At 36.9% G+C, this 57,671-nt stretch carries 55 protein-coding genes and 1 tRNA gene (2 of these 56 cut by a window edge); 36 read left to right on the forward strand and 20 right to left on the reverse strand.

The features are described 5' to 3' along the window. The 7 genes in view from CH354_RS13175 to CH354_RS13205 are tightly spaced (at most 9 nt apart) and all read left to right on the forward strand, a layout consistent with a single transcriptional unit that may run on beyond the window. Positions 1 to 374 carry the final stretch of a proton-conducting transporter transmembrane domain-containing protein gene (locus tag CH354_RS13175; RefSeq protein ID WP_100727414.1) on the forward strand. It extends 1,369 nt beyond the left edge of the window, so 374 of the gene's 1,743 nt are visible here — the last part of the coding sequence; the start codon falls outside the window, past its left edge; the stop codon is at positions 372 to 374. A 4-nt stretch (positions 375 to 378) separates the two neighbouring features. Then, complete coding sequence (locus CH354_RS13180; protein ID WP_100727415.1) at positions 379 to 1,257, forward strand: NADH-quinone oxidoreductase subunit H; 879 nt, start codon at positions 379 to 381, stop codon at positions 1,255 to 1,257. A gap of 9 nt (positions 1,258 to 1,266) precedes the next feature. Further along, positions 1,267 to 1,878, forward strand: coding sequence for a formate hydrogenase (locus CH354_RS13185; protein WP_100727416.1), 612 nt, complete (start codon positions 1,267 to 1,269; stop codon positions 1,876 to 1,878). Continuing rightward, positions 1,875 to 3,083: a proton-conducting transporter transmembrane domain-containing protein gene (locus CH354_RS13190; RefSeq protein WP_100727417.1), complete on the forward strand. Its 1,209-nt coding sequence runs from the start codon at positions 1,875 to 1,877 to the stop codon at positions 3,081 to 3,083. Before CH354_RS13185 ends, CH354_RS13190 begins: the two co-directional genes overlap by 4 nt. Continuing rightward, the gene (locus CH354_RS13195) at positions 3,080 to 4,507 is read left to right on the forward strand and encodes a hydrogenase large subunit (protein ID WP_100766511.1); all 1,428 of its coding nucleotides are present in this window, start codon (positions 3,080 to 3,082) and stop codon (positions 4,505 to 4,507) included. Before CH354_RS13190 ends, CH354_RS13195 begins: the two co-directional genes overlap by 4 nt. Beyond that, positions 4,504 to 5,325, forward strand: coding sequence for an NADH-quinone oxidoreductase subunit B family protein (locus CH354_RS13200; RefSeq protein ID WP_100766512.1), 822 nt, complete (start codon positions 4,504 to 4,506; stop codon positions 5,323 to 5,325). Before CH354_RS13195 ends, CH354_RS13200 begins: the two co-directional genes overlap by 4 nt. Before the next feature lie 5 nt (positions 5,326 to 5,330). Continuing rightward, the gene (locus tag CH354_RS13205) at positions 5,331 to 6,563 is read left to right on the forward strand and encodes an adenylate/guanylate cyclase domain-containing response regulator (protein WP_100727420.1); all 1,233 of its coding nucleotides are present in this window, start codon (positions 5,331 to 5,333) and stop codon (positions 6,561 to 6,563) included. Between the two features lie 5 nt (positions 6,564 to 6,568). Here CH354_RS13205 and CH354_RS13210 read toward each other — a convergent pair whose 3' ends face one another. The 3 genes from CH354_RS13210 to CH354_RS13220 form a co-directional block, all read right to left on the reverse strand. Next, positions 6,569 to 7,411, reverse strand: coding sequence for an HDOD domain-containing protein (locus CH354_RS13210; protein WP_100727421.1), 843 nt, complete (start codon positions 7,409 to 7,411; stop codon positions 6,569 to 6,571). A gap of 62 nt (positions 7,412 to 7,473) precedes the next feature. Next, a complete protein-coding gene (locus CH354_RS13215; protein WP_100727422.1) occupies positions 7,474 to 8,601 on the reverse strand; it encodes a SpoIID/LytB domain-containing protein in 1,128 nt (375 codons plus the stop codon). Between the two features lie 50 nt (positions 8,602 to 8,651). Then, positions 8,652 to 9,971 (reverse strand): class I SAM-dependent RNA methyltransferase, encoded by a 1,320-nt coding sequence (locus tag CH354_RS13220; RefSeq protein ID WP_100727423.1) that lies wholly within the window; start codon positions 9,969 to 9,971, stop codon positions 8,652 to 8,654. A gap of 46 nt (positions 9,972 to 10,017) precedes the next feature. On the opposite strand from CH354_RS13220, the gene CH354_RS13225 reads away from it, so the two are divergent. Beyond that, complete coding sequence (locus tag CH354_RS13225) at positions 10,018 to 12,072, forward strand: adenylate/guanylate cyclase domain-containing protein (protein ID WP_100727545.1); 2,055 nt, start codon at positions 10,018 to 10,020, stop codon at positions 12,070 to 12,072. Here CH354_RS13225 and CH354_RS13230 read toward each other — a convergent pair. The 3 genes from CH354_RS13230 to CH354_RS13240 are packed head-to-tail and all read right to left on the reverse strand — an operon-like array spanning position 12,069 to position 14,562. Continuing rightward, the gene (locus CH354_RS13230; RefSeq protein ID WP_100727424.1) at positions 12,069 to 12,794 is read right to left on the reverse strand and encodes a DNA alkylation repair protein; all 726 of its coding nucleotides are present in this window, start codon (positions 12,792 to 12,794) and stop codon (positions 12,069 to 12,071) included. The two genes, CH354_RS13225 and CH354_RS13230, sit on opposite strands and share 4 nt — an antisense overlap. After that, positions 12,791 to 13,075, reverse strand: a complete 285-nt coding sequence (locus CH354_RS13235) for an ATP-dependent Clp protease adaptor ClpS (RefSeq protein ID WP_100727425.1) — start codon at positions 13,073 to 13,075, stop codon at positions 12,791 to 12,793. The genes CH354_RS13230 and CH354_RS13235 overlap by 4 nt, the downstream gene beginning before the upstream one ends. Next, entirely contained in the window at positions 13,072 to 14,562 is a 1,491-nt protein-coding gene (locus tag CH354_RS13240; RefSeq protein ID WP_207762705.1) for a cryptochrome/DNA photolyase family protein, read from the reverse strand. Before CH354_RS13240 ends, CH354_RS13235 begins: the two co-directional genes overlap by 4 nt. 291 nt (positions 14,563 to 14,853) lie before the next feature. On the opposite strand from CH354_RS13240, the gene CH354_RS13245 reads away from it, so the two are divergent. Both CH354_RS13245 and CH354_RS13250 read left to right on the forward strand, forming a co-directional pair. Further along, positions 14,854 to 16,242, forward strand: a complete 1,389-nt coding sequence (locus tag CH354_RS13245; RefSeq protein WP_100727427.1) for an ammonium transporter — start codon at positions 14,854 to 14,856, stop codon at positions 16,240 to 16,242. A 20-nt stretch (positions 16,243 to 16,262) separates the two neighbouring features. Beyond that, positions 16,263 to 16,607, forward strand: coding sequence for a P-II family nitrogen regulator (locus tag CH354_RS13250; RefSeq protein WP_100727428.1), 345 nt, complete (start codon positions 16,263 to 16,265; stop codon positions 16,605 to 16,607). 63 nt (positions 16,608 to 16,670) lie between these two features. Here CH354_RS13250 and CH354_RS13255 read toward each other — a convergent pair whose 3' ends face one another. The 3 genes from CH354_RS13255 to CH354_RS13265 are packed head-to-tail and all read right to left on the reverse strand — an operon-like array spanning position 16,671 to position 23,037. After that, positions 16,671 to 20,012: a GH36-type glycosyl hydrolase domain-containing protein gene (locus CH354_RS13255; protein ID WP_243396085.1), complete on the reverse strand. Its 3,342-nt coding sequence runs from the start codon at positions 20,010 to 20,012 to the stop codon at positions 16,671 to 16,673. Then, the gene (locus CH354_RS13260) at positions 19,970 to 21,670 is read right to left on the reverse strand and encodes an ABC transporter ATP-binding protein/permease (RefSeq protein ID WP_100727429.1); all 1,701 of its coding nucleotides are present in this window, start codon (positions 21,668 to 21,670) and stop codon (positions 19,970 to 19,972) included. The genes CH354_RS13255 and CH354_RS13260 overlap by 43 nt, the downstream gene beginning before the upstream one ends. 53 nt (positions 21,671 to 21,723) lie before the next feature. Then, entirely contained in the window at positions 21,724 to 23,037 is a 1,314-nt protein-coding gene (locus tag CH354_RS13265) for an adenylate/guanylate cyclase domain-containing protein (protein WP_243396086.1), read from the reverse strand. A gap of 206 nt (positions 23,038 to 23,243) precedes the next feature. On the opposite strand from CH354_RS13265, the gene CH354_RS13270 reads away from it, so the two are divergent. The 20 genes from CH354_RS13270 to CH354_RS13365 all read left to right on the forward strand — a co-directional run bounded on the left by CH354_RS13270 (position 23,244) and on the right by CH354_RS13365 (position 40,796). Next, complete coding sequence (locus CH354_RS13270) at positions 23,244 to 24,134, forward strand: alpha/beta fold hydrolase (RefSeq protein ID WP_100727430.1); 891 nt, start codon at positions 23,244 to 23,246, stop codon at positions 24,132 to 24,134. After that, positions 24,119 to 24,712: a TetR/AcrR family transcriptional regulator gene (locus CH354_RS13275; protein WP_100727431.1), complete on the forward strand. Its 594-nt coding sequence runs from the start codon at positions 24,119 to 24,121 to the stop codon at positions 24,710 to 24,712. Before CH354_RS13270 ends, CH354_RS13275 begins: the two co-directional genes overlap by 16 nt. Before the next feature lie 49 nt (positions 24,713 to 24,761). After that, entirely contained in the window at positions 24,762 to 26,678 is a 1,917-nt protein-coding gene (gene thrS / locus CH354_RS13280) for a threonine--tRNA ligase (protein ID WP_100727548.1), read from the forward strand. Positions 26,679 to 26,687: 9 nt separating this feature from the next. After that, positions 26,688 to 27,611, forward strand: a complete 924-nt coding sequence (locus CH354_RS13285) for a hypothetical protein (protein WP_100727432.1) — start codon at positions 26,688 to 26,690, stop codon at positions 27,609 to 27,611. An 89-nt stretch (positions 27,612 to 27,700) separates the two neighbouring features. After that, positions 27,701 to 28,264 (forward strand): translation initiation factor IF-3, encoded by a 564-nt coding sequence (gene infC / locus CH354_RS13290; RefSeq protein WP_004786692.1) that lies wholly within the window; start codon positions 27,701 to 27,703, stop codon positions 28,262 to 28,264. Positions 28,265 to 28,271: 7 nt separating this feature from the next. Further along, positions 28,272 to 28,472, forward strand: a complete 201-nt coding sequence (gene rpmI, locus CH354_RS13295) for a 50S ribosomal protein L35 (RefSeq protein ID WP_002988170.1) — start codon at positions 28,272 to 28,274, stop codon at positions 28,470 to 28,472. 3 nt (positions 28,473 to 28,475) lie between these two features. After that, entirely contained in the window at positions 28,476 to 28,829 is a 354-nt protein-coding gene (gene rplT, locus CH354_RS13300; RefSeq protein ID WP_100727433.1) for a 50S ribosomal protein L20, read from the forward strand. A 57-nt stretch (positions 28,830 to 28,886) separates the two neighbouring features. After that, positions 28,887 to 29,522: a hypothetical protein gene (locus CH354_RS13305; RefSeq protein WP_100727434.1), complete on the forward strand. Its 636-nt coding sequence runs from the start codon at positions 28,887 to 28,889 to the stop codon at positions 29,520 to 29,522. A gap of 5 nt (positions 29,523 to 29,527) precedes the next feature. After that, entirely contained in the window at positions 29,528 to 29,845 is a 318-nt protein-coding gene (locus CH354_RS13310) for a cell division protein ZapA (RefSeq protein WP_100727435.1), read from the forward strand. Beyond that, positions 29,842 to 30,426, forward strand: coding sequence for a 5-formyltetrahydrofolate cyclo-ligase (locus CH354_RS13315; protein WP_100727436.1), 585 nt, complete (start codon positions 29,842 to 29,844; stop codon positions 30,424 to 30,426). Before CH354_RS13310 ends, CH354_RS13315 begins: the two co-directional genes overlap by 4 nt. Before the next feature lie 36 nt (positions 30,427 to 30,462). Then, positions 30,463 to 30,966 carry a chemotaxis protein CheW gene (locus tag CH354_RS13320; protein WP_100727437.1) on the forward strand — a complete coding sequence of 168 codons (504 nt, stop codon included), beginning with the start codon at positions 30,463 to 30,465 and terminating at the stop codon, positions 30,964 to 30,966. An 18-nt stretch (positions 30,967 to 30,984) separates the two neighbouring features. Then, positions 30,985 to 34,203, forward strand: a complete 3,219-nt coding sequence (locus CH354_RS13325; RefSeq protein ID WP_100727438.1) for a chemotaxis protein CheW — start codon at positions 30,985 to 30,987, stop codon at positions 34,201 to 34,203. Next, positions 34,200 to 35,267, forward strand: a complete 1,068-nt coding sequence (locus tag CH354_RS13330; protein WP_100727439.1) for a protein-glutamate methylesterase/protein-glutamine glutaminase — start codon at positions 34,200 to 34,202, stop codon at positions 35,265 to 35,267. Before CH354_RS13325 ends, CH354_RS13330 begins: the two co-directional genes overlap by 4 nt. A 1-nt stretch (position 35,268) precedes the next feature. Further along, positions 35,269 to 35,631 carry a response regulator gene (locus CH354_RS13335; RefSeq protein WP_002975323.1) on the forward strand — a complete coding sequence of 121 codons (363 nt, stop codon included), beginning with the start codon at positions 35,269 to 35,271 and terminating at the stop codon, positions 35,629 to 35,631. A 3-nt stretch (positions 35,632 to 35,634) separates the two neighbouring features. After that, positions 35,635 to 36,378, forward strand: a complete 744-nt coding sequence (locus CH354_RS13340) for a segregation and condensation protein A (RefSeq protein ID WP_100727440.1) — start codon at positions 35,635 to 35,637, stop codon at positions 36,376 to 36,378. Between the two features lie 6 nt (positions 36,379 to 36,384). Continuing rightward, on the forward strand, positions 36,385 to 37,023 hold the full coding sequence (gene scpB, locus CH354_RS13345; protein WP_100727441.1) for an SMC-Scp complex subunit ScpB: 639 nt from the start codon (positions 36,385 to 36,387) through the stop codon (positions 37,021 to 37,023). Beyond that, positions 37,016 to 38,107, forward strand: coding sequence for a prephenate dehydratase (gene pheA, locus CH354_RS13350; protein WP_100727442.1), 1,092 nt, complete (start codon positions 37,016 to 37,018; stop codon positions 38,105 to 38,107). The genes scpB and pheA overlap by 8 nt, the downstream gene beginning before the upstream one ends. Further along, a complete protein-coding gene (locus CH354_RS13355) occupies positions 38,104 to 38,997 on the forward strand; it encodes a prephenate dehydrogenase (RefSeq protein ID WP_100727443.1) in 894 nt (297 codons plus the stop codon). The genes pheA and CH354_RS13355 overlap by 4 nt, the downstream gene beginning before the upstream one ends. Further along, positions 38,994 to 40,151, forward strand: a complete 1,158-nt coding sequence (locus tag CH354_RS13360) for a DUF1343 domain-containing protein (protein ID WP_100727444.1) — start codon at positions 38,994 to 38,996, stop codon at positions 40,149 to 40,151. Before CH354_RS13355 ends, CH354_RS13360 begins: the two co-directional genes overlap by 4 nt. A gap of 54 nt (positions 40,152 to 40,205) precedes the next feature. Next, entirely contained in the window at positions 40,206 to 40,796 is a 591-nt protein-coding gene (locus CH354_RS13365) for a LemA family protein (protein ID WP_100727549.1), read from the forward strand. 67 nt (positions 40,797 to 40,863) lie between these two features. On the opposite strand, the gene CH354_RS13370 is transcribed toward CH354_RS13365, so the two are convergent. From CH354_RS13370 to CH354_RS13400, 7 genes are all read right to left on the reverse strand, one after another. After that, entirely contained in the window at positions 40,864 to 42,294 is a 1,431-nt protein-coding gene (locus CH354_RS13370; protein ID WP_100727445.1) for an MBOAT family O-acyltransferase, read from the reverse strand. Position 42,295: 1 nt separating this feature from the next. Then, a complete protein-coding gene (locus CH354_RS13375) occupies positions 42,296 to 43,534 on the reverse strand; it encodes an LA_2490 family SGNH/GDSL-type esterase (RefSeq protein WP_100727446.1) in 1,239 nt (412 codons plus the stop codon). A gap of 42 nt (positions 43,535 to 43,576) precedes the next feature. Continuing rightward, complete coding sequence (locus tag CH354_RS13380; RefSeq protein WP_207762706.1) at positions 43,577 to 44,527, reverse strand: LA_2486 family SGNH/GDSL-type esterase; 951 nt, start codon at positions 44,525 to 44,527, stop codon at positions 43,577 to 43,579. Beyond that, positions 44,511 to 45,191 (reverse strand): DUF6989 domain-containing protein, encoded by a 681-nt coding sequence (locus CH354_RS13385; RefSeq protein WP_100727447.1) that lies wholly within the window; start codon positions 45,189 to 45,191, stop codon positions 44,511 to 44,513. The genes CH354_RS13380 and CH354_RS13385 overlap by 17 nt, the downstream gene beginning before the upstream one ends. A gap of 112 nt (positions 45,192 to 45,303) precedes the next feature. Then, positions 45,304 to 45,377: transfer RNA gene (locus tag CH354_RS13390), tRNA-Val, on the reverse strand. A 14-nt stretch (positions 45,378 to 45,391) separates the two neighbouring features. Continuing rightward, the gene (locus CH354_RS13395) at positions 45,392 to 46,675 is read right to left on the reverse strand and encodes a UvrD-helicase domain-containing protein (protein ID WP_100727448.1); all 1,284 of its coding nucleotides are present in this window, start codon (positions 46,673 to 46,675) and stop codon (positions 45,392 to 45,394) included. Between the two features lie 73 nt (positions 46,676 to 46,748). After that, positions 46,749 to 47,408: a class I SAM-dependent methyltransferase gene (locus CH354_RS13400; protein ID WP_100727449.1), complete on the reverse strand. Its 660-nt coding sequence runs from the start codon at positions 47,406 to 47,408 to the stop codon at positions 46,749 to 46,751. 80 nt (positions 47,409 to 47,488) lie between these two features. On the opposite strand from CH354_RS13400, the gene CH354_RS13405 reads away from it, so the two are divergent. Together CH354_RS13405 and CH354_RS13410 are read left to right on the forward strand one after the other, a co-directional pair. Then, on the forward strand, positions 47,489 to 49,174 hold the full coding sequence (locus CH354_RS13405) for a tetratricopeptide repeat protein (protein ID WP_100727450.1): 1,686 nt from the start codon (positions 47,489 to 47,491) through the stop codon (positions 49,172 to 49,174). Then, the gene (locus CH354_RS13410) at positions 49,171 to 50,340 is read left to right on the forward strand and encodes a tetratricopeptide repeat protein (RefSeq protein WP_100727451.1); all 1,170 of its coding nucleotides are present in this window, start codon (positions 49,171 to 49,173) and stop codon (positions 50,338 to 50,340) included. The genes CH354_RS13405 and CH354_RS13410 overlap by 4 nt, the downstream gene beginning before the upstream one ends. Here the strand turns inward: CH354_RS13410 and CH354_RS13415 are convergent. Beyond that, entirely contained in the window at positions 50,337 to 51,311 is a 975-nt protein-coding gene (locus CH354_RS13415; RefSeq protein WP_100727452.1) for an alkaline phosphatase family protein, read from the reverse strand. The genes CH354_RS13410 and CH354_RS13415 overlap by 4 nt on opposite strands. Before the next feature lie 51 nt (positions 51,312 to 51,362). On the opposite strand from CH354_RS13415, the gene CH354_RS13420 reads away from it, so the two are divergent. Genes CH354_RS13420 through CH354_RS13435 form a run of 4 tightly spaced genes read left to right on the forward strand, consistent with a single transcriptional unit; the run spans position 51,363 to position 55,291 of the window. Continuing rightward, positions 51,363 to 54,134, forward strand: a complete 2,772-nt coding sequence (locus tag CH354_RS13420) for a hypothetical protein (RefSeq protein WP_100766513.1) — start codon at positions 51,363 to 51,365, stop codon at positions 54,132 to 54,134. Next, positions 54,106 to 54,714 (forward strand): tetratricopeptide repeat protein, encoded by a 609-nt coding sequence (locus CH354_RS13425; RefSeq protein ID WP_100727454.1) that lies wholly within the window; start codon positions 54,106 to 54,108, stop codon positions 54,712 to 54,714. Before CH354_RS13420 ends, CH354_RS13425 begins: the two co-directional genes overlap by 29 nt. Beyond that, positions 54,714 to 54,905: a ribbon-helix-helix domain-containing protein gene (locus tag CH354_RS13430; RefSeq protein WP_100727455.1), complete on the forward strand. Its 192-nt coding sequence runs from the start codon at positions 54,714 to 54,716 to the stop codon at positions 54,903 to 54,905. The genes CH354_RS13425 and CH354_RS13430 overlap by 1 nt, the downstream gene beginning before the upstream one ends. Next, on the forward strand, positions 54,902 to 55,291 hold the full coding sequence (locus CH354_RS13435; RefSeq protein ID WP_100727456.1) for a hypothetical protein: 390 nt from the start codon (positions 54,902 to 54,904) through the stop codon (positions 55,289 to 55,291). The genes CH354_RS13430 and CH354_RS13435 overlap by 4 nt, the downstream gene beginning before the upstream one ends. Here CH354_RS13435 and CH354_RS13440 read toward each other — a convergent pair. The 3 genes in view from CH354_RS13440 to CH354_RS13450 are tightly spaced (each overlapping or abutting the next) and all read right to left on the reverse strand, a layout consistent with a single transcriptional unit that may run on beyond the window. Next, positions 55,253 to 56,986, reverse strand: a complete 1,734-nt coding sequence (locus tag CH354_RS13440; RefSeq protein ID WP_243396087.1) for a concanavalin A-like lectin/glucanase — start codon at positions 56,984 to 56,986, stop codon at positions 55,253 to 55,255. The genes CH354_RS13435 and CH354_RS13440 overlap by 39 nt on opposite strands. After that, complete coding sequence (gene rpiB / locus CH354_RS13445) at positions 56,917 to 57,354, reverse strand: ribose 5-phosphate isomerase B (RefSeq protein ID WP_100727457.1); 438 nt, start codon at positions 57,352 to 57,354, stop codon at positions 56,917 to 56,919. Before rpiB ends, CH354_RS13440 begins: the two co-directional genes overlap by 70 nt. Continuing rightward, positions 57,351 to 57,671, reverse strand: partial view of a hypothetical protein gene (locus CH354_RS13450; RefSeq protein ID WP_100727458.1) — the 3' portion only. 318 nt of this gene lie beyond the right edge of the window; the window shows 321 of its 639 coding nt (coding positions 319-639); the start codon falls outside the window, past its right edge; the stop codon is at positions 57,351 to 57,353. The genes rpiB and CH354_RS13450 overlap by 4 nt, the downstream gene beginning before the upstream one ends.

The raw sequence follows: 57,671 nt of genomic DNA on the forward strand, positions 1-57,671 counted from the left end.
CGATGGTTACAATTTTAATTATAATGTTTTTTTATTTTTATGATCGTTGGAATCGGGTGAAAATATCAGACTTAAAACGAAAAACTTGGGATTGTGGTGGGGGTTATTCGGGACACGAACTTTCAGTTCCTTCGACTGTTTTTTCCAAACCACTGAAAAATTCTTTGGGAAGGTATTTTGTGAATAAGATGGGAGATTCAATAGTTGATAATTTGATTATCAATTCTCTGACATTTATATTTAATTTTGGTACCAAATTTGTTTCTTCAACAAATGAACCTAAGGAAGAAGATATTAGTAAATATTTGGCGATTTCATCTATGTTTTTGATCTTCATTTTTTCACTACTAATTTTCGGCGATTTTAAAGGATAACATCATGGAGACCTACATTCATTTTGTTTACTTAGTTATTTTATTTGTATGCCTTCCATTTTTGTTAACAGGTATTTTTCGCAAAGTAAGAGCATATGCACAAGGTAGGCGTGGGCCAAAAGTAATCCAATTTTATTTGGAAATTTGTAAATCGTTTTTGAAAGTTCCAGTTGTAAACAACAACTTTTCTTCTATTTCAAAGTTAGCTCCGAGGATTGTAATTTATTCATCATTGATGATATGGAGTATCGTTCTCTTTGAATGGGCACCATTTATTTTAATTCCATTTTTTTTAGCATTATATCGATTTGCTTATATTGGTTTTGCGATGGAAGGTGCAACTTCCTTTGGTGGCATGGCATCGGGTAGAGAAATTTTATTGTCAGTGATGGTAGAGCCAACTTTTATACTCATGATACTTGCTGCGCAATCCCATATCGAAATTTCAGAAACTCCTCAAGGAATATTGATAGGATTACTATTTTTATCATTATCCTTTATCGCAATTCTTGCGGAATTAGCAAAACCTCCATTTGATGATCCGAGAACTCATCTAGAGTTAACAATGGTTCATGAAGCAATGATTTTGGAAGCGTCTGGTCGACAATTGGCATTTTTTGAATTAGCTAGTTCTGTTAAACTTTCTGCATTACTAGTATTTTTAGTAAAGTTAGCATTGGAACATTCAAAACTTTTTAAATCCAAGTATTTGAATGGTATCAATCAAGAATTTTTGATTTTACCTGCAGTGGTGTTTTTGTCGATTTTGATAGGTTTTTGGGAAGCAAATAGTGTTCGAAGGAAATGGACTTGGATACCTGAATTTATGGGACTAGCCTTTATTGCTATTTTGATATTGGGAACACTAGTTAAACTTTCATAGGATAATTCAATGATATACGATTTTGTTTATTTATTATTACTATTGTCTGGGATTGTTGTCTTAGTTGAAAACCGATTAAGTAGAATTATTTTATTTTTAAGTCTTCAAGGTTTTTTATTGATCTTTCCTGTAATACAGACACATGAAGGTGATTGGCAACATGCCATCTCTCTGATTATGTTGGTTGTACTTTTTAAAGGATTGTTGACTCCATGGATTTTAAATTGGACTGCGAATAAATCAAAAATGAATGAGAGTACGACCCCACGTTTTGGTTACTTAGCAACACTATTATTTATGGTTTTAGGATTGGTTCTTGCGGTAAAAATTACAGATGGTGTTCCCCTCTTGTCAATACCTGTTCATAAAATTGCATTAATATATGTTATTTTATTGGTATATGTAGGTATTTTGTGCTTTGTTGTTAGGCGGAATTGGTTGGCTTTAATTGCTGGTTTTTGTGTTTTTGAAAATGGAATATTTGTTCTAACTATGGTATTGGATAAAGGGTTACCATTTGGCTTGGAATTTGGATCATTTTTGGATGCTATATTGGTAATTGTTTCGGGAGGAATATTGCAACTTTCGCCTCATATGCATGTAAAGGAAAGAAAGTTATGATGGAAATCGTATTCTATTTGTCCGGTATTATTACTTTTGTAGTTATATTTTTGATTTCTATTTTTGCTCCAACCAAAGGACAAACAAGAATTTGGTTGTGGAGTTTACTTAAAATATGTTTTTTTACTGTATTGTTTTATTCTTGGTTTACAGAAAACATTGTATTAAAATGGATTTTGATTGAAGCTTCCACTTTATTTGGAGCGTTATTAATTTCTTCAAGTGGAACAGAACGATCCTTCCATGTTGGATGGAAATTTTTATTGATTAATTCCTATGCTCTTGGTTTGGCTTTTTTAGGAATTGTGATACTACTTTTTGCATCCACTCCCTTACAAAACTTAGATTTTTCTTCCCTTAAACTTGGGTTAGAAGGCCAATCTGGTCTTCTGATTGAAACAGGTATCCTTTTAACGATATATGGGTATAGCGGAAAGTTGGGTTTGGTGCCAAATCATTTTTGGGTCGGTGATACATATGCAGAAAGTCCTAGTCAAATTTCTTCTTTGATCGCTTCGTTTGTCCCTGTTAGTGTAGTTCTTGCCATTCGACCGTTGATTAAATTGGAAAATGAATTAAATCTACACTTGATCAATGCTTCTAATGGTTTATTATTCATCGGAATACTAACGATTTTATATTCAACTTTAATGTTAGTCTCTCGAGATGACATTCGACGTATTTCTGCTAAGGTTGCACTTTTCCATACAGGAATGTTAACTCTTTTTTTATGGTTGGATATTTCTGATGATGTTTATTACTATTTACTCGCTACAACAGTTCTAGTTAAACTTCTTGTTTTTTTGTCTATGGGAATATTAAGAATGGATGCGGGGAAACGAAATATTTCTCAGATTCTGAATGGAACCATGTTGAGCCATAAAGCATTATATGTTTATTTATTGGCATTGCTGATTGCATTTGTATTCCCTCTTTCTCCTGTTTTTGTTTTGGATTTAAAAATCATTGAGATCGCAATTATGAAGAAACAATTTTACTTATTTATATTCCCAATTTTGGGATCCGTTTTCTTTTTTGTTTCTCTGAATAAAGTGTTACCTATGGTAAAGCTAGAGAATCGTGATTTTGATTCTGAAGTATATGGAACATTACAATTAAGGTTTTATTTTTTTTGGTTTAGTTTACTTTTCACCATCTCGGTTGGTGCATATGGCATGTATTATTTGATGGCGAAATACATATGAAGAAAATTACAGGCATCACTCATTTTAACGGATCGTATTTTCAATTCATTCATGAGAATCAGAGTGTCGTTATGGAAGAGGAACGATCCAAAAAAAGTACAATTGATTTTTTATTGGATGATCAATATCCGATTTGGTTGGTAAGGCATTCTTTTGGTCAAGATATGGGGTATGAAGATTATTCTGCTTTAAAGGAAGAGGATTATTTGTCCGACCAAAGAGGAAAAATTTTATCCTTACACCAAAAATCTGGAGTGATACGTGATTTAGCTTATCATGGATTGTCTGTTCCTTTCTCAATTGATCATTATTCACATGCTGTTGGTCCCATCCACGCAGGCATCATAGAACCAGGTCATTTTCGATTTGTTGTAGAGGGAGAAGTGATTCGGCATCTAACCATTCGTCTTGGTTACCAAAAACGAGGTATACAAGATGTTTTAGTTGGTAAGTCGATGGAACAGGTTATGCCATATTCAGAAATGATATCTGGTGATACAAGTATTGGATATGCTTTAGCTTTTTCAAAGTTATATGAAGATTTTTATAAAATCTCAGTACCAAAAGATATTCGTTTATTTCGATCTTTACTTATTGAGTTGGAAAGAATTGCCGTCCACATAGGTGACTTAGGTGGAATTTCGGAAGATATCGGCTATTATCCGTTATATGGAGTTTGTGTTACCGATAGAGGCGCTGCACTTGGACTTATGGAGACTTGGACAGGGCACCGTTTTGGGAAATCAGTAATTCGTCCTGGCAAACTCTTTTTGAATCAGCGAATTGACGCCAAACAAGCTAAAGATGCTTTTTACCAGTTAAAAAAGGTATATCACTCTAGAATTCGGCCTCAGATTCGAAGAGCTCTCTCCATCTCGACTCTTAAGGAAAGAATGCAAGGTTGTGGCTTTATTTCGGAATCCGATGTTCAAAAACACGGTTTTGTTGGAATGGTTTCTAGAATGGCTGGAGTTATTGAAGATTTACGAATCAATCACCCAGATTACCCGGATTGGAAACCACTTCCAATAAAGGAAGAACACCATCATTACAATGGTGATGTTTGGGCTCGGATGTACCTTCGATATGCAGAGATTGAACAGTCGCTACGTTGGATGGAGGAAAAAGTAGAAGAAGTAGATTGGGATTTGATTTGGAAATCACAAGAGAATAGAACATCAAAGGAACTAATAGAAAAAAATTTACAACCCGGAATTTATTATTCCGCATTGGAAGCATGGAGGGGACCTTTGTTAGTTGCACTAAATATCGATGAAAAAGGTTTCGTAATTAATTCTTATATTCGCGATCCTTCTGTATTAAATTGGCATGCACTTGAGTTAGCAGTCCGAGGAGAACAAGTAAGCGATTTTCCATTGAACAATAAATCATTTAATCTCAGTTATGTTGGATTTGACTTATGAGTTTTTTATTTGAATTAAAGAATTTTTTCTCTAAAAAAAATGTTCTCAATTTCGAGAAAACTTCCTATGTACATCCGAACCAAAGAGGAATACCAGTTCCTTCGAAGGTTATGGAGAACGGATGTGGAAGTTGTAAGGATTGTGAAACCCATTGTCCAACAAAGGTGATCCTTAGGAAAGGTGGAGACCAACTTGAAATGGATTATGGAAAATGCCTTCAATGTGGACTTTGTGTAGAAATTTGCACGGATGGTAAACTTCGTAATTCAGGATTTATTTACACTTTCGTTTTACACCGAGAGGAATTTTACACGACCTACAAAAATGGAAAATTGGACTTACCCAACCAAACTAAGTTTACACTCACGGAAAACCAAAAACGATTTCGCGCCTTAACACAAAACCGTGGGTTTTTATACAGAGAAGTTGCAGCAGGCGGAAACAATACAGTCGAATCGGAACTAAATGCCTCCTACAATTCCGTGTTTGATTCCGAACGAGAAGGGATACGCCTTGTTGCCAGTCCCAAACATGCTGACGCCATTGTGTTTTCTGGACCTGTCTCCGAAAATATGGAGGCTCCCTTACAAACTGCTTGGGATGTCATCAGTGAACCAAAAGCGTTGGTTGCTTGTGGGACTGAAGCTGTCAGTGGTGGACTTTTCCCTCAAGGAAAGTTACCAAAAGAACCAGACTTATATATTTCAGGAGATCCCCCAAGACCAGATGTCATTTTACAAGCCTTTCGTTTGTTATTAGGAAGATTTTCCTTCAATTTCCAAGAGGCGCTTCACAAATTTTTAGAGAGTGAAAAATAAGGCGCGTGGAATTAGAAAAAGAAGAAATAGTCAGAGTGTTGGTTTTAGAACCACAGAAAAAATCATACGATACCATTTCCCAATTACTCGTGGAGTGGTTTGGTGAATACATTGAATTGACTTGGCGTTCTATTTTTGAGAATGGAGCTGAGGAAATTAAAAAAGTCCAGTATGACCTTCTCATCACTGAAATTCAATTCCCAGAATTAGAGGAATCTTCTGAATCAATCCTAGAGAAAATAATGGATATGGCCGGTCCTTCCGAACTTCCAGTGGTTGTGTTTACCAAGGCCGAAGGAAAACAACTCCCGATCCTTGCGTTTCAATTAGGTATCAATGAATACTTCAGCAAACGTCGGTTAAAGAAAAATATTTTAGAACATCGATTCCGTAATTTGTTCCGGGAAATTTACCGTAAAAAAGTAGTCTCCATCCAGATGGATGATAGTTTGAAACGTTTCCAAGATCTGTATGGAATGAACCAATCAGAAATTCAAGATTTGAATACGATGGTTAAAAAGTTTAAAAAGGAACTTGAGAAAGAGTATGAAGAAAAGTTAAGCTTAGAGTTTGAAAAAAAGAAAATGCAAAACGTATTTGGGATGTATGTTGATCCTATCATCGTTGAAAGTTTAATGAATAATACTTTATCATTAGATCAAAAAGGGAAAGAACAAGAAGTTTCTGTATTGTTTTCTGATATACGTGGTTATACATCCTTATCTGAAAAAATGAAACCTGAACATGTAATTTCCTTTTTGAATGAATATTTCACTGCTATGACAGAAGTGATTTTAGGTTATGGTGGTATGATCGATAAATATATTGGCGATTCCATCATGTGTTTGTTTGGAGCACCAGTTTTTCAAGAAGACCATAGACAAAATGCTCTCGATTGTGCATTAGAAATGTTGCAAGTATTTGAATTATGGCAACCCAAATGGAATCAGATTTATGGATTCACTCCGCAAATTGGAATTGGTGTGGCATCTGGGAATGTGATTGTAGGAAACGTCGGTTCGTTCCAAAAACTTTCTTACACAGCAGTAGGGGATACCGTCAACATGGCAAGCCGATTAGAATCAATGGCTAAGCCTATGCATGTTTATGTTTCAGAAGGATTATATAACCATCTACCGGAAGAATATTCTAAAAAATACCGATATGAAGAATTGGAACCAGTCAAAATCAAAGGAAAAGAAGGTTTACACAGAATACTAAGTGTAAAACCAAATTAATGATACTATAAGGTGCTACAAAACTGATACAATTCGTTTGTTTTCAGTTTTTCATCCTTTGTCGTTACATACACTTTCATATCTTCAATTTCTAAACCTAATACATTTCGGTACTCTTCAAATTTTTGAATCGTATCTGGTTCTTGTTTTCCATGGCCAGTCAGTTTGGCAATCACACCAGCAAAACCAATGATTTGTCCAAGTGAAGTTTGTTCTGCGATTGGTTTTGATAAATCCTCAATGGAAGAGATGATGATCGAAGGCATTTTCCAAAGTTTTGCTGCTGCACTTCCCATTTCATAGGAATCTACACCATATGCCTTTTTTTCCAATGTGATGAGGCTAACATCTGTTGTTTGGAATTCTGTTAAAACTTCTACATATTTTTTGCGATCAATGGTATTCAAAACAATACGACCTAAATCTTGCATGAGTCCACAAGTGATGGCAAGTTCGGCTTCTTTTTTGAATTTTTTTTCTTCGCATAGGATTTGGGCAAAAATTCCTTTCGCAACGGAATGATCCCAAACTTCATCACGGAATTTTTTATAATTCCCTTGGCTAAAAAGTGAATCGGTCATTGACATTGCCACCATACTGCGAACGGTTTTAAAACCGAGACGAGTGATGACTTGTTTCATATTGGCAACAGGATTTCCACGGGAGAAAAAAGGAGAATTGGCTAATTTTAAAAGCCTTGCGACTAGGACTTGGTCGGATTGGACTTTTTTCTCTAATTCACCAAAAGATAGTTCGTTATCATCTTCTAGGGAAAGTACGGAAAGTAAGACCGGCGGAACAATCGTCAGATCTTTGATTTGGGATAAATATTCTTCCAGTGTTGCCATAAGTTTTGGGACCTAAAGTCAGAATTTAAAATCTTCTGACGATGGAAACCAAAATCTAAGCTTTATCTGGCAACGATTCTTGCGAATTCAATTCCTTTGAAATAGTGTTGTAAAATTTCTTTGTGGTTGAATTGACTTTTTGCCATTGCAAAACTTCCCCATTGTGACATTCCCACACCATGACCAGAACCTAAACCTTTCACAAAAAAATCTCCAGACTCTTCTTTTCGAATTCCAAACCGAGTGGATTTTAGTTTTGTGGCGCCGATTTTTTTTCGGAATTCTGTAGCTTTGATTCTTTTGGTTCCAGATGTTCCTATAATTTCTAATTCATTCACACGAGAAGTTGGAAATCGATTGGCAACGATTATATCTTGGATATCACCAACACCTAAGTCACGTAAGCTGTTATTTACATAATCGGTTTTCCATTTTTCTTCCCAAGAATATTGATCCCCATCCTTATCGTATTCAGAAGGAACTGGTTTTAAGTATTCAACAGAATTTCCCCAAACATTTGCTGGATCTTCCGTGTAACCGCCAGCATTCGAATGGAAAAAACTTTGGATTGGTTGGCCTTTGTGAATGAGGATTAAACCTTCCGTTTCAAATACTGCTTCGGTTGTATTTTTATGTTCTTTATTTTTGCCTTTATAAACTTGAGTATTTGTTGATGTGTCCACATCATACTCTTGTTTTTTTCGATTTAACATTTCTTTCACAACATAGGTTCTCGCACAGATGGCTTGTGCTTTTAAGGCTTCTTTTGGCCAAGAAGCACTTACTTCGGAAGGTACAACCGATAGTAAGTATAATTCAACTGGAACAATATTGATAATGAGGACTTTTCCATCAATGGGTTTGATTAAAATACTACCACGGTAACTCACACCTTTGTAATCCACCCATTCAGAATTACTTTGTATTGATATGGGAGCTTTGATTGCTGTAGGATTTAAGGATAAAAAATCATATGCTTTTTTAATCGTAAGATCGTTTGCATCTTTAACAATGATTTCACCTGAAGACTTAAAAATTTCTTCGTCACTTGCGTAACCTAGAAGTACTCTTACTGGTCTCGATTTAAAATTGGATTCGTCAGGTGCCCAGTTTGTTACCATTACACTTGAACATCCGATTTGTCCTAAAATGACGATGCAAAAAAATAAAATCGCTGTCCGTTGTTTCATAGTTCCCTCCCTACTATTTTCGGAAGAAATAGAAAATCGATAAAGGGATTTTATTGGTGTTTTCTACGAAAGAAAAGCACGGATTCCGTATGTGGTGTATGCGGATAAGGATCGATCAAAATTCCATCAACATAGTCATAAGCCGACAAAAATAAAGTCACATCTTCTTTTTGTGAATAAGGATTACAAGAGACATAGAATACAAATTCAGGTCCAAAGTCCCGGATCCAATGGTTCACTAGTTTTCCGGCACCGGCTCTTGGAGGGTCAAGAATCAAACATGCATTCTCTTGTTTTTTGAGTCCGTCTGTAGAAAGAAATAAATTGGCCACTTGAAAGGCATGTGATTTGTTAGGGTAGGTTTCTTGGAATAATTGAGAAGCTGTTACGATAGAAGATTCTGTGAGTTCGTAGCCATCAACATGATGGAAATGTTCACCGTATAACAAAGAAAAGAAACCATTCCCACAAAACAAATCAATTAAAGTTGACTGATCCTTTGTCATTCGTTCCTGAATGAAATTTAAAATCGGTAAAAATCCATTTGGGTTTGGTTGGAAAAAAGAATCAAATGGAACTTCAAACCGATGGCCAAGTACCATTTCTGTAAAACTATCTTTTCCACGTAAAATTTCAGGACGACCGACGGCTGAAACTTCTGATTTGGGACGGTTGTAACAAAAAAGCAAAGAAGGTTGTTTCAATTGGGAAAGGCATAAATTTCGAAACGATAGCATTTTGGGATCTGTTTCATACCCTTCAGTGAATGTAAAAATAAGAATTCCATCCTCGGTATTTTGTGCCTTACGAATGGTTAGGTATTTTAGCCCTCCCACTTCTGATTTTCTGTCCCATATGACTTCTGGCATTTGGTCGAGAACGGACTGAACATCCTGTAATGCTTGGTTTGCCCATGCTGATTGGATGGAACAATGTTTGATGGGCACAACTTTCCTAAAATTTCCACGTTGCCTTTGGCCAATGATAGGGCCGGGAAAAACAGAAAAATCCATTCGGGAACGGTAAGCATAGGTTTCTGCTTGAGGGACTGGTTTTAAGGAAATTCCTAAATCTTTTTGGAATAATTGTAAGATTGGTTGGAATTTTAACTCCAATTGGGTTTCGTACGGAATGTGTTGGCCAGTACAACCACCACAATTGCCAAACACATCACATTTTACCAAATCCCAGTTGTGGTTTCGGATGATTTCATGGATTTTTAAGGACCTCTGGCGTGGTCGTCTTTTGACATATTCCACTACAAGTTCGTCACCTGGATGGACAAAAAAAATGTCCACCTTTTTTCCGTTAGGTGCAGTTACGATTCCCGAAAAGTCGGAATTGAGTCCTTCTACTTTGACTTTGTCCAATGTTTTCTACTTGCCAGTTCCTTTTCTTTTGAATACGATTTCTGACATGGTTTTTTCGAAAAGACTCTTTTCCACGTTTGTTGTTCCCTTCATTCTTCTTTTTTCCTTTTCGCAAGTTTCGGCACAAGTATTACTCACGAATCAAATTTTAGATTTAAGATCTGAATCTTCCTTCGGAAAAGAAATTCATAAATGGAGTTTCAAACCAGGTGATTCTCCTCGAGTGACGGAAAACACAGAGGATGATTTGTATTTGGATGAAGACGAAGGTGAAATCAAAGCACATGTTTTTTCGTATGCACAACCAAACTTAGAGGAATCTGTTCGGACAGGTTGGATCTCTGGATTTCAAATCCAAACTGGTTGGGACAAGGTGACCGATGGTGATGGAGAATTGTATTTCCCAAGTTTTTTTGATTATATGGAGAAATACAAGGGATATGGTTGGTATCGGACTGAGATCACAATCACGAGTAGTGACATTCAAAATAAATTCAAATCTAGAAATTTAAGCTTAAGGCTTGGACAGATTAGCCAGGCAGATGCAGTGTATTGGAATGGTAAGTACATCGGTGGAACTGGATTACTTCTTGATACAGACACAAATGTCCAATTAGAAGATAAATCTCTTTATAGTGATAAAATTAGATTTTATCGAATTCCATTCCACTTATTAAAAATTGATGAACCAAACGTGCTTGCTGTCCGAGTGTATGCGAAATACCCATTGAGTCCTGGATTATCCCATGATAAATTTTACATTTCCTCATACAAATATGCAGAACGAGCTGAGTATTGGAATGATTTTAAGAAAATTTTTGTCATCGTATTGACCATATTACTTGGATGTTTTTATTTATATTGGCAATTTTTGTTTCGAAATGAAGAAAATGCCACCATATACTTCTCGTTAGGTTCAATCTTCATGGCCCTCAATACCTTATTCCAGAGCCAAATCATTTATTCAATTTTGAGTGATGGTTTTTGGATTAAAAAAATGGAATATGTAACATGGGTTGGTCTTGTACATTTATTATTTAATTTTATCGTACGTTTTGCACATGTTCGGAATGGTTGGATTAAATTGACAAATAGATACATTGATGGTGCAGGAATTGTATCTGCAATTGTAGTTCTATTAGCTCCTAATTTAATCTTTTTATCTAAATACTTTTTTTATTGGAGTTTTTTTACAATCCTTCTTGGTGGAGCATTGTTTTATATTCTTTTCCTCGGGAGAAAAATTCCTTCGATGGGAACTGTTTCCTTCGGGTTTTTTGCATTCATAATGCTTATGTTAAACGATGTTTTTGTGGAAATGCAATGGGAATGGTACCCAAGCCATACATTTGTAAAGGATTATGCCTTTGCAGCCTTCACAATCTCTGTTGCTTTGTCTATTGTGAAAAATATGATTGATTCACGTAAGATGGTGGAAAAACAAAAAGAAGAAAAAGAAAGATTGTCTCGTTATTTTTCGCCTGCAGTTATGGAAACGATAGTTGCCGATAACATTAAGTTAGGTGGAGAAGAGAAAGACATAGCAACTTTGTTTTCAGATATAGTTGGTTTTACAACATTTGCTGAAAAAAATCCACCAGGTGTCGTTTTAAGCCACTTAAATACAATATTTGAGTCCTTATCCGATTTGATATTTCATTACTCAGCTACTTTAGACAAATTCATTGGGGATGCCATTATGGCATTTTGGGGAGCACCAAAACAAACAGACCTCGATGCATATCATGCCATAGCTTGTGCGGTGGACATGCAAAAGAAAATGGTTGAGATTAATGAACAATTAGGTTTGGAACCAGGAACATTCCGGTTACGAATTGGTGTCAATTTTGGGGAAGCAATTGTTGGAAACATTGGTTCCGTCAAAAGAATGGATTACACTGTCATTGGTGATGCAGTGAATACAGCTGCAAGACTAGAAAGTCATGGAATTCCAGGTAAAGTCGCTGTATCGGAAGCTGCCTTTCTTGCTGCTGGTGGAGAAAAATACATTGAATATGAAGATACAAAAGAGTTAAACTTAAAAGGAAAATCAGAACCTGTAAAAGTTTACTTTGTCACAAGGGTACTTCCCAGAGATTAGTTCTCCTTTTTTAATTCTAACCACTTTTTCCTTTCGGAAGTGGTTAGTTTTTCGATCGCATAACGTAACATAGTGCGAGGCATTTTTGTTGCATGATTTTTGAGAAACGTTCGAAGAGTTTGAATGTCTCGTTTGCCTATTTCACGTAACATCCAACCTGTTGCTTTATGAATCAAATCATGATTGTGATTTAAAAAATGTTCGCATAACATTAATGTTTCTTCAAATCTACCTTTTCGAATCCAATGGAATGTACTTAGTATTGCGATACGATTTTCCCATAAATCTTTGGAGTTTTTTAGTTTTTGAATGATAACATTATTTTTATCAAAATAATAATCACCTATGATTTTATCTGCACTTACATCCACCAAATCCCAGTTATTGATGTACTTTGTGTTTTTTAGATAAAATTTGACAATTTTTTCTTTTTCAATCTCTGTTATCTTTTTGGTTTGGTATTTTTGTATGAGGATAAGTAGAGTTGTGAGGCGGACTTCATGGTAAGGAGAAACTATCAAAGATTGTAAATCATCTAAACTCAGTTTTGGTGCAAACTTTTTGGCGACTAATCTTTGTTTGGGAACAGTGATACCAAGGAATAAATCACCTTCTCCATATTCACCGGGTCCTGTTTTAAAAAACCTAGGGAAAAATTTTGCCTTATTTAAATCTTTATGTTTGTTTAATTCTTCTAAAAAAAATTCTTTTGTTTCTTTCATACTCCATAACTCACAGTAAGATTCGCGTTTGTCATATTTTCAGCAACTGTTTCACATTCTTCCATACTCCCTTGGAAACAAATGGCTTTGCCTTTAGAATGAGCCTCCATTGCAATTTTTTTGGCTTCTCGTTTTGTTTTGAAACAAATTTTCATCAAACAGTCTTCAACATACGAAAACTCATGGATGGAATCATTGAATAGAATGACAAAATAATCGTAAACTGATTCGCTTTTTAAATTCGTTTTCTCTTCAAATATCGGTTGGAACGGTTCTGTCATGGGAAGAGTGAGTTGGATTTTCCACTCAGTTCACCAATATACTCCATATAGGAATTCAATTTAAACTTCTTTTTTGTTGAATCGGAAGACATAAAACGTACATTTCCAAATACATTCCGTTCGGGAAACCATGGTCTATCAAAAAGTCCAAAACACCATAAAATTCCTGTATATGAATTTGGATTCCTACCATCGTAAGCATATTTGTTATTTAGATGTTCTAATGTGTTAAATGCTTCTTCATAGGTCTTTGACCATTCAATGACTTTTTTTCCCCATAACATGCGCATATAGTTATGCATTCTGCCTGTTTGGACTAGTTCGGTTTGTGCAGCATTCCAAATTTCATCATGGGTTTTTGCGGATTCAAATTGTTCTAATGTATAAATATATTCCCTGTGATCTTTTTTGTGTTTTTTAAAATTTTCTTTCACCCAATCTGGCAAATCGCCTAGAGTAATATTGTTTGGTTTGTTTTTCCAGAAGAATAGATAACCAATGTCACGCCAAGTGACCAATTCATCTAAAAAATGATTGGTGGCAATGGATGGGGAATAAAAATTTTCTTTATCACCTGGTTTTGTATGACTCAATCGTTCTGGGTTCCATTTTCCATTGGAACTATGTTTTAATACTGCATAAAAAATTTCTTCAAGGCCAATCCAACCAAAGTGTAAATAAGGGGAAAGTCCACTGGTTGCAGTTTGTTCAGGTCGATTTGGTTCTGATCGTTTTGTAAGATACAAATCCATCTTCTTTTTGATAAACACATCTAACAATCGCAAGGCTTCCTTTCGGCCACCTTTCACATCTTTCACAGGTGAAACTTGGTTTTGGAAGGGGATAGTTTTTAAGATCGAATCAATGGAATTTGAAAGTCCAATTTTTTGATTTGGTTTTGTTTTTCCACTGATACTTGTTAGGTCCTCCTTTTTCCAAATGGGTTTACTGGGAGTAGGAAAATTAGAGTTTAGTTCTTTATGGATCCATAAACGAAGGATTCTTGCTGCACTTGCTGGTTTTGGAAACCGAGAGAAAGGGATGATTGAATTGCCATCAACTGAAAGTAGTTGGCAGTCTATCTTTTTAGCTAACCTTGTGGTTTGTTCTGGAATGATAAAACAGGGAAAATCATCAGTGACAATGACACATGCGTTCTCACAAATCTCCTTGAGTAAACCTTTTCCTAAATTTTTTGGAGTTTCGACAAAAGGCCAATAATTCACACCAAGTTCGTCTGCTCTTGTTTGGTTATCAAACATACCTTCCAAGATGAATTTGTGAATTCGTTCTGAGTTCCACGGGTAATCCATTCGAAGACCTTCATACACAATGAGTTCTTTACCCAACTCGCGAGCGAGTTTTACCGCATGTTCGAATGCATGGTTGGCATCAAATCGCCGGAAAGCTTGCATCCAATATAGGACATAGTTGTGATTGTTACGAATTGGTTTGTCGTTACAGATTCGGATACGTTCAGAATTCACTCCTATTAGAGGGGGAATGGAGTGTGCTTGTATCGGTTTTTTTAGGCAGAACTTATTTCGTAAGGCGGATTGCTTAAATATCAATCATTATGTTTTGGAAATCATCAGATTGAGTAAGAGTTCCAGGGAAATAAGTTTTCTGATCAAAATGGCCAGATGGGATTTTAAGGCATATTGGAGGGTTTTTAGGCATTACTTGATTTTTTTTGGACAATTTGAATCGTTTTTTCCCATCGGGTACCAATCTTGCATCCTTCTTCAGCAAATAACATGGAAAGGATACATGGCAATATGAAACAATATTTCAAATCAATCGCCTTCCTTCTCCTGGTAGTTCCGATGTTCCTTTTTGCAGATGAAGCTGCAACCGTCGCGAACCCAGCAGAAGAAACCGCAAAAGCAATCCAAACATTAACTGTAGGACTAGACACATTATGGGTATTAGTTGCAGGTATGTTGGTGTTCTTTATGAATGCTGGTTTTGCTCTCGTTGAATCAGGATTTGCACAATCAAAAAACACAGTTAACATCTTAGCAAAAAACTTTATCGTTTTTGCAGCGGCAACTTTCTCTTATTGGGCCATTGGATGGGGACTCATGTTTGGTGACGGAACTCCATTTTATGCAACAGATGGATTATTTTTCCTAGGTGGTCTTGATAACTCTCCTGCCATAGGAGATGAATACAAAGGTGTTTACTCTTCCATGAATTGGACAGGTGTTCCCCTTCTTGCAAAATTTTTCTTCCAACTCGTTTTCGCAGCGACTGCAGCTACCATTGTTTCGGGAGCAGTTGCCGAACGAATTAAGTTTCATTCCTTTTTAATATTCTCTTTTATCCTTGTTGCTGTGATGTATCCTTTCACAGGCCATTGGGTATGGGGAGGTGGATGGTTAGCAGGACTTGGTTTTCATGACTTTGCTGGTTCCACCGTTGTACACTCTGTAGGTGGTTGGGCAGCCCTTGCGGGAGCTATTGTTCTTGGTGCAAGAAAAGGAAAATTCTTACCAGACGGACGTATCAAGCCTATCCTCGGTCATAACATGACATCTGCTGCTTTAGGAACTCTTATCCTTTGGCTCGGTTGGTTTGGATTTAACCCTGGTTCAACGATGGGAGTCGGTGATGGTAGCACAATGTCACATGTCATTGTGACAACAAACATCTCTGCAGCTCTTGGCGCACTTGCATCAACTGTCACTGCTTGGATCATCTTAAAAAAACCAGACCTTGGTATGATTCTAAACGGAACACTCGCTGGACTTGTGGGTATCACTGCTCCATGTGCAATTGTTAGTCCAACGTCTGCAGCAATCATCGGTGCGGTTTCTGGAGTGCTTGTCGTATTATCAGTGTTATTTTTTGATAAAATGAAAATTGATGATCCAGTTGGAGCAACTTCTGTTCACTTAGTTTGTGGTATATGGGGAACTTTAGCGGTTGCCATCTTTGGCTACGAAGGTGCTCCTGCAGGAGTAGAAGTTCCTTCCATCGTTACTCAGCTTTATGGAATTTTGGCAATCGGTGGATTCACTTTTGTAGTATCTCTCATCCTATGGTTTGTGTTAAAACTAGCAGGTGGAATCCGAGTGAGTGAAGAAGAAGAATTGAGTGGATTGGATCTTGGGGAACATGGAGCAGAAGCTTACCCAGATTTTAATATCCGAGTTCGTGGGTAAGGAAATAGGAGTTAAACATTATGAAAATGATCATTGCAATCATCCAACCGCATAAGTTGGAAGAAGTTAAAGCAGAGTTAACGAAAAACGAAATTTATCGTTTAACAGTATCTGACGTTCAAGGTTACGGACAACAAAAAGGAAAAACAGAAGTATTCCGTGGTCATGAATATACAGTGAACCTTCTCAGAAAAGTAAGATTGGAAATTGCTGTAAATGATGAATTCGTAAAACCAACTGTAGATGCTATTTTAAAGGCAGCGAAAAGTGGTGATGGAAAAATCGGTGACGGTAAGATTTTTATCACTCCATTAGAAGATGTGATTCGAATCAGAACTGGCGAAAAAGGCAAAAACGCCATTTAACATTCCTTACTAAAAGGAAAAATCGGAAAACGTATGGGTGTGAAAGAATCACTCATACGTTTTTTATTCGATTCTTATTTCGAATGTATTTATCCCTTCTTTTTGATTCTTTAAAATCATTTCTTGATTCACTTTGAATCCACCTAAACGATATGGATTTAACAAACGTTTGATTGGAATGTCCATGCCGTTGAACTGTATCGAATGAATACATCCATTCTCTGACCTAATGTCGTATGTGATTTCGAATTTTGTATCAAATCGTTCGAAGTAAATTTGTAGTCCATTCAATTCAATAGGCATCATAGAATCAAAAATGATTCCATCATGGTACAATTGTATCCCTAACAGAGACTCATAAAATATTTTTAAGAAAATTCCAGGACCACTGGAATAAACTCTCCAACCTCCTTCGAGTGGGATTTTCCCTTCCAATAACATTTCGTAATTTTTTTCTGCTTCCTCTCTATCCAAAAAACATGCATCGGAACTCGAGTAGTAACAATTGGATTGCCTCAAACGACTTTGCGAAATCCTTTTTGAGATACCGATTGGGTTTGTTAGATTCAATTGTGTGAAAAATTCCTTTGATTTACCCATATAGGCAAGTGCTTCACAATAACGCAAATGGGCATGAGTGTACATAAGGCCAATTTCCCTTCCAAAATAACTAGCTGTTTCTGCTCGTTTGAAAAAGGTAGAATTTCCTTTTTGGTATGGGACTGGTTTATTGAATAAGCGGACTCCATCAGGTCCAGTTAAGTGTTGTTTGATGATCTCTAAATGGTATTCTGCTTCTTCCAATGTGAAAACATCTGCTAGGATCCCATAAATCATGGGAAGGATACTGTATTGAATTTTCGTTATGGTGTCTTTGGGATGTAAGAAAAAAATGTTTTTTTCATTGGGAGGAAATTGAACAAGTCCTGCAAGGGTATGATTTTCCATACATTCGGAATGGATTTGTTTTGTTAGAGTATGAAATAATGTTTGGTATTCCGATTTTTTGGTCTCATTTCCGATCCAATCATAAAACCAAATTAGTTTTTGAAAGAGTAGGTTTTGTAGTTCCGCGGTCCAGGTGCTCACCGCTTGGGATTGAAAAGAGAGTTCCTTTGGTTGCATCGAATCATTCCAATCACCATTTCCGTATTTAGGTAAAATTGTATTTTGAATGAATCGATTTTTGATTTCGAGTAAAGTGATTTCAATCCCTTTTAAAATACTCCGTTTTGAAGTTCTTGATCGGTTAGTGGTAATTTCATCTAATATGGACCTGTCATTACTTCTTTCTAAATAGGTTAACATGCTGATGATAGGCCAATAAAGTATGTCCCCATGGGAATCACTTGCTCTAATGTATTTGTCCCTTTCGTATAACATAAACCATTGTGGCCAATCTCCGTCTTCATTTTGTTCGCAAAAAACGTGGAGGAGTAATTCACGTATGGCAGAAAAATTTCCAGATGATAAAAGGAATTCAAAAGCTCCTTGGCATACATCCCTTGTTCCCCAACCACCACCTGAAAATTGTTCTAATCCTCTTGGATTTAAAAAATGAATTTCAGCATTTTGTTTGTACCAAGGTAAGATATCAATCATCTCTAAAAGTTTTACGTCATTAAGAGTAATTGCAGAATTTAGAAGGGATTGGTGTTCGATCCAATTTGTATTTTTGGGAACAGAAGACATTTTATTTTTTTTCTCATCAGTCAATTCTCCGTAAATTTTGAACTTTAGTTCGCATTGAATTTCTGTTTTGATTGTGAGATAAGGCAAACCAAGTGACATTTCCTTTTCAAATAACAAACGATCATCAGAAACTAAAAATCGTGTTAGCTGGTCTGAATGAATTCGAAATCCTTTTCCATCCAATCTTTCATAAAGGGAACTCTTCTGATTTGGTGTTATGAAAATCGATTCTTTTTCTATCTTTATGTTAGGTGGTAATGCTAATTCACCGTTTTCGCCATCAAGTCCCGTAGAGAAGGAAAATAAAACTTCCAGTGGCGAACCAAACGAATGGACAAAGGACAAGGATATTGCATCATCTAGATTGGACTTTACTTGTATTTGAATTGTATTTTCTTCGAGGAGATACACCCATTCCAAAACATCGGGTAAACATGTTTGGTAGGATGGATTTCCCAATCGTTTCCAAACAGAATCTACCTTACAAAAAATACGGAGGCCTTTGGAAACACTCATCCCTAAATCACCTGTTTTGCGAGACAATAAAAGGTTTAAACTTGTGTGACCTTGTGTGAGTTGGGAAAGAAAGATTCCATTAAAATAACAAGTAGTCGTAAGCGAGGATTCATTGGGACCATATCCGTTGCCTGTTCTAAGGATTTGCCCTTGAGGTCTTAAGCAAAGGATTTCTTTTTCTTTGAGTGTCACATGTTTTGATTGTTCGGTAAAAAAAGAAAGTAAGGTTCCTTCCTTACTGAATTCAATGTTCCTCCAAGGATTCGGAAATAGTTCTTTTAATTGATTTTCTCTAACAAGACCACCATCGATACTTTCTCCAAGATGGAACAAACTAAGGTTTGTTTCTCCTTCATTTTCCCTTTCCAAATCACAAGCCTCCCAACCTTTTTGGCAAAGTTTGATTGTATCGGAGATAGAAGGTACACGATCTATACTAACCAAGTTTTCAATGAGGAAAGAATAAAAATGGCATCCAAATGATTGGTTCGGTTCTATTTTGATTGTTTCTGTTCTAAGTCCCACAATCGAATGTTCTCCTTGGAGCCTTCGGTTGGGAAACTTAGACAATTTACCTCTGTGGAAAATATCCCAACCGTCTGTCGCATAAGAGTTGATCGTTTGGTCGGAAAAATTAAGGCAGGCTGGATGTTTTCCAAATACAGATTCATTCTGTCTTGATAGAATGGCAATGCCAAAGTCTTTCGTATCCAATACTTCATGGTGGATGTATTGCGAAACAAATGCTTCGTTGAGTTTTGCTGAAGAAACATCACAAAGTCCAAGATCACATGTATTCACGAAACGAATCGTCACAGAATCATCTTTCAGATTAGTCACTTGTGTGTACATTCTCCAACAATTGATTGTTTCGTGTAATTGTAGTTTTGTGATGATTTCCAAACCATCAATGTTTCGTTGGATGGAAATTGAGTTTTCTGAAGTTTTGATTTTGGGAGATCCAAAAGGAGAAAATAAAGGAATAACGGATGTTTGAGAATTATTTTTATATTCAATCGTTAGATTGGTAAGGCTTGTTTCTAATTCGTTTCCAAAATACAAATTTACGAATATGTTATTAAAAAAAATAGAATGGATGGAAAGATTGGATAAAATTTTAATTTTGAGTCCAGATTTGTTATGGAGTAGATACATCAGTTTTCCTTTAAGAATGGACTCATAGTATTCAATTTCCATTTTCCAAAATGACCAAAGTTTAAGTGGTAATCATATTCAAGTGCGGTTTCTTCCCCTTTTGCTAGTATGATGGTAGTGATTCCTAAAGAATGAAAATTCTTTAAGACCTTCGAAACTTCAAATTTTCCGACACTGGAAGTTGGTCTATCAATGACTACAAACTTAGGTTTTGCAAATTGGATTCTGATTGTTGAAATTTTGAATTTTTCGGCTAATGAAAGTTCGTCGTCCCATTCCTTGAGTGTTGATAATCCACCTAATCGTTTGACAAGGGTGTCTAAATTATGGTTTTTTAATTCTTTCATCACCCTTGAGTCTGGAATTGAATTCCCAAGAATTGCGGGAACGATAACATTACGTAACCTTCCCGGTGGAAGGTAAGGTTGTTCTGGTAAAAATAATACTTCGTCACGATTAGGTTTTAAGATTCGACCTTCGTCTTGTCTGTTTAAACCCGCTAGCGTTCTAAAAAAGATCAGTTTTGTGTTTTCATCAATCGACGTAATGAGCCAACGTTCTTTTCTTTTGATTTTTAGATTCAGGTTTTGGATGATATATTTGGATTTGTCATTTGCATACAAACTAAATTGATCAAAAATGATCTCATCTAAGTGGAAACTTTCTTTTTCTTTTTGTTTTACTGTATGAATTGATTCTTCCATTGCAGTATCTAAATATTGTAATCGTTTTACTACAGCGCTAAAGGATGAAATAGATTGGAATTGAGTGACGATTAAAGAAAATGCATTCAATAATGTAGTAAATGCAAGTCCAGCTTGTGTAATCACTCCAAATTGAATTTCGCCCCTCATATAACTTGGTGCGATGAGTAACATTGGAATGATTTGAATGAAATAATTGTAACTATTGGTAAAAAGACTTAACCGAAAATTGACAGATATTAATTTTTTAAAGTTAGTCACTAGTTTTTTCAATTTTGATTTTAATCTAACGGACATTCGTAATTCACGATGGGTTAGGGCAATGGACTCTGCATGTTGTTTGATATGAAGTAAATCTGACCTATAATTTGCCTCTAAATCGAGTTGGTTGTAGTTGATTCGAATCAAATCTTTACCCAAAAGGATTGTTGAAATGGTTCCAATCATAGCATAGAGTACAGCAACAAAAAATAAAATTGGATTGATACTCCAAAGTACACCTGCAAACGAAACAGCAGAAAAAACTCCTCCTAAAAACAGTAAGATAAAAGACAAAGTAGTTGTGGTGAAGGCTTTCACATCATCTGTGATCCTTTGGTCAGGATTTTCGATACCTTTTTTGTTTAGAATGGAATGGTAAGTTTTTTCACTTAAATACGATTCTGTAAATTTCCAAGTTAACTGCTCTCTCCATAGTACACCCAGTCTTTCCTCAATAAATCGATATATAGCTCCAATACCTGATGAAATGATAAATACGACGCCATACAACAGGGCATAGTGGAGAAATGACTGAGAGTTTTTTTGTTCCAGAGCTGAAATAAAATCTCTACCTACAAAACTATTGAATACATTAAATCCATTGAATGTTATGACAAGTAGGAGTAATAATATACTATATCGGATAGCCGAGGGTCCTTGTTTTGAGTGAAACAATTGTGAAATGAATCGAAGTAAATGTTGAGTAATGGATAGTTTGTTAGGTTCTGATAGCATGAATGAAATTTGATATTATTTGAATCAAATTTCATTGGATTGCAAGGTTTATTTTAAGATTCTAATAATTGAATGGTGATATCGGTCCAAACTTCTTTTAAAACCAATGAAATCGTTTGGTTCCACAACTCGTAAGAAGATTCTTCCAATGTATTTAATAATACAGGAACAAGTTTGGAGAAGTTTTCTATTGGAATTGACAACATGTTGTAATGGTTTGCTAATATTGAAATTTCTTTTTTTAAAGATTTTGGGTTGCCAAGTTTATCAACAATCGATTCTAAGATTTGGAGTAAAGGAATTAAATCTCCTTCGTTTGATGCTGAGGAATTTTCCAAATTTACGTTTTTGTTTCGAAAAGATTCTAAATTGTTTTCGTAATTATGGATCCATTTGGGGTATTTTGTATTCAGTTGATCAAAGTACTGTTGGGTAAGTAGGATGGAATCTTTTTCTTTGAAGCCGATCACAGAGTATGCTTTCATCACATCCGATTTTCCTCTCAGTTTTGTGATTACTTTTTTATCAATGGACAATAATTTACCAATTGTATCATAAATGACATCAGATACCAAAAAACGGGTGTTTGTTTTTTTATTTAATGCTTCGAGCCTACTTGCCACATTGACTACATCACCTAAAACGGTTTGGCTCTTAAACTCGGAATGGCCAATATCTCCATAAATGACATTCCCTGCATGTAGTCCTAATCGAATATCAAATGTAAAATTGAAACGATCTTTCATTTCTATATTGAATTTCTGTAATTGATCAAACATTCGTAAACAAGCACGAATAGCAGATTTCATTGTTTCAGTTTTGAGATTTTGGATCTCTTCTTCTTGGGATTGTTTGGACCCTTTTGCATTAGAAATTTGAAAAAATGCTAAAATTCCATCACCAATGAATTTATCAATTTCACCACCATTGTTGAGAATGGGTTCACTCATTTCATGAAAAAAACGATTTAATACAAATACAACATCATAAGCTAAATTGGATTCTGTAAAAGAAGTAAAACCTTTGATGTCCAAAAATAAAATGACTGCAAAACATTCTTCGCCGGTGTTAGAAGACTTGGACTCACTCGTAACTGTTTTTAAATCTTTATTATCACGAATGATCCTTCTCACTCCAATGTCTCCAAACACTTCGGTTTGGCATGCTAATCGAATTTCACTGGGCCACCCTTTGCGATCTGCAAGTAATTGTTCCCTTTCGTTTCGGTTGCTTAAATTGGAAATTCCATCTGAAACATAAACACGACAAGTGGTACACTTTGTATTCCCACCACATAGATGGTACAATGGATATTCATGTTTAAGTGCAGTTTCTAAGATTGTTGTCCCTTTTTTTTCCGATTTCAATCGGGTGGTTTCTTTGTCGTAAAATATGATCTGCAATTTTTTGAATCCGAGTTTAAGGTGGTTGGGTTTAAAATAGGGGAAATTTGGAACCGTAGCAAGTAAGAATTCTCGTTTTTTTTTACAAAATTGTAGTGATCGAACCACAAAATCAAAAAAATGATAAAAAACTAATTGCATTAGTTAAATAAACTAATTATATTAGTTTTATGAAAGTTCACTACCACTATTTCCCCATTTTACTACCGATTCTTTTCCCATTGTGCCTTTGGGCAGATGATTTCCCAAAAAACGAGAAACCAATCACTTCCTATTTCGCATTAGAAGAAGGAAAAATTGCGTATACCAAGTCGGGATCAGGGAAACAAAATTTTATTTTATTACCTGGAATTGGAGATCGAAAGGAAAGTTATTCTGATTTGGTCCATTTATTAAAAAACGACGGAAATGTATATACCTTTGATTTGCGAGGATTGGGTGAATCAGATGTTAGTTTTACATCTTATGGACCAAAGGAAACTGCTTTGGATATTCTTTCTTTCATCCAGAAAAATAATCTGCAAAATGTTTATATCATAGCCAATTCGATGACAGCTGCATCAGCAGTGTACATTCAGTCCAAAGAAAAAAAACGAGTGTTAGGAATGGTTTTATCAGGACCTTTTGTTCGAGACAAAGAACCTATGTCTTGGGGTTTAAAATCTATGTTACAAATTGCCTTTCGTGGTCCTTGGGGGCCAAGTGCTTGGGCCAAATTTTATGAATCTCTTTTTCCGATCCAACCGCCAAAAGATATCGAGGAACGTAAGGAAAAACTCAAAGAAAATTTAAAAGAAGAGGGAAGGATGGTCGCACTTCGTTCTATGTTATTTGCACCAAAAGAGGAATGTGAAAATGAACTTGCCCATGCAAAAGGGAATCACATCATCATCATGGGATTAAAGGACCCCGATTTCACAAATCCAGAAGAAGAAACAAATTGGATACGGGATACCATTGGTGGAAAGGTATATCTTTATGAAAATGGTGGGCATTATCCCTTTGTAGAAGAACCCAACCGTTTCTATTCAGATATAAAATCATTATGGCAAAAAAAATAAAAAACAAAATCGGAAGACCCAAAAAAGGCCAAACCCAAATCAGTCGTAGTTTGATTCTGGATTTGGCTTGGGAAACCATTCAAAACGTGGGTTTTTCTGAATTTCGTTTGGCAACTTTAGCAGAGACACTTGGCATTCGAACTCCATCATTATATAACCATATAAAGGACACAGAGGATATATTTGGTGAGATACGAAAGAGAGCCTTGCAAGTATTAGGTGATAGGTTGGAACAAAATTTAAAAAAGTCCGATCCCACAAAAGAACGGATTCGAAACTTTTTAAAATCCTATCGAAGTTTCGCCAAAGATTTCCCTCATATGTACCCTCTTGTCATTGTTGCTACCGAATCGGATCCGGAACTCAAATTACTTGGGGATCGTATCTTACAACTCTGTCTGTTTGCATTCCAATTTGAAACATTAGACAAAGAAGTGGTCCATCGGATTCGGATCATCCGTTCTCTGGTACACGGATTTATTGAACTAGAACGAGAAGGAGGTTTTGGCCGTAAGGAGTCTATCGAGGAAAGTTTTATGAAACTAACAGAATCTCTCGAAACAGGAAAACTCTGGTAAAACTTTACTTTTCGGGAGAATGCGCGTGCGAAAACCTGGGAATACACTTATGGCAGCACTTACGATTACATTACCCGATGGAAGTTCTAAGGAACTCGAATCAGGAAAGTCATTTTCTGATTTTGTCCAAAACCAACTGCCTTTCTTAAAAGAGAAAGCTCTTGCCGTTGTCTTGTCCGATGGACGGACTGTTGATTTATCTTTTGTTCCTACCGAAAACACGAGTGTCAAATTCCTCACCTTTGATGACAAAGATGGAAAAGAAGTTTTCCATCACTCATCTGCCCACTTACTGGGGATGGCCGTGCAAAGGTTATGGCCTCATGCAAGACTCACTGTGGGTCCAGTCATCGAGAACGGTCCAGGGTTTTTCTTCTATGACATCGATTTTGGTGAAACCATTATCACTGTTGACGACTTACCTAAAATCGAAATGGAGATGGGAAAAATTGTCAAGGAAGACCTTACTGTTAAACGTTGGGAACTTTCCAAAGAAGAAGCCATTGAAAAATTTAGGAAAGAAAACGAACCATACAAAGTAGAACTCATCCAAGGTTTTGAATCCGCTTCTGTTTCGTTATACGGGCAAGGGGAATGGTATGACTTATGCCGTGGACCTCACGTGGCACGTACAGGCCAATTAAAAGCCTTTAAACTCACTGCTATTTCTGGTGCGTATTGGAAGGGTGATTCCAAAAACAAACAACTCACTCGTATTTATGGTGTGTCATTTCCCACCAAAAAACAATTAGATGAGTACATCTTCCTCATCGAAGAAGCCAAAAAAAGGGACCACAGAAAACTCGGGAAAGAACTTGATCTATTTAGTTTCCAAGACGAGGCTCCAGGGTTTCCGTTTTGGCATCCAAAAGGTACTGTCCTTTGGAACACTCTTGCATCTTATATCCGTGAAGAATGTTTTAGACGTGGTTACCAAGAGATCAAAACACCTGCGATTTTAAATTCTTCTCTATGGAAAAAATCAGGGCATTGGGATAATTTTAAAGAGAACATGTACTTCACTGACATCGATGAAAGTGAGTTTGCTGTTAAACCGATGAACTGTCCTGGGTGTTGTTTGATTTACAAATACCATATGCATTCTTATCGGGAATTACCTCTTCGGTTTATGGAGCTCGGGAATGTTCACAGGCATGAAATGTCGGGAGTTCTGCATGGACTTTTCCGAGTCCGTGCGTTCACACAAGATGATGCGCATATCTATGCACCGTTAGAAAAAGTAGAATCCGAAGTCGAAGACATCATCGATTTTACATTTGATGTGTATAAAAAATTTGGATTCACTGAATTCAAAACGTTTATCGCGACAAGACCAGAAAAGTCCCAAGGTAGTGATGATGATTGGAACCTCGCCACACAAGCATTACATGATGCTCTAAAGAAAAAGGGTATCGAATACGGGATCAAAGAAGGGGATGGTGCATTTTACGGACCAAAGATTGAGTTCAACATCAAAGACTCACTTGGTAGATTATGGCAATGTGGAACTGTTCAAATTGACTTTTCCATGCCAAATCGTTTTGAACTCGACTTTACAGCATCTGATGGAAAAAAACATGCACCAGTCATGATCCATAGAGCGATTTACGGCTCACTCGAACGATTCATTGGAATTCTCATCGAACACTACGAAGGTAAATTTCCACTTTGGTTAAATCCGATTCAAATCCGTGTCTTAACTGTGGCAGAAACTCATAGTGATTATGCTAAAGAAGTATATCAAGATTTAGTAATGCATGGATTTCGAGTCGAACTCGATGTTCGAAATGAAAAAATCGGAAGTAAAATTAGGGATTCCATCATAAAACGTAGTAGTTATACGCTCATCCTTGGGGATAAAGAAAAAGAAGCGGGTAGTATTTCCTACAGACGAATGGGAGAAGAAACAACAGAAACAGTTTCTCGTGATGGATTCCTTTCTCTCCTCAAAGGGGAACTCAACTAAAGAAATTTCTTGACTAACACTGGTGGGCAAGTATGGTTCCTACCAGTGTTCAAGAGTCCAATTGTATCTACATCGAAAGAACCAGTTACTTTGTATCTGGACCTTCCGATCCATCCCCCGTATGACGTCTGTGATGCGTACGATGCCATCCCCATGATGAGTCTTCCCATTACAGATGGTGTAACCCTCGGATGGAAGGTGAGTCCTATGCAATTTGTGGATGGAACGGGGAAAGATGTATCCTTTGATTGTCCAAACATAGTCATCACTGGGGGACAAAATTTAGGGAACAAGGCAGTTTCTTTGTACGTTGTCGCTGCTTTTTACGATGTTTCCGATCGGCTATTGTCTTGCCAAACTTCCGAACACTGTGTCCAACCTTGGGAACGTTATGATGTTCCAGGTTTATGGAGCCGATTTCCGTTTTCCATCTCTGAAATTTCACGAGTCTCCTTACGAATCACCATCTCCGGTTGTGATGCAAAGGATCGGATCGAAAGTCCTTTCCCCTTCAGTTCGGCAAAACCTTTTAAAAAGGAATCCAAACGAGAGTGGAAACGGGCCGATCATGTAGTTGGCACTTACGGTTTCCAAAAATGGAACCCAGGCAAAGGGGAACTTTTGTATGCCACAGAACCCCTCACCAAAGAAAATAAACTGCGATTCCGATTGGAACGGAAAGAAAACCAAGGGTTTCATTACCTGGCAATTGTTCCGTCCACAAACCCAGTTCCCAGTGACCGAAAGTATGACAACCTCATCCAATATGTGTTGTATGATGAGTCCGGTCGGATTTGCCATGGAGGGTCTTGTATGGGAATGGGAAACCATGGGGAATACCGATCCCTTGTCCCCATTTTACCCGAAATCCTCCAAAAAGAATCCCTTTCCATCGAATATGTGGTGTGGGAAGGGCCTTCAGGAACGCTTTAACCCCTGAACAAGGGCATTTGCGAAGAAATGTACTTGCGTGCCTAGTTTTTCATCCGAAATTGGAAATTGAAAGAAATTTCGGAGACTGAATGCAGAAACGGCCCAACCCTAGAGGGAACCCAAACCAAGATAAATTCGCCCACATCAGAATTAACGAACAAATTACCAATGTAGCATCGATTCGACTCGTCAGTGACGAAGGATCTGATATCGTTACTCTGGAAGAAGCTCTGAGAAGAGCTAAGGAAGCTAACCTTGATTTGGTGGAAGTCTCGGGAGACCAGGATGTTCACGTCTGTAAGCTGATCGATTTTGGAAAATACAAATTCGAACTTCTTAAAAAAACGAAAGAAGCGAAAAAAAAACAACACGTAGTCACGGTGAAGGAAATCAAAATCCGTCCGCGGATTGATAACCATGACTTCGAGATTAAGAAGCGTCATGCTTTAGAATTCTTGCAAAAGGGTGATAAGGTAAAAGTGACACTTCGGTTCCGAGGCAGAGAGATGGTTCACTCTGAAATTGGAATGAATATTGTTAACCGGTTTGTCGAGGACCTAAAAGAGCATGCCTCTCCCGAAAAAATGCCGGTACACGACGGAAAGACGATAGTTGTCGTGATGAACCCAATTAGTGAGAAAGCTAAAGGATAAAAAAACTATGTATAAACTAAAAACAAATAGGGCAGCAGCCAAACGTTTTAAGTTTACCAAATCTGGTAAAATCAAACGTGGTTGTGCGTTCCGAAGACATATCTTAGAGAAAAAATCTCCTAAGATGAAACACCAAAGCCGTGGAATGCATCTCATCCATGAAACCGACTATAACCGTGTAGAAAAACTTCTACCTTACGGAGGTTAAACGATGCCACGCGCAGTCAACGGAACCATTCATAAGAATCGTAGAAAGAAACTACTTGCGAAAGCAAAAGGTTTTAGAGGTGGACGTTCTAAACTTTTCAGAACAGCTAAATCAGCTGTGATGAAAGCAGGTCAATGGGCATACCGTGACCGTAGAAAGAAAAAGTCCGAATTTCGTAAACTTTGGATTACGCGCATTAATGCTGCCGTGAGAGAAAATGGAATGTCTTATTCAAAATTCATCCACGCCCTCAAAACACAAGGTATCAACTTAGACCGTAAGACATTGGCTGATCTTGCTTACAACCACAAAGAAGTATTCAACGCCATCGTCGAAAAAACCAAAGTCGCTAAGTAAATTAGTGCTTGATAGGAATGGAATAGCTCGTCTATTCTATTCCATCGGATTGTTATCATGTTAAAAATCGAAACCATTGAAGAGCTAGAAAGTAAAGTTGTTAAGGCCCTTGAACTCATCCAGGACCTAAGAACAGAAAATGCACGCCTAGAGACGGAAAACGAATCCCTCCGCGCGGAAAATGACCAAATGAAGCTCGCAATGGAGGAAAAAGAGCGCGAACTCAAAACACTTCGTTCTCAACTCCAAGACGCGACGGACGAATTAAACCAACTCAAAGAAAGAGAAGGTTTACTCGAATCCAAAGTCCACCAACTCCTTGGAAGATTAGATGGCCTCCCAACCACTGGAAGTTCCACACCAAAAGCACCAGCATCTGTGGATGCACCTGTTCCTGTTGCGGAACCAGTTGCAGCTGCGGTGACTCCAAGTCTCACAACAGAAGACGATGATGAAATTATCTTACTTGATGAAGATGAATCAGAATTCCACGGGGAAGATGTTTTAGAAAAAACACCTGCCTCTGCATCCTTTGAAAAAGAAGAACTCATTGTGGAAACTGATGATGAAGTGCCAACGGTTGAGATTGATGAGGATGACGATATCATCATTGATGATGAAGATGAAGCCATTAGTGTATTTGATGCGGATGATGATGATGATTTTCTCATCATCGAAGACGATCCTAAATAATCCATATGGCAGACTCTGCCCAAAACTCTCATAAAATCACCAAACAAATATTTGGTGAAACCTATACGATCGTAGGAGAAGCATCTTCAGGGTATATTTCTGAAGTTGCTGATTACGTAGAAACTCGCCTTTTGGAATTGGGAAAAGTTTTACCCAATGCATCCAAAACCAAAATTGCCGTACTTTGTGCACTGAATCTAGCCGACGAGTTATTCCAAATGAGGGATGTCACTGCCAAAGTGAATGAAAATCCTGAATTGGAAGAACGTACGAAAAAAATTATCTCTTTATTGGAAGAGGGAATCATCGGGGACCATTTTTGAATTCGATTTCCAAACAAGACGCAAGGAAGATCCTCAAAACAAATATCCAAAAACTGAATGACCGAGAAGAATTAGAATCGGCAATTCTCAAAAGACTATTTCCCTTATTACAGGGGAAATCCAAAATCATCACATATGTTCCTGACCTAAACTGGGAAGTAGACATATTACCCATCATCGAATCATCCCCCTTACCAAGACCTACAAGTTTTATTGAATCCAGGCATTCTGCAAAGTGGTACTTTCCAAAAGTGATTGGAGACAAGGGTTTATGTTTCCTTCGTCCGTTCTCTTTTGAAAAAGGTCCATATGGAATCTTTGAACCAATAGGAGATGAGGAGATTTCCGTAGAGGAAGCGGATTTAATCCTGGTTCCAGGTCTCGGTTACCATGAAAATGGATTTCGCCTTGGGCGAGGTGGTGGGTATTATGACCGGATTTTGCACAAAGAATCTGTGCAAAAGAAAACAATAGGGTTTAGTTTTTCTAAATTTTTTCCCGTCCCATTCCAAGTAGAAGAACACGATGTTAAAGTCGGAAAAATGATTACGGAATTTCAGATTCATTCTTTTTTCGATTGAATCCACGTAGGATTCTGACACGATTCCAAGAAGCATATGGACCAAGAAAAACTCCTCACATCCCTTGCGGAAAAAACCAAAATGGAACAAGAGTCTGATTTAGGAGACCTTGAACAATTTCTTACCTTTACGATCGAAAAGGAATTTTTTGGGATCCGATTGCTTCTGGTTCATGAAATTTTAAAACCCGTTCTCATCACTCGTATTCCAAATGTAGAAGATTACATTTTAGGAGTGATTAACTTAAGAGGGGAAATCATTCCAATCATTGATTTGAAAAAAAGATTCCATAATACTGATTCTGACATCTATCCCATCTCACGTATCGTAGTGGTTATGTTAGAGGAAAAACGGATTGGGGTTTTAGTGGATGAAGTCAAACAAGTTGTGAAAATCCAAAAGGATTTTATCAGTTACACAACAGATGACTTGTCGTTAAACTATAGTAAGATGGTCGAATCGGTATCACGTTACGAAGACCATTTGATTTTGAATTTGGATTTGGAACAAATTGTTAATTTTGTTTCTACCACAAAGTAAGGAATAGGGGATACGACATTGGCTGGAATTTTAGGTGAATACACAGAAGTTTTCCTGGAAGAGTCCGAGGATCAAATTGAAGAACTCAATTCCAATTTGGTAAAACTAGAGAAAGACCACGAAAATCCCGAAATCATCAATGATATCTTTCGTGCTGCTCATTCCTTAAAAAGTTCATCTGCCTTTGTTGGTTTGTACAATTTATCTGACCTCGCTCACACGATGGAAAACCTTCTCCAAAAAATTAGAGAAGGTAGTTTAGAAATCAATGTTAAACTTGTAAATTTGCTTTTTGAATGTTTTGATTTGATCAAACAAGTCATAGAAGGTGTTGCCAACGGTATCAAAGTAGAGACTCCTTTCACCGACATGATCCAAAAACTCCAGGATTATGAAGTATCTGTTTCAGGTGGTGGAAGTTCCACGAAATCGGCAGTCACAAATTCTGGAACCAAACAAGGCCAAGTTGGAAATCAAGTATCCGCTGGAAATTTGACTGAGGACGAAATTTCTGAAATCAGGACTGCACTGAAAGAAGAAGAAGGCCAATCTGCTTATACAGTTGACCTACGATTAAAAAATGAAACTCCAATGCAAAACCTTAGGTTACTACTGATTTTACAATCAGTAAAACAGTCAGGTGTTGTTATACGATGTAATCCATCCGAAGAAGCTTTGGATAATGGGCAAGGTAGTTTCGCACTTTCTTTTATTACTGTTACCAAATATTCAAAAGAAGAACTTTATACACAATGTAATATTGATATGGTGGATACTCTTTCAGTAAATGAAATCCAAATCCCACAAACGGAAATGGAAGCATTGGAAAAACGAGTGGATGTCACCCAAGTTGTAAACAATCCCGTTAGTTCCGTTTCTAGTGATGTGGAAGAAAGGGTGGTTGTAAAAGGTTCTGCCAATTTTGAAAAGGCAGTTACCGACTCAAAGGTTGTGATGCGAACCATCAAAGTATCCTCAGATAAACTCGACCAGCTCATGAATAACGTGGGTGAGCTTGTGATCACAAACTCTGGATTCCAAAAAATCTATGATGATTTGGTAGCACAATTCGGGGAAGATTCGTTATTCAATGAGTTAAAAGGTAAAATCGACCAAATCAATCGTATTTCCAAAGATTTACAAACAGGAATCATGAACATTCGAATGGTTCCGATTGGATCTGTTTTCAATCGTTTCACAAGGCTTATCCGTGATTTGTCTCTCGAAACTGGCAAACAAGTGAATTTGGTTTTACGTGGTGAAAATACAGAACTAGATAAAAAAGTCATCGATGCCATTGGAGAACCTCTCATCCACCTCATCCGAAATTCAGTGGATCATGGAATTGAATCTCCAGAAGAACGAAAACTCGCTGGTAAATCGGAAGAGGGGACTGTCGAACTCAATGCATACCAAGGTGGATCCAATATCCTTGTTGAAATTCGGGATGATGGAAAGGGTCTTAATAAAAATAAAATCCTAAAAAAGGCCATCGAACGTGGGTTAGTCACAGAAGCAGACTCACAAAACTTATCAGAATCTGATATCTTTCAGTTTATTTTTGCTCCGGGATTTTCCACAGCTGATAAAATTTCCGATATATCTGGCCGTGGGGTTGGAATGAATGTGGTGAATAAACTCATAGAAGAGTTTAAAGGAAAAATCATCATCCATTCGGAAGAAGGAAAAGGATCTTCCTTTACCTTATCTTTTCCTCAAGCACTTGCGATCATTCCATCTATCCTTGTGATCATGGAAGAAGAAGTATATGCTTTCCCATTATCAGAAGTATCTGAAACGATCAAAGTGAATCTTGACCAAATCACTACCCTCGAAGGGCATGAGATCATCAACTTACGAGGGGAAGTTCTTCCTATCTACCGACTCAACCGTATTTTGGGTCTTGCCGACAAACAAGAAATGGTGGAAGTTCCTGTCGTGATTGTGAACTACAAAACAAGGAAACTAGGTTTTATGGTCGATGATCTCATTGGAAAACATGAAACGGTGATCAAGTCACTTGGGAAAAATTTCCAAGACGTACAAGGGTTAACTGGTGCCACCATCATGGGAGATGGAACCATTATTTTGGTTTTAGATATCCCTGGACTTGTCGAGATAGCTGCTGATAAAGTAGATTGGACTGATAAACTTGTCTCTGGTGAGATGATGAAACGTTCGTCTACGATTCGTTCTCTTGAAATGTCTGATTCTGAATATATATTCAAATCAAACCACCCCACAAATCGTTATAATGCGAAACTCATTGAGTTACGGGCAAAAGACAAATCGCGAATCAAAAAAGAAAAACATAAAATCGAAAAACACATCATTGTTCCAAAAGAAGAAGTGTTTACAGAAGAACCTGTAACCAACCAAAAAATTACAACGGAAGTAATCAAAAAAGAAACAACTGTTAATGGACACAACGAAGATCATTCTTCGGCAAATGAAACCACTACTTCAACACTTGTTTTGGATCATAAAACAGACGAAATTCATAGGCTTGCTGACGTTGCAAAAATAGAAAATGTTAAATTAACGGAAAGAGAACAAGCAGCAGAAATCATCAAAGGGTTTGTTGAACAAAAAGAGGAACGACTAAACCAAGTCTCTGCCTTAAATACAGATGCCATCAACGAAATCATGTCTTCCAAAGACATAAAAAAATTGGAAAACATTGTCAATACGGGAATGATGAATGCTGGCGTTGTGTTATCTCAGTTAGTTGGTAAAGAAGTAGAGTTATTCATTCCGGAAATTAAACTCACGGACCGAGATGGTTTAGCGAAAGAATTCCGTTATTCAATGGATCAATTTTTTGGAATGAAAATCCGAATGACTGGTGATTTAAACGGAAATTTACTCATGATGTTTTCGGAAGAAAATGGTTCCGAAATTGCGAGAGAACTTCTTGGTTCGGAAGAAGCAAAATATGCAGACGGTAGCAATCACAAATTATCAGATGATATGATGTCTGTTTTGTCAGAAATTTCCAATATTGTTTGTTCGAGTGTAATGAACTCTCTTTCCAACAAATTGAAAAAAGAAATTTTACCTTCAGTTCCTGAAATGATCACTGGCAGTTTTATGGAAGTAGTGGACATTGTAAAACCAGAAAGAACGAAGTTTTTGTCCATGCATACTGAGTTTAACCACCAAGGTAGTAACCTAATCGGTGTTTTAGTATTCTTGCCTGATTTTGACGAGTTAGTTGAGTTAATTCATAAATCATGAACAAAAAACCGACCGTTGTGATCATTGATGACTCACTTCTAGTGAGAAATATTTTAAGTGATGCACTCACTAAAAAAGAGGAAGTCTCTGTGATTGCCACTGGCAAAACAGGAATGGACTGTATTGATCTTGCTGAAAAGTTAAAACCAGATTTTATCGTTTTGGACATCGAGATGCCCATTATGGATGGTTTAACGGCTCTCGCAGATATTAAAAAGAAAAAACTCCCAAGCCATGTGATCATGTTGTCGGTACTTACCCAACATGGTGCCGATGCTACCTTTAAGGCACTGGAACTTGGCGCAGTTGATTTTATCCCAAAACCTTCGAGTGGGAATCAGTTTTCGCCAGAAGACATAGCGGCTGTTTTATCTCTCAAAATCAAAGGATTTTCGGATTCCAAACTCGTCAGTCCAGAACCCATTTCCCGTCCTGAACGGACCGAACGACAATTAAATAAAAGTTTTCAAAAACCGATCCAAGTAGATGCTATCGGAATTGGAACCTCCACGGGGGGACCAAAAGCGTTACAAACCGTTTTTGCAGGGATTCCAGCTGAATTTGCAAAGCCCATTTTTGTTGTGCAACATATGCCAGCAGGATTTACGAAAGCTTTTGCAGACAGATTGAATTCTTTGTCTAAAATACATGTGAAAGAAGCAGAACAGGGTGATTTGGTGCAAGCAGGAACCGCTTACATTGCCCCTGGTGACTACCAAATGAAGGTAGTTTCAAAAGGAAAAGATCGTTTCATAGAGCTTACCCATTCAGAACAAGTGAATGGACATAGGCCTTCCATTGAAGTATTGTTTGATAGTTTGGTGGAAACATATGGAGCCGATCATTTATTATCCATGATCATGACAGGTATGGGTAAAGATGGTTCACATGCCATTTCCAACATACACGCGAAAGGTGGTATTACTTTGGCGCAAAATGAAGCAACTTCTGTTGTGTATGGAATGAACCGTGTGGCAGTAGAACTTGGGGGAATTGATTTTGTTCTCCCAGTGGAAGAATTAGTACCAAAAATGATTGAATTATTAAAGTCGAGAGGGAATTAACATGGCAAGAATTTTGGTTGTAGATGATGCAAAATTCATGAGAACGCTCGTTAAAGATGCGTTAGTTGGAGCAGGTCACGAAATCGTTGGTGAAGCAGAAAATGGTAACATTGCGGTTGAGCAGTACAAAAATCTCAAACCAGACTTAGTCACCATGGACATTACCATGCGCGAAAAAGATGGAATTGAAGCTACAAAAGAGATTATCAAATTTGATGCTTCTGCTAAAATCATTATGGTTACGGCACTTGGACAAGAAGACCTTTTAGCGAAGGCAATCAAAATGGGTGTAAAGGATTTTGTTGTAAAACCTTTCCCACCGGAAAGATTGCAACAAGCTGCCGCAAAAGCATTAGGTTTATAAATCGTGTCCCAAACCCCGGAGTTTATCGTCCGGTGGCAAAACCAGGACGGTGGATTGACTGAAGGACCTTTGACGGTTTTATGGTCTCTGATTGATAGTTATAAGGTGGATATCTTTGAAGTCTCCCTTTCGCGTATCACATCTGATTTCATTCAATTTTTGAGAACGAGTCAATCCTTATCCATTGAGCTCACTTCAGAGTTTGCTGTAATGGCATCGCATTTAGTGTACTTAAAATCAAAGGCTCTTCTTCCAGACCCTGGTTTTGAAGAAGAAGACTATGACCCACCCTTACCTAAGGAACTTGTGGATAAACTTTTGGAACACAAAAAATTCCAAATGGCGGGACAACGATTAGCAGAATTGGACAGATTGACCGCAGGTATGTTCACGCGGGAAACGAACCAAGTTTTGGATGAGACTGAAAATTGGTTGGATGTGAGTCTTGTTGATCTCATTTCAGCTTTCAATTCGATATTGGAACAAGAAAGTTCCAATGAAGCAGAAGAGCAAATACCGATTTACGAAGGGGTATCCCAATATTCGGTCGAAGACAAAATGGCATATCTGCAAAATCTCCTCGAAAAAACAGGCGAAATTCACTTCATGGATTTGTTTGAAAATGACAAACCAGAAAAAAAAGAAATCGTCGCAGCCTTCCTTGCTGTATTAGAAGTTGTTAAAATCCGAGTTTGCAAAGTGATCCAACATGCAGTTTTCGGAGAAATCAAAATAGTCAAGGTTTAGATCAATTTGGAAGAAAGAAACTATACAAAGGGCCTTCTTGAGGCACTTCTCTTTTTATCTTCAGATCCAATTAAATTATCTGCACTGGCTAAGTCTTGTGGAATTGAAAAAACAGAAGCAAGAGAACTTTTAGATGAACTCATTCTTGATTACCAAGAAAGAGAAGGTGGTTTTTTACTCAGAGAAATCGCTGGTGGTTACCAATTCATCACAAACCAAAAATACAGCGAAATTCTATCTCATATCTTTAAAGATAAAAAAAGGGAAACTCTTTCACGGGGAACACTCGACACTCTTGCCATCATCGCTTACAAACAACCTATCACCTTGACTGAGTTAGATGAGATTCGTGGAGTATCCTCAAGGGCCATGGTCGCAAGTTTAATGTCCAAAAAATTGGTGAAAGCTGTTGGACAAAAAGAAGTTCCAGGTAGACCCACTTTATACGGAACTACAAACGAATTTTTATTACATTTTGGTTTGAGTAAACTGACAGACTTGCCAACTCCTGTGGAAGTAAAGGAACTCAAATTCGAAGATTTTACTCCAGAATCGATTCTGGTAACAGAAGAAACTGAAATGAATCCTGATTTTGATATGGTTTCGTTACCAGAAGAATTAAAAGAAGAGAATCCAAATGAGTAACGCAGAAGAAGAATTAAAAAAACTACGTTCTGGTATCGACTCACTGGACACTCAAATCATTGAACTCATCCAAAAACGAGCAGGATATGCACAAGAGATTGGCCGTGTGAAAAAAGAATCGGGTGGTCCAATTTACCGACCTGATCGTGAAAAAGATGTGTATGAAAAAGTCACTGAACTTTCGAAGGGGCCTTTACCTGCATCTGTTATACGAGCAATTTATCGTGAAATGATGTCTGGAACTATCGCCTTAGAACACCCGTTAAAGATTGGTTTTTTAGGTCCAGAAGGCAGTTTTTCTCATTCCGCTTTACGTTCTAAATTTGGAACTTCAATAGAGGCAGTTCCTCAAACTTCGATTCCCGATGTATTCCGAATGGTGGAAGAAGAAAAATTAGATTACGGTGTTGTTCCTGTTGAAAATTCAACAGAAGGACAAGTGAGTTCCACATTGGATATGTTTCTTGAAACAAATCTCACTGTGTATTCGGAACTTTACCAAAGGATTTCTTTTTCACTATTAGGTTTTGAAACTGATCTTGCAGCAGTAAAACGAATTTATGGGATCCGAATTGGGAATGAACAATGCCGAAATTGGATTTCAGCTAACTTACCTAATGCGGAAGTTGTGGATACCTCTTCTACTGCCATGGCAGCAAAATTAGTGTCGGAACGAAAAGATGGACTTGCAATTGCATCCAAAATTGCTGGAGAAATTTACAATCTGAATGTGATTGCGGAAGGGATAGAAGATTATTCGGGAAATACCACTAGGTTTTTAGTGATTGGAAAAACCGAGTCACCAAAGACGAAAGAAGATAAAACCTCAATTGTTTTTTCCATTCCTAACCAAACAGGTTCTTTGTTTCAGATACTCAAAACCTTCCATGATGCTTCGGTGAATTTAACAAAAATTGAATCTAGGCCACTCAAACGGAATTTATGGGAGTATCACTTTTTCATCGATTTTATTGGTCACAAAGCTGATCCAAAAATTACATCGTTACTTGAAACTGTAAAATCTCAATGTACAATCTTTAAACTGCTTGGATCCTATCCTACTGCAGGATCTTTTCCGACATGAAACTTGATCGTATCCTCATTTATGGAATGGGGCTTATGGGTGGATCCTTATCTCTAGCCATTCGAGAAAAATATCCGAATGCAGAGATTAGTGGGGTTGTTCGTTCTAAAAAAAGTAAAACAACAATCCTTTCGAATAAATTGGCAAATCATGTATTTACTTTAGATGAAAATCCAAAGATTGAATGGAATCATTTTGATTTAGTTGTATTTAGTACACCTGTCGAATCTGTTTTAAAACTCATACCAAGTTTACCAAAATCTGGAAAAACAATTTATATCGATCTTGGATCCACCAAGCAGTCTATTGTTGGTGTTGTAAATAGTCATTTTGGTGATAACGAACACAATTATATTTCAACTCATCCGATGTGTGGTTCTGAACAAACTGGGCCAGAAGCAGCGTTACCAGCTTTGTATGTTGATAAACTATGTATTTTAACAAAACCTAAAATGGCGAATCAAACAAGCTTTGATTTTGTGAAACAATTTTGGGAATCGATAGGTTCGTGGACCATTGAAATGGATGCAAAAGTACATGATGAAACATTGGCATATGTTTCCCATTTGCCACATGTGATTTCGACAATTCTTGTGAATGTTGCTGGTAAAAATCAAACAACGATGGACCAAGTCAATTCAATCCTAAAACCAATTACTGGCGGAGGATTTCGAGACATGTCAAGGATTGCGGGATCTAATGCAGAAATGTGGGTTTCTATTTTTAAAGAAAACAAATCCTTTCTCATTGATTCGATTGATCAATTCATTTCCCAACTTACGGAATTCAGAAATTTATTTTTTGATGAAATTGGACTAGATGAATCTAAAATGATTTCCATTTGGGAAACAGCACTCGAGAAAAAAGAAACAATTCAAAAAATCAAATGAAGTTTCTGAAGAACATACAAAAACTAAGCGGTTGTTTGGCGGGTATTTTAACTAACCAAAGTGCTTTTGGTTATCTTGGAAAGTATCATTTCCAAACCTATTCTGAAATTTTTAATTTAAAAACTATTTTTTTGCCAGAACACGGTTTGTTTGCTGAGTTACAAGACCAAGTGAGTGGAGATGAATTGTCTTATCTTTTTGGAGATATGCAAATTGTAAATTTGTATGGTAAAGAAGAGAGTAGTTTAGTTCCACCGAAAGAGAGTTTAAAAAATTTAGATGTAGTGATCATCGATATTAAGGATGTTGGTTCACGTTATTATACATTTTTAACGACTGCATATTATATCTTAGAGGAACTTTCAAAACTAAAAAAAGAAACTGGTAAATCACCTGTCTTTTTAGTAATCGATTCTCCCAATCCAATTGGAACAAAAGTGGAAGGAAGTCCCTTACAGGAAACGTATGAATCGTTTGTTGGAGTTAAATCTGTCCTTCACCGCCATGGTCTTACACCTGGGGGTTTATTAACGTATTATAATGAAACTTTCCATTTGAATGTTGATGTTGTAGTTGTTCCTGTTGGAGTTTTTCACCCAAACAAGGTGAATTCATTTGAATGGGTTCCTCCATCCCCAAATATTCCAACGCAAAATACATGTTATGTGTATCCAGGTATGTGTTTATTAGAAGGGACAAACTTATCCGAAGGAAGAGGCACAACAAAACCATTCGAAACTTTTGGTGCACCTTATTTATTAGGCAAAGAAAAGTTAGAACTTGATAAAAGATTGTTATCTCACCAAAAGGGTAGTTTTTTGTTACGCAACTTACGATTTTTGCCTACGTTTCATAAGTTTGCGGGTATCATTTGTGAAGGTTACCAATTAATGGTTTTAAAACCCAAACAATTTCATTCATTATACTTTACTTTATACTTTTTAAAACAAATACATGAATTGTTTCCGAATCAATTTGAGTTTTTAAAAGGTGTATATGAGTTTCGATCAGACAGGCCTGCAATTGAACTTCTTGCAGGTGATTCCTATTTACTTGACTATCTGTACGGAAAATATTCAGATTCTGATCTCGAAAGGTATTTGGAAGAAAAAGAATCAGTTTGGAACAAGGCAATAAAACCGTTCCGGTATTAATTTTTTTAACAAATTGGTGTTGCAGACCGACTAAAGGTTAGGTATACAATGACCATGACAAAACTGTTTCGAACCATCATTCTATTTTCCCTCATGACTACTTTATTCACCAATTGTGGTTATAACCGAATCCAAGAGTTGGATGAAGAAGTTTCGGCTTCTTGGGCAGAGGTGCTCAACCAATACAAAAGAAGAGCTGATTTAGTTCCCAATTTAGTTTCAGCAGTGAAGGGTTTTGCTAACCAAGAAAAAGACATCATGAAAGGGATTGCAGAAGCAAGAGCAAAAATTGGATCCATCCAAGCAACTCCTGAGCTAATCAACAATCCTGAAAGTTTAAAACAATTTGACCAAGCTCAAGGACAACTTGGCTCTGCATTGTCTAGACTTCTTATGATCCAAGAAAACTACCCACAGTTAAAATCAGACCAACATTTTTCTGATTTGATGGCACAACTAGAGGGAACTGAAAATCGAATCACTGTTGCTAGGAACCGATTCATCAAAGCAACAAAAGAGTTTAACGTTTACATCCGCCAATTCCCTGCTGTCTTAACAGCAAAAGCATTTGGATATGAAGCAAAAGCAACATTTACTGTCGAAGACCAAAAGACGATAGAAAATGCTCCCAAAGTTGAGTTCTAATTCAGATCTTAAATCATAACAGACTAGATTTGTGTGATAAAAAACCGGTGAAAACCGGTTTTTCTTTTTAGAATTGGAAGTATAAAAATGGACTGGATACTGTTACACTGTATATGATAAACGATGTCACATAGAGCAATATACAAGTTGGTACCAAAAAATATAAGTGGTCTGTGATAAATGCAAACCGATCTTCTTTCTGATCCTGCATAATATCAACAAAGAATAAAAATCCAACTAACGCAACTAAGCTTAGACTCATCTGGGGAAATTGTCCAATCGCTCCAGTAAACGCTCTTTCTAACATAATATTAGTGATTCCCATTCCTGTGGGGACTTCTGGAGTTGCTTTCGCGCGAAAGAAAAAACAGGACAAAACAAAAACGCCAACTGGGTAAATTGGTTGGATGTATCTGGGTACTTTGTTCCAGGCATTCCGCATCGTTTCAAATTTAAAAACAAATTTTTCAACTACCATCATTGTGGAGTGGAGAGTACCCCAAAAAACAAAAGTCCAATCTGCACCATGCCATATTCCTGAAACAAATGTAGTGATGAATAAATTTACATACGCTAAAATTTCACCCCTTCGGTTTCCACCTAACGTGATGTATACATAATCTCTCAGCCAGGAACTAAATGAAATATGCCATCTTCTCCAAAGTTCACTAAGTGTACCCGATAAAAAAGGTCGGTCAAAGTTTTTGGGAATATGAAATCCAAGTATTCTTGCTGTACCAATTGCAATATCTGAGTAACCAGAAAAATCACAGTAAATCTGAACTGCGAATAAAAATGCGGCAATCCACATGGCGATCCAATTGTATTCCGTTGGGTTTGCGTAAATAGGATCGATCACATACGATACAGGGTCTGCTATGAATGTTTTTTTAAAGATTCCCCAAAAGAGCTGTTTTAATCCATGTTTTAGATTATCTTTTGTAAAGTCTTTTGAATCTAAAAATTGGTGTAATACATCACTGGCACGTAAGATAGGACCTGCCACAAGTTGTGGGAAAAATGACAAAAAAAGACCAAAGTGGAAAATAGATTTTGCTCTTTCTACAACACCTTTGTAAACATCTACCGCATAAGAAACCGCTTGGAGTGTAAAAAAACTAATCCCCATAGGAAGTAAAATTCCCGATTTTTGAACAAACTCAGGATCACAAGGAGTAAAGGAAAAGGTTTGGTTCCATACTGTGATTGAAAAATCTAAATACTTGAATACAAATAATAAACTTAAATTGCTCCAAACAGCTACATTTAACCAAAAAATCTTTTTATTTTTTGATTGGGTTTCTTCCATGTAATCGACTGCAAGTTTTGTGATTACGAAAGAGAAAACGAGTAGAATGAGAAATGGAATTCTGAAAATTGCATAAAAATACAAACTAACAATGAATAACCATAAGCCTTGGAATCGTTTTGGAATTAGGAAATATATGAATATGACTACTGGTGCGAATATTAAATAATGAACTGAGTTGAAGAGCATTTTACTTTATATCCTTTAAGGCAGATCGAATGGATTCGGATGCCCAAAGATTTCCGAGTTTTGTTAGGTGGCCATCACCTGGAATATAATAATCTTGGATTCCTGCTTTTTTTGTTTTCCCATGTATCGTAAATTCTCTGCCACACATTTTGTCAGTGTATGGTAAGATTTCCAATGTTCTGATATTTTTAGATTCTAAATACCTTTTTGCTCTGAGAGCATAATTTCCTAATTGATTGTATTTGCCAAGTTGCCGGCAATACACTTCTTCAATTTGCATCGGTAATAAAACAGGAATGAATTCAAAACCTTTGTCTTTCGAAAACTGAATCATTTTGTCATAGGCTCTTGTCGTGGTTTCAGGAAGTGGCTCTAGATCATTTGTATTGATTGGAGTATCACTGCATTGGATTTGTAAATTAGGAATTGGGGTGGGGCAAATGAATGTATCAGAATTTTCACATGTTAGCTTTTTGACAGGAATGATAAATGCTTCCTTTAAGTATTGAAGAGGTGATTCCGTAATTTGATTGGAATCCATTTTCATGACGTATTTGGTTTGTGCCCATTTTACCTTTGTTTGTTCATAAGCAAGTTTCAGTGCTTGTAATAAATAAGAAACACGAGTGAGTTCAAACTGTACACGAAATTTATTTTTCCATTCTAAATCATTTTCGTGTAGGGCATCATTTTCATCGTCAGGTAAAATCCCTTGTGCACGTAATTCGTCAGGCATCGTAAAGTCATTGGGAGAGATAAAAAAGAGAACCTTTTTGATATTTGGGATTTTCTCTGATAAATCTTTTAGGCGTTTGTAAGAACCAAGAGAACCGTAAGCATCAACTCCAAAATTTAAACTTTGGTACTCGGTTCCATTTTCCTCATATCCATTGAGTTTCGAACAAAACGTATCTTCGTCAGAAACTCCAAATCCCATTACAAGGCTATCTCCGAGGCATACGAGTTTGGGTTTTTCTGGAATCGGTTCCTCTAGCCCTCTTAGTCCAATGGAATTTGTTGTGAATTGCCCCTGCCAAAGGTCAGCATAATGTCGTACAAATCTACTTTCGTTTGGGGCAAGAGTGACACCATATTCTGGATGGTATGCATGCAATAGTTTTACATCACGGTAATATCGTAAGGCAGGAGGGTTGGCTAAGCGAAAGATCCCTTCCAAGGACAATAAAGCGAACGGGAAAAGTAGGACAATGGCTCCCCATCGTTTCCAGTTTAAGATCATATCCCTCTAAACTTTAGAATGGGACTTAGGAATCAAGCATTTCTATTGGGTCTTTTTATAGTCATTGGCTATGGCCTCTGCAAAGAGTTTTGCCAAATCTTCATCTGGGTGACCATCATTTGGGATGTATATCTGTTTTTTTTGGGCAAATAAAACCTCTGTCTCCTGGCGTAGGTCTATGGTACTGATACCCTCGGTTTCAAAAAATTTTTTTGCAACATCATAATTCGGATCATTTGTATCAGGTGTGCCATTTGGGGCCATTCCCCAAGAGAATAAAATCTTCCATTGTTCTTTGTTGTGAATTTTGTTATGAATGAATGTTTTTAAAAACGAATAGGTGGGATGAGTCTTTGGATAGATTGTCGGAATTCCATTTATATAAACGTTTGTTTGTGGTGATGGTAAGAGTGATTCATAGAGTGATGAATTCCTTGATAGAAAGAAGTGGATTGGGTATACGTATTTCTTCATTCCCTTTTTTTCCCTTTCGTCATCGATAAAATCAGACGGATTCCATATCCAATAGATGGAGTTTGGATTTTTATTTGTTTGGATTAAAGTATCCATATACAAATTTGAAATTCCGTTCGTGCCAATTGCATCCACAGCAATCACTCGAGTTTTGATTTTGTATTTGGTTTCTAACAAAAAGGCAATGGTTTTTTTTGTTGGTAGTCCATAACCCATCGCCATAGAATCGCCAAGTAACCAAACAACTGTTTCATTTGTTTCTGGAATGTTCGAATTAATTATCCTTTCTCCCATCTCGTCTGTTTGGATGTCCCATGGTTTTCCATCTCGACGAGTGAAACCTTCCTTTACTTTCGGACACAAACGGATTTCAGACCAATCTTTCAGACAATGGATTTTTTTATAGCGGAGCTCTTCGTTTGGGCTCGTGTGTTGGAATCGAAAGTATCCCTCTCCAAAAAGGAGAAGGATACCAAAAACAAAACTAAATTTGAAAAGTAGATTAAAGAATTTTTTCAATGAGTAAGTAGAAAAAGGACAAGTTTCCTATATAAAGAACCATCACTAAAAAACCAATGGCAATTTGGAAAAGGTAAGCGGAATAAGAAAAGCCTTGGTAGGCGAGGTAGGCAGTGATTCCTAAAATCATCTCAGGAACGAGGACGTAGTAGGCAACGTGACCCCACATTTTAACATTTTGTGCATACCAAGAACCAAAAATCCACATCGTTGCTTCAGACAATCCGAAGATGAATAAACTGACAAGACCTACCCATATCCCAGTACCAATGATAGAAACAGATCTTTCTTCTAATTTGATTCCTGTATAAACACAAATAAAAAGAGGGATGACCCAAAGACCTGCCATATAACCAGAAACAGTTCCTATTTTGAAAAATCCATCTTCAGGAAAAACTAATATCTGTAAAACGGCCGATAAAAACCAATCTGGAAAAACCATAAATATAGATAGTGGAACTAAAAATTTCCAAATTCGATACGGAGTATGCCAATGGAATAGAATACAAATGGCAACAAAACTGACATGAAAAAAAGCCGTGAGGCTTGCGATTTTCACACCAGCTTCATACGGAGCATAAAAGAGAACAATACCAGCGATTATGGTAAATACAAAAAAGTACAAAGCGAGTAAAAATTCTTCAGCCAGGAACTTTGGTTTCATCGTTCTCGAATTTGAAAGGAAGCGATAAGAATGGCAAGTCGAAACTTTGTTTGGTGGTAAGAAAAATAAAAAATCGAAAGTTAGTAGGAATGAAATGGATTCGAAATGATCTTGGGAGATACTGGGTTCGAACCAGTGACCTCTACCATGTCAAGGTAGCGCTCTAACCAACTGAGCTAATCCCCCAAGGTAAAACCACTTCACCAGAGTCTGATCCACCGTAAAGTACGATTTCGCAACTTGTTCCAAAGGGAAAATTCTTCACTCAAACGATCACAAAGACTTTTGGGATCGGAAGTTTGGTTTATGAGAACGATTAAATTGTCTTTTGCCCTAGACAAGGCAACGTATAATATCCTTCTTTCTTCTTCCAAGTCGATGGAACTCAAATCTTCACTCCAACCTTGGCACAAATCCACAATCACAGTCTTAAATTCGAGACCTTTTGCACTATGGATTGTCATCACTTGTTGATTGGGCACACCAACTTGGATCCATTCGATTTTACGAAAATTACTTCGAGTCAGTAAAACAGACTCAGAATCAATCGAGTGGTATTTTTTCCAAATTGTTTCCAAGAAGGGATCATTCTCTTTTTTGACTTCCAAATGGAAAAATCCTTTTTCCTTTCGAAAGGAAATCGTTTTTTTGGAAATTTTGTTTTTGTTTAGTCTGATCGGTAATAAACTTTTTTGAATGATGGTATTCGTTGATCGATAGTTAGTTGGTAATTTGTATTGGATTACGTTTGGAAAATGGTTTGGAAATTCTAAAAATGGCTTAGGAGTAGCGCCTCGGAATCCATAAATTGCCTGCCAGTCATCACCCACAACAGTGATAGTTTCAAACTCCATCCGTTTGATGATCTCTAATTGTTGTTCATCTGTGTCTTGGAATTCATCGATGATGAGAGATTTCCATTTTTCTTTTACGGTTCGAGAATCTTCTGTTTTTAGAAAATCTAAAAAATCTTGGATTAGGTCATCAAATTCAAAGTAATGATGATCTCGTTTCCAGTTTTGAAAGGAAGTGATGTAGTTTTCATAAATCTCTGTAGATAAGTTTCGAAGATACTTTCCATTTTGTTTGATCAGTATGGAAAATGGAATTCCACCTATCAATTCACGATTCGGTTCTAAAAATCTTTTGGTCATTTCCCATTTTTTAGAATCTGGAAGGAGTTTACATTTTGACCAATTTTTTTGGAAACGGGAATGTTTTAAAGAATCATAACAAAACGAATGAAAGGTGGAAATATGATACAAATGTGAAAGTCCTTTTTTCTCACATCGTTCTTTGAATTCTTTTGTTGCTTTTTTGGTAAATGTGACAATGAGAGTTTTTTCTGGGGGGATTGTTTGGTTTTTTTCCCTTTCCTCTAAGAGTCCAATCATGGTTGCTGTTTTGCCAGAACCTGCGCCAGCTATCACTTGTATAATGGAGTTTTTGCTGGTTATGATTTCCTTTTGTTCCAAACTCCACATAAAAACTTGAGGTAATGGATTAAGAGATTGGAACTAAAATTGATTCGGATTGATCACCTAAATATGGTTTTGTTTAAATTTTAAAGACAGCAGAGTCTTCATCTTCTTCTTCTTTCAAATCATAATAACCATAGATGAAATGGGAACTGGCACGTACTTCCATTCCATAAAAATGTTCCGAAATCCTACCTGATTTTACGACCTCAAGTTTGTATTCCTCAGCTAAAAATTTCATTTTATCCATCGAAATTTTTTCATTGATTTTGGGTCCAAATCCAGACTCAGTTTTTGACCAATCCACAATGAATAACCTACCTCCTGCTTTCATGGAACGGATGAGCCCATCCATCGCAAGTCCAGGGTTTGGGAATGTGGAAAGGGATAAGGAAGCAAAAATAATTTCGGGAACGGGGACCCATTCTGGGAGGAGAGGGTGGTCAGATTGGTCCATATAAAATGGCGTTAGTTGCTCAATGCCTTCCATGAGTTTTCTACGGAGGATGCGATCGATGATGTCTTGTTGGCATTCCGCAGCCCATATCCAAACATTCGGAAACCATTTACGGAAGTCCTGAAAGTAAAACCCAAGTCCACTCCCAAAATCAACCAAATTGGTCAGGCCCTTCCAATTGAAAAATGCATACACATCTTCTGGAGGACAAACCTCTCGTCTATGACTCGAGAGCAAATACTCTTGGTAAGTTTGGGAACGGTAGTATTCCGTTTCAGACATAATGACAAATCTTCTAGAAAAGAGGGGAAAGTACAAACGAAAAATTCAATTCGAGGGAGATAACCACCGAAAATCTAAGTATGAAGTTCTCGATTCACCTCTGGACGGTTGTACTGCTACTTTCTCAATTCCCGGTTTGGGCAGACTCCGGATTTGAGGAAAGTCGTTATCCATCGATTGCAAAAGCAATTCATGCGAGTCTTTTGCCTGACAAAAAATCCATTCGTATTGATTGGGATTCACCCAAACAAGAAGGCGAAATCATCGTTGCCAGATCCAATGTAATGATTGATAGCCCAGACAAACTCTACATTGCTGATTCACTTGGCCGTTACAAAGCTTCCGGTCCTAATGCAACTCGTTTATACTTTGATTATAATTTAAAACCTGGAACATACTATTACGCGATTGTGATGGTTTCCGATGTTCGAAAACGAGAAGTCAAACTATTTGCCAATCAAAACTATACGATTATCCCTGTCACCATTGCAGAAGAAAATGGAACACCTGTTGTAGGGCAAAATCCAGATTTCCCTGCTTTCCCACAAGATACTAATATCCAATCTATGGTGGGGGGAGTATCTGGAATCACAGCTAATATCGAAAAACGATTCATTCGATTGAATTGGAATCCACCACAAGGTGCCACTGCGGGAAGGACTATTTACACTGTCTATCGTTCCAACTCACCACTAACAAGTCTTCCACTGATGCAGAAAGCAGATAAACTCTCGGAGCTCACACATCCGACTACTTCCTTTTTGGACCAAGACCTAAGTAAATCACAAACATTGTATTATGGTGTTTCTGTGAAACAAATGGGTAGTGAAGAAACACTACCACTAGAAGATAAAAAATCGACATTACGTGTTTTTTATATCAAACAATCTGATAAAGCAAATGCAGAAGTAATTGTTGAAGAAACTCCTAAAAAAGACAACCCTGAAGTTGCATCTAATGAAGTGAAACCAAACTTAACAGGGGCTTTACATGTGCGAGGATTAGGGTATGAACGTGTTGGTAAAGGAGCAGTGATCAGTTGGTTAAGTCCAGAAGCTGCTGATGAAACAACAATTTATACTCTGTATGCTTCCATACGTCCTCTAAACCAAGGTGCATCCTCTTTTAACCAAGGAACGGTCGTTAAAGTTGCAACTGTTGTTCATCCAAAAACAAATTTTTTCATCAAAGAACTAAAAGAAATTGATGAATTGTATTTTGGTGTGACTGCAAAATCAAGTTCCGTTCCTGAAGATTATAATTTAAAAGAAAACGTATCTTATTTTAAATATGATTTTTCTAAAGATAATCTTCCAAAAGATGAACCAGATATTGTAGCGGAATCAAAACCTAAAAAAGAACCTGAAAAATCTGAAATTTATAAAAATGAACATGCTGTAACTCCAACTGAGTTGACTCCTCCAAAAGAAAATTTTGAGCCAGTAAATGATTTTAAACAAGAAACTCAAGCAACAGTCACCTATGATTTAGGACAAACAGAGTTAAATCGAATCATCAAAGAAACGGTGATCCAAAAGAAATTTGAAACAGCCGTATATCGATTAGAAGAATATTTAAAATATGAAACTAGTTCTTACTTAAGGGGAAAAGCAATGTTCTTCCTTGGCGTTAGTGCGTTAAAAACCGGTGATACCAAAAAGGCTTTAAAGTGTTTTTTGAAAAAGGAAACCAAATCCTATTCTCCATCAAGAGTTGAATTTTGGACGAATCAAACCCTAAATCAAGTGGGTAGAGGTAATTTATGAGTCGAGTGATTGTATCCTTAGCAGGTTTGTTATTTATTGTAGCTGGACTCTCCACTGCCTATTACCAAACCAATATTTCTGCAAAAGAAGACCAGTCTCAATTGGTTTTAGAGAAAATTGCAGAAGGGGAAGAGTATTTAAAGCAAACTAATCCACATAGCAGAGAAAAGGCGATAGTTATCTTTTCTGAATTAGCTGGAAAACAAGGTTTGGAAAAATATGAATTTCAAATTAAGTACAACCAAGCGAGAGCCTTGGAAAAAAATTTGGATTTTTATCCTGCACTAGACATCTATAAAGATCTTAAAAAAAATACAAATTGGAAACAAGAAGACAGGGATAAACTGAGTTATTCTTTAGGAAATTTACTTTTAAAAATTGGAAATGAACCAGAAGGAAAGGCTCATCTGGAATCGGTTTTACAATCTAGTTCCGACAATAAACTTCGATCCAAAACCTTCATGGCACTTGCTGACCACTATTACAAAATTGGGCAGTATGAAACGGCTCGTAAAAATTATGTTTTGTCTTTGCAGGAAGATCCTAACCATACGGAATCAAGAATAGGTTGGGGCCGTACATTACGTAAATTAGGAAAAGATTGGGCATCGTTTGATGTATTTGATGAATACATCGAAACCCAAGATGGACTTGCCGGTGCGGATGAAAAGGTAGTTGGTGAGTATAAAGACTCAGTTTTTAAAGAAGCAAAAGATAATTATACTAAAAAACAATATATCAAATCAATTGAATTGTTTCAAAAATCTTTAGCTGTGAATCCTTCTCCAAAAAAAGAAGAAGAGGCACTATATTATATTGCACTTGCTTATGATGCAATAGGAAAACAAACAGAATCACTTACATATATCAATAAGGTATTGAATAATAGTGATTATTCATTAGACCAAGCTTCACTTTATAAGAAGGGAACGATTTACTTCAGACAAGGTAAGTTTGAAAAAGCAGCCGGTATTTTCCAAACCATTGTAGACAAATACCCTAAAAACCAGATTACCGACAAGGCGATTGCATGGAAAAAAGAATCACTAGATCAATTTACTGACCACAATGATTTAGAAGATTCTGATGTATCGTCAGATTCTACATCAAATAAACCGAATTCTTATTCAGGGAAACCTGATTCGGGAAATGATTTAGAATTTTAGTTGGTTTCCATTAGAAACTCATTCGTGTGTGTATTGAATAGAGCTTCCTCTAATCCGAAAGTTTTATAAATTTCCGGAACAATATCAGCTAACGAATGAATATTTTCTGCGAAGCGGTCAGCATCCTTTCCATACAGGATGGTGGCCGCTGGGTTTTCGGTATGATTCTTTTGGCTTAAGTCTTCCATATTCCCATGATCACTGGAAACAATTAATAAATCTTCGTTTGGATTTAGATTTGTTAAAAGTCCTTTAAAAAATGCTTCTAAATTAGAAATCACTTTTTCTGCTTTTTCCCAATCCATTGCATGTCCCACTTTATCAGTTAAAAAATATTCATACAAAGTGAGTTGGTAGTTTGAAAATTGTTGGAAACACTTTGTTCCAAGTAGGTATGGGTCTCTCTTTTCTAAAAGGGGATCTCCTTCTTTTAACATATCAATTCCTAGTGTTCCCATTATTTCATGAGTGAGGTCCATATAAAGTCCTCTTTCACTACGAAGGTCCTCAAAATTTTTGAGAGGCCTACCACTGGCAAGTTGGACAAGTGTGGAAGCTGAAACAAGTTTTGGTTTTTCTTCCACATGTTTTAAGTAAGGTGGTGAAAAACAGTTTAGAAAATCACTTAGGATTCCTTTTTCATTTAAAACTTTGATGAGGGAATATTTTGCTATGATTTTTCGTAAGGTGATGGTCGGAAATCCACTGACATGACGACCTAAAACCTTGGGACCAGGAATTCCTGTCCATAATGCAGTTTGGCCCGTGGCTGATTGGGGGAGGCCAGGAACACCCATATGAGCATCCGTTTTTAGGTAATGGATATGATTGGCATTGACAGGGAGGTCAAGGTCGAATTTGGAAATCCCACCAACAGGTGCTAAAAAACCTTTTGCAAAACGGCTAAATGGATTGGTTTTTGGATCATAGTTTGCGATCCCAACTCCATCCAAAAATACATAAAAAATCATTCCTTTCCTTAGACCGATTGGTTTTTGCCTAGTGACAACCCGATAATAAGAATGATGAAACGAAATTTCGGAAACCTGTCTATTCTTTTTGGTCTCATTTCCGTTTCGTTATTTGTTACCTTCCTTTTTTACGGTTATTTTGAATGGATTCGTCCCATCCAAAGGAAAACAAATTTGATCACCGCTCTTTTGCGGTATGATGAAAATAGAACCAATGATTATTTGAATACAATTGAGTTTTTTGTTCGTGACTCAGAATTACCCTACCGTGCAAGTAAAGTCACACAACAAATTCAAAAATCCCTACATTTAGATTATGTACGCTTATATGATGATTCTTTACGTTTGATACATAGTACAAATGAAACCAATGAAATTTTTCAGGAAGAATTGAGACAAGACCCATCTGGATTATTGGAAGGTAAAATTAAAATTTTATCTAACGGTGATTATGTGTATCGGGTCAACACAGGAAAATTTTTCATTGTATTCCCAAAATTTAATTTTTCGCATGGATTTGTTCAAAATCCAAATTTAGAATATGGATATTTATATTGGGTATTCCAACCGAATACTCAAAAAATCTTATATACCAATGATGAATCAATTCTTTCTGGAGATCGTGAAAGTAACGAATTATTAGGTTTGTTCCAAGGGAAAGAAGGTCAGGAAATCACTTGGCAAATCGACGGTGAATTTTCTAAATTATTGTTAGAAACAAAGGATCAGTTTTCCATTTATTTGTTAAGGCAAGCAGATTCGGAAATTGAAGAAATTCGTTATGGTTGTTTTATCCTGTTTCTCATTACCTTTACTGGCTTATTTTATATACATTTTGTTTGGATGGTTGTTCATTTCGAACATTTTCATTTCAAAAAACGGATTGTCATACCAATACTTGTGTATTTGGTTCTCCTAGTCTTTTACCAAAAAAGTTGGGAATTATTCCCAGACTATCGATATTACAAACCTTGGACCAAACACCGACTGAATCAACTTGAAGATACATTGATTGGTCTTGAAAAAAATATTCGGTCGAATTACTTAAATCATACGAATGGATTTGGGATCAGTGAATCGGTAATTTCTGAAATATATGAATGGAATATGGATCAGGTTGATGTTACTCTCCAAAATCGATTTGGTTCTGAAATTTTTCTCTTATTGCAAAAAATGAAGGAAAATCCCAAATCTGTATTGATTGAATCTGAGATGGATTTAGTCTACATAATCCCCATTCAAAATAAAGAAGATAGTTTAAAAACTGTTCTTGTTACGGTTCTCAATCCTAATTTATTATATGCTAAAAAAGAAAAAGACAAAGCTGAGTTTTATTTTCCGTTTGTTGATATAAAATTGACTGATAACAAAAGTAAAGAACAGGTTTTATTCAATCCTAGGCAATGGAATGGCACTCATCTTTCCAAACTAAGGCATACTGATTCCAAAAAGGAATCGGTAGGATTTTTGCACCATAAATTCCAAACCTATTACCTAGATAAGGAAAAAGGAAAACCTGGCATTGTTTCTGGATTGTCTGTGTATCGATATGCTTCCTATCCCGCATACATGCTTAGTTTTGGTTTCGTTTTTATTGGTCCCTGGGTTTTATTTGTGTTCTGGGCAAATCTGAAACGAAGATGGTCAACTACGCCAATGTTAGGGGAATCCCTTCCTCATCATGCGGAGATTCACGAAGAGAATGAATTGATAAAAAAATCCGAATGGAATCAAGAAGGAATTGAAACAAAAATAGAACCCATTATAAAGAATCAAATTCCTGTGAAAAAAACGAGTTTTAAAATTCTACCACCTGCTACTTGGAAACGTGTCGCAATCTTAGATGCGGTCCAACGAAAAAGAGAAACAATTTTTAATCCAGAATTAGAACGATTGGTTTCCAATGTGACAAAACGTGAGGAAACACAACAACCAAAACAAAGTCCAATTTCTGATAATCTCTTTACCTCCATCCCTGAAGAAAAACGATTTGAGTATAGCCTTCTTGATAAAATCTACCGTGAAAATGAAATTTCCTACGATGGTATTGTCGGGTACACAAAAAACTTTATTTCCCGTTTGGGTTCTCCTCGGTTTTCCTATTTGTTTTTGAATGATTCACTAGGTTCGTTTCATAATCAAATTTCATCAGGTCTTGATTATAATACACGATCCAATTTAATTTTTTTACACCATGATCCTTACCTTCCTTTTGATGAATCAGGTTTTGCTTCCTTAGACATTGATGAAAATGTAAGACTTGATCGATTTGTTTCCAAAAAATTCTCTTGGGAAATTTTACTACAAACAGAGACCATCATTGCTTTTCATATGGAAACTCTTGGATTCCCTGGAATTTTTCTAGTACTCTTGAATAAAGAAGAACGAGGGAAGTTTTTAGATTCACACAAACGGATGATCCAAGAAAAATTAAAACAGGTAATCCCCGCTTTGCATGTATTAGTTGATAAAGAAGAACGAAAACCTGAGTTTTTAAAAGATAGTTTGTCATGGATGATTCGATCATTTATGCAAGCAACCTTTGGTGGAAAAAGGGCAGCCAACGTACTGCGCATCCATTGGCCTGAATACCACCCATCTCCTGAATGGGAACGTAGCAAAAAACACTTTGTTGAAGTGATCCAAACATATTTGGAAAGTAAAGATCGTTTGATTGAGACTTCACCTAATATGATGTTGATTGTATCTGCAAAAGATTTATACTTAACTGTTGTTCAAAAATTACAAGAATTACCATTCTCCCACGAACTCAAATCAATGAAATTTCCAGAAGATGGGCAAAACTACTATTTATATTTTTAAATTAGTATCGATTTGTTTCGTAATCGTTACATCCATCTCTGCGGGTGGAAGTAAAAAAAAGGAAGAAACCATTGCCTTAAAAAAACAAATCTATGGATTACATAAGGTAGATGAAGAAACCAGTTCCATTCCTTATTTAGAACGTTACCTTGAACTGAGTCAAAACGAATTATACTTCAAATTATTATATGCAAAAGCTTTGTTGTATCGGAATGATTTGTCCGTTCCAAAACCAGATGAACCAGCAGAAGATAGGATCAATAAGGCAAAAATCATCCAAAAAAACTATAATTTAGCTTCAAAACTATTCCAAGAAAATGTTTTACATTTGGAAAAAGTAAGACCAAGGGATCCAAACTTGGGACGGTGGTATTATTTATGGGCATTTAGTGAGTGGTTCTCGGATAACAAAGAAAAATCGATTAAACTCTTTTTGAAAGCAGTGAAACTGGATTATCGATTAACAGAATCTTATTATAATATTGCATCACTTTATGAATCACTTGGTCAATGGAAGGACGCAAGTTTGTATTGGCGAAAATTTGAAAAAGCCGAAAAGGAATTGGAAGAAGAAGATTAATGGCAAAAATTGATAAACGATTTCAGATTTTACTTTCAGAAGAAGAACAAATTTTACTGAAAAATGAAGCAACTCGTAGGGGGATTTCTCAAGGGGAACTCATTCGATTGGCTTTACAAAATGAAATCATACAAAAATCGGAATTACTGAGACGAAAAGCTGTGCAAAATCTCACGGAGATCTTTCCTTGAAAGTATATTTGTCTGCTAGTTTTTTAGTTCCACTCATCCAATCCGATAAAAAGGAAACATTAAAAAACTTACTACTCACTTCAATTGATTCCAATACTCGTTTTTTCACTTCTACCCATTCCATTCATATAGTGTTTTCCAACTTAGGGGTTATGAATGTTGAAAAAAAGAAGATGATCCTTCGGAACTTAGAGGATTTATGCGATCAAATTTTCCCTATTTCAATGGATGAAATTCGTTCGGAGTTACTTCTAACGGATGGACTTGGATTGGAACAAGTTTCCGCATTAAATGAAGGAATGGATGAGTTTTATCATTATGGAAAGGATGAACTAGTGGTTCATCCCTTACTTAAGATTCGAAACTTCTTTCGGGAAACTAATTGAAATTGGTGGTGAAAGTGGACTTTTTTGGTCCTTCGAATCCCATTCATTTAAATAACGATTGTAAGCTGATATTCTGAAATAATACGTCAAACCCGATTGGAACAAATGCCCTCGTTTTTCTTTTTTTGAAACATCAACTTGGTCTGCCAAATTGCGGTCTTCTGGTGATTCCAATTGACCTTCTGGGATATAAATATTTGTTATGAGTGTATCTTCATCTATACAAAGTCGTTTGTTGCGAAAAGTGCTGTTTTCTTCGTTTCCATCTATTTTACGAAGTTCATTCCCTTGGTTCTTTTTCACAAATACAGATCCAATCATTCGATTCGGTAATAGGCCATAATGGATGATGTAACCACCTCCATTTTGAACTTCTTTTTCATGATTGGAGTTCCACAAAAAACAAACTTGATCTTCTTTTGTATTGTTTGGGTCGAATCGAAACAGAGTCGGAGTGTCTGGTGGAGATTGTTCGGTATAATCAAAACTCAGTGATTGGATGTTCGGAACAGTTTTTCCCATAGGATCTGGTCTAAACCAGATTTTCCACTGGTAGAATTTAAAACGAAGTTTTGGCAAATCCGTTGTAAGGGAACGAATCCTTGTCCAAGAAAGGGAACTTGATTCATTGAATTTCTGATTGGAACCACGAAAGTACAATTCAATCATTGTATCTTGTGGTTTGTCAATTTTCCACTGGATTTGTTGTAAGATCGAATTGCTATACTTAGTCTCTAAGATAGGTGAGATTGTATAGTTCCCTTCCATCGTACCAATTTTTGTAGCATCATCGTATTTTACAGATTCAAATTTTGTATAATGAGTTTCCGGTTCCCCTTTGTGGATATGGAAACCATCTAAATTACCATAATACGATTTTCCTAATACCAAAGGAGTTGAATCATTTTCAGGGAAACCAAAACCGATGGTATCTGGTGAATTGTTTTCATATTCTGCGGTTTCAATTCCATTTTGGTATAACACATAACGATGGTTCAGCGTATCAAAGTAAATGGAAATCACTTCCCATGTTTGACGTTTGATTTTCACAGAAGATTCTAATACAAAACTACTTGTCCTTCCTTCCGTTTTTTGCAAAAGATTGTTCACGAAAAGTGTTGGTTTCCCTTCGTTTAATTCAAGTGAGATGCCGTATTTTTTCCCTTTCACATAAACCGTTCGGTCCAAGATCACGGAACCTGCACCTTGTTCTCCCATACGGAGTGGAATGGAAATGCTGAATGGATCTGGGTGGGTTCCAAACACTGAGTTCCCTGAAACGGAAAGGTGGATTTGGTTCCTTCTACCAGAAAAGTAAGCGGATTTTTTACCAAAAAATTGTGTTTTGGTATCTTCTAAGTAGGAAGAGGAAACAACAGAGATTGACTTGGAAGGGAAAGTGGTTCCCGATTCTGATAGGTTTGGTTCATTTGGTTCCCCTTCAAAATCAAAAAACAACTCTCCATATCGAGGTGTGTTTTCTTTTGGTTTGAGTGTGTTTTTTTTGCCAGGTTCTTTGTGTTCGACAACACCAATTTTTTTCCAAAGGCTCAGGTTGACGGTTTCCTTTTTGGGGACTTCCCATGAGAAGAGAGAGGTCCCCGAAAGGAGGAAACATAGGGAAATTAGGATTGTTCTTCGATAAGACCCAATCGTTTTTGGTGCCTGCCACCTTCGAAATCTGTTTCGATCCATTTTTTCACAATTCTCAGAGCTAAATCTGTTCCGAGAACTCTTCCCCCTAAAACGAGTACATTGGCATTGTTATGGCGTTTGGACATTTCCGCCGTAAACTCATCATGGCAAAGGGCCGCTCGAATGCCTTTGAAGCGGTTTGCTGCAATGGATGCTCCAATGCCAGTACCACAAAGAGCGATGAGCCTTGGGACTTCACCAGAGAGAACCTTTCGGCAAGCATCTCCAATGATGGTTGGGTAGTCGACGGACTCTTCGCTCTTAGTACCGTAATCGACCATTTCATACGATTCCTCGAGACTTTTCCTGAGGAATTCTTTGAGAGCAAATCCTCCATGATCAGAGGCGATTCCAATTTTTTCTTTCATTCGGATTTTTCCTTTCTTTGTTTTAGGGCATCGGTGTAAGACGTATAACTTTCAACGGAAAGGGAGAGTAAAAACTTATCCCTTTCTCGGAGTAAACTTCCATAATAACCAGTGAATAGGTCGAGATACCTTTCACGTCTGGAACTTGGATTTTTTTCGGATAAATATTCGATCGTTAAAGCAAAAATTTCTTGTTTGATTTCATTATGCGACTCTAGCCATTGTTTGGCGATCTGAATCTCACTTGGAGTCAGAGGGTAGGGTCTGTTATCAGAAAGAAGAATCCTCCATTCCAGTTGGAAATAGGATTCTTCCCA

Source organism: Leptospira levettii (assembly GCF_002812085.1).
Classification (GTDB): Bacteria; Spirochaetota; Leptospiria; order Leptospirales; family Leptospiraceae; genus Leptospira_A; species Leptospira_A levettii.

Coding starts and splice junctions, on each gene's coding strand:
- CH354_RS13180 (WP_100727415.1), top strand. CDS start 379: ATGGAGACCTACATTCATTTTGTTTACTTAGTTATTTTATTTGTATGC.
- CH354_RS13185 (WP_100727416.1), top strand. CDS start 1,267: ATGATATACGATTTTGTTTATTTATTATTACTATTGTCTGGGATTGTT.
- CH354_RS13190 (WP_100727417.1), top strand. CDS start 1,875: ATGATGGAAATCGTATTCTATTTGTCCGGTATTATTACTTTTGTAGTT.
- CH354_RS13195 (WP_100766511.1), top strand. CDS start 3,080: ATGAAGAAAATTACAGGCATCACTCATTTTAACGGATCGTATTTTCAA.
- CH354_RS13200 (WP_100766512.1), top strand. CDS start 4,504: ATGAGTTTTTTATTTGAATTAAAGAATTTTTTCTCTAAAAAAAATGTT.
- CH354_RS13210 (WP_100727421.1), bottom strand. CDS start 7,411: ATGGCAACACTGGAAGAATATTTATCCCAAATCAAAGATCTGACGATT.
- CH354_RS13215 (WP_100727422.1), bottom strand. CDS start 8,601: ATGAAACAACGGACAGCGATTTTATTTTTTTGCATCGTCATTTTAGGA.
- CH354_RS13225 (WP_100727545.1), top strand. CDS start 10,018: ATGGTTTTTTCGAAAAGACTCTTTTCCACGTTTGTTGTTCCCTTCATT.
- CH354_RS13230 (WP_100727424.1), bottom strand. CDS start 12,794: ATGAAAGAAACAAAAGAATTTTTTTTAGAAGAATTAAACAAACATAAA.
- CH354_RS13235 (WP_100727425.1), bottom strand. CDS start 13,075: ATGACAGAACCGTTCCAACCGATATTTGAAGAGAAAACGAATTTAAAA.
- CH354_RS13245 (WP_100727427.1), top strand. CDS start 14,854: ATGAAACAATATTTCAAATCAATCGCCTTCCTTCTCCTGGTAGTTCCG.
- CH354_RS13250 (WP_100727428.1), top strand. CDS start 16,263: ATGAAAATGATCATTGCAATCATCCAACCGCATAAGTTGGAAGAAGTT.
- CH354_RS13255 (WP_243396085.1), bottom strand. CDS start 20,012: ATGGAAATTGAATACTATGAGTCCATTCTTAAAGGAAAACTGATGTAT.
- CH354_RS13260 (WP_100727429.1), bottom strand. CDS start 21,670: ATGCTATCAGAACCTAACAAACTATCCATTACTCAACATTTACTTCGA.
- CH354_RS13270 (WP_100727430.1), top strand. CDS start 23,244: ATGAAAGTTCACTACCACTATTTCCCCATTTTACTACCGATTCTTTTC.
- CH354_RS13275 (WP_100727431.1), top strand. CDS start 24,119: ATGGCAAAAAAAATAAAAAACAAAATCGGAAGACCCAAAAAAGGCCAA.
- thrS (WP_100727548.1), top strand. CDS start 24,762: ATGGCAGCACTTACGATTACATTACCCGATGGAAGTTCTAAGGAACTC.
- infC (WP_004786692.1), top strand. CDS start 27,701: ATGCAGAAACGGCCCAACCCTAGAGGGAACCCAAACCAAGATAAATTC.
- rpmI (WP_002988170.1), top strand. CDS start 28,272: ATGTATAAACTAAAAACAAATAGGGCAGCAGCCAAACGTTTTAAGTTT.
- rplT (WP_100727433.1), top strand. CDS start 28,476: ATGCCACGCGCAGTCAACGGAACCATTCATAAGAATCGTAGAAAGAAA.
- CH354_RS13305 (WP_100727434.1), top strand. CDS start 28,887: ATGTTAAAAATCGAAACCATTGAAGAGCTAGAAAGTAAAGTTGTTAAG.
- CH354_RS13310 (WP_100727435.1), top strand. CDS start 29,528: ATGGCAGACTCTGCCCAAAACTCTCATAAAATCACCAAACAAATATTT.
- CH354_RS13320 (WP_100727437.1), top strand. CDS start 30,463: ATGGACCAAGAAAAACTCCTCACATCCCTTGCGGAAAAAACCAAAATG.
- CH354_RS13330 (WP_100727439.1), top strand. CDS start 34,200: ATGAACAAAAAACCGACCGTTGTGATCATTGATGACTCACTTCTAGTG.
- CH354_RS13335 (WP_002975323.1), top strand. CDS start 35,269: ATGGCAAGAATTTTGGTTGTAGATGATGCAAAATTCATGAGAACGCTC.
- pheA (WP_100727442.1), top strand. CDS start 37,016: ATGAGTAACGCAGAAGAAGAATTAAAAAAACTACGTTCTGGTATCGAC.
- CH354_RS13355 (WP_100727443.1), top strand. CDS start 38,104: ATGAAACTTGATCGTATCCTCATTTATGGAATGGGGCTTATGGGTGGA.
- CH354_RS13360 (WP_100727444.1), top strand. CDS start 38,994: ATGAAGTTTCTGAAGAACATACAAAAACTAAGCGGTTGTTTGGCGGGT.
- CH354_RS13365 (WP_100727549.1), top strand. CDS start 40,206: ATGACAAAACTGTTTCGAACCATCATTCTATTTTCCCTCATGACTACT.
- CH354_RS13370 (WP_100727445.1), bottom strand. CDS start 42,294: ATGCTCTTCAACTCAGTTCATTATTTAATATTCGCACCAGTAGTCATA.
- CH354_RS13375 (WP_100727446.1), bottom strand. CDS start 43,534: ATGATCTTAAACTGGAAACGATGGGGAGCCATTGTCCTACTTTTCCCG.
- CH354_RS13385 (WP_100727447.1), bottom strand. CDS start 45,191: ATGAAACCAAAGTTCCTGGCTGAAGAATTTTTACTCGCTTTGTACTTT.
- CH354_RS13395 (WP_100727448.1), bottom strand. CDS start 46,675: ATGTGGAGTTTGGAACAAAAGGAAATCATAACCAGCAAAAACTCCATT.
- CH354_RS13400 (WP_100727449.1), bottom strand. CDS start 47,408: ATGTCTGAAACGGAATACTACCGTTCCCAAACTTACCAAGAGTATTTG.
- CH354_RS13405 (WP_100727450.1), top strand. CDS start 47,489: ATGAAGTTCTCGATTCACCTCTGGACGGTTGTACTGCTACTTTCTCAA.
- CH354_RS13410 (WP_100727451.1), top strand. CDS start 49,171: ATGAGTCGAGTGATTGTATCCTTAGCAGGTTTGTTATTTATTGTAGCT.
- CH354_RS13415 (WP_100727452.1), bottom strand. CDS start 51,311: ATGATTTTTTATGTATTTTTGGATGGAGTTGGGATCGCAAACTATGAT.
- CH354_RS13420 (WP_100766513.1), top strand. CDS start 51,363: ATGATGAAACGAAATTTCGGAAACCTGTCTATTCTTTTTGGTCTCATT.
- CH354_RS13425 (WP_100727454.1), top strand. CDS start 54,106: ATGGGCAAAACTACTATTTATATTTTTAAATTAGTATCGATTTGTTTC.
- CH354_RS13430 (WP_100727455.1), top strand. CDS start 54,714: ATGGCAAAAATTGATAAACGATTTCAGATTTTACTTTCAGAAGAAGAA.
- CH354_RS13440 (WP_243396087.1), bottom strand. CDS start 56,986: ATGGATCGAAACAGATTTCGAAGGTGGCAGGCACCAAAAACGATTGGG.
- rpiB (WP_100727457.1), bottom strand. CDS start 57,354: ATGAAAGAAAAAATTGGAATCGCCTCTGATCATGGAGGATTTGCTCTC.